General features: G+C 55.7%; 50 protein-coding genes (2 of these 50 cut by a window edge). 27 read left to right on the top strand and 23 right to left on the bottom strand.

Going from position 1 to position 57,671, the window contains the following annotated elements; translation table 11 throughout:
* The 6 genes from KKW20_RS14935 to KKW20_RS14960 all read right to left on the bottom strand — a co-directional run.
* Positions 1-527 carry the 5' portion of an inositol monophosphatase family protein gene (locus tag KKW20_RS14935; RefSeq protein WP_214568797.1) on the bottom strand. The gene continues 262 nt to the left of window position 1, outside the view, so the window shows 527 of its 789 coding nt (coding positions 1-527); its start codon is at positions 525-527; its stop codon lies off the left edge, out of view.
* Positions 528-606: 79 nt separating this feature from the next.
* Positions 607-810: a hypothetical protein gene (locus KKW20_RS14940; RefSeq protein ID WP_214568712.1), complete on the bottom strand. Its 204-nt coding sequence runs from the start codon at positions 808-810 to the stop codon at positions 607-609.
* Between the two features lie 68 nt (positions 811-878).
* Positions 879-1,661 (bottom strand): IclR family transcriptional regulator, encoded by a 783-nt coding sequence (locus KKW20_RS14945; protein ID WP_214568713.1) that lies wholly within the window; start codon positions 1,659-1,661, stop codon positions 879-881.
* 11 nt (positions 1,662-1,672) lie between these two features.
* On the bottom strand, positions 1,673-3,031 hold the full coding sequence (locus KKW20_RS14950) for a TRAP transporter large permease (protein WP_214568714.1): 1,359 nt from the start codon (positions 3,029-3,031) through the stop codon (positions 1,673-1,675).
* Positions 3,031-3,699, bottom strand: coding sequence for a TRAP transporter small permease (locus KKW20_RS14955; RefSeq protein ID WP_214568715.1), 669 nt, complete (start codon positions 3,697-3,699; stop codon positions 3,031-3,033). The genes KKW20_RS14950 and KKW20_RS14955 overlap by 1 nt, the downstream gene beginning before the upstream one ends.
* Positions 3,700-3,796: 97 nt before the next feature.
* On the bottom strand, positions 3,797-4,960 hold the full coding sequence (locus tag KKW20_RS14960) for a TRAP transporter substrate-binding protein (RefSeq protein WP_246534629.1): 1,164 nt from the start codon (positions 4,958-4,960) through the stop codon (positions 3,797-3,799).
* A 185-nt stretch (positions 4,961-5,145) separates the two neighbouring features.
* Here KKW20_RS14960 and KKW20_RS14965 point away from each other — a divergent pair, with 185 nt between their 5' ends.
* From KKW20_RS14965 to pta, 4 genes are all read left to right on the top strand, one after another.
* Complete coding sequence (locus KKW20_RS14965) at positions 5,146-6,759, top strand: GMC family oxidoreductase (RefSeq protein WP_214568717.1); 1,614 nt, start codon at positions 5,146-5,148, stop codon at positions 6,757-6,759.
* Positions 6,760-6,813: 54 nt separating this feature from the next.
* Positions 6,814-8,595 (top strand): sulfoacetaldehyde acetyltransferase, encoded by a 1,782-nt coding sequence (gene xsc, locus KKW20_RS14970; RefSeq protein ID WP_214568718.1) that lies wholly within the window; start codon positions 6,814-6,816, stop codon positions 8,593-8,595.
* Positions 8,596-8,668: 73 nt separating this feature from the next.
* Positions 8,669-9,709 carry a YeiH family protein gene (locus tag KKW20_RS14975; RefSeq protein ID WP_214568719.1) on the top strand — a complete coding sequence of 347 codons (1,041 nt, stop codon included), beginning with the start codon at positions 8,669-8,671 and terminating at the stop codon, positions 9,707-9,709.
* Positions 9,710-9,719: 10 nt separating this feature from the next.
* The gene (pta, locus tag KKW20_RS14980) at positions 9,720-10,718 is read left to right on the top strand and encodes a phosphate acetyltransferase (RefSeq protein WP_214568720.1); all 999 of its coding nucleotides are present in this window, start codon (positions 9,720-9,722) and stop codon (positions 10,716-10,718) included.
* 229 nt (positions 10,719-10,947) lie between these two features.
* On the opposite strand, the gene KKW20_RS14985 is transcribed toward pta, so the two are convergent.
* The gene (locus tag KKW20_RS14985; protein WP_214568721.1) at positions 10,948-12,009 is read right to left on the bottom strand and encodes an ABC transporter ATP-binding protein; all 1,062 of its coding nucleotides are present in this window, start codon (positions 12,007-12,009) and stop codon (positions 10,948-10,950) included.
* Positions 12,010-12,029: 20 nt separating this feature from the next.
* Entirely contained in the window at positions 12,030-12,809 is a 780-nt protein-coding gene (locus KKW20_RS14990) for an IclR family transcriptional regulator (RefSeq protein ID WP_214568722.1), read from the bottom strand.
* A gap of 154 nt (positions 12,810-12,963) precedes the next feature.
* Here KKW20_RS14990 and KKW20_RS14995 point away from each other — a divergent pair, with 154 nt between their 5' ends.
* The 12 genes from KKW20_RS14995 to hpaD all read left to right on the top strand — a co-directional run bounded on the left by KKW20_RS14995 (position 12,964) and on the right by hpaD (position 27,258).
* Positions 12,964-14,214: an ABC transporter substrate-binding protein gene (locus tag KKW20_RS14995; RefSeq protein ID WP_246534630.1), complete on the top strand. Its 1,251-nt coding sequence runs from the start codon at positions 12,964-12,966 to the stop codon at positions 14,212-14,214.
* Between the two features lie 111 nt (positions 14,215-14,325).
* Complete coding sequence (locus KKW20_RS15000; protein ID WP_214568723.1) at positions 14,326-15,237, top strand: carbohydrate ABC transporter permease; 912 nt, start codon at positions 14,326-14,328, stop codon at positions 15,235-15,237.
* Positions 15,238-15,251: 14 nt separating this feature from the next.
* On the top strand, positions 15,252-16,100 hold the full coding sequence (locus KKW20_RS15005) for a carbohydrate ABC transporter permease (RefSeq protein ID WP_214568724.1): 849 nt from the start codon (positions 15,252-15,254) through the stop codon (positions 16,098-16,100).
* Entirely contained in the window at positions 16,097-18,181 is a 2,085-nt protein-coding gene (locus KKW20_RS15010) for an alpha-galactosidase (RefSeq protein ID WP_214568725.1), read from the top strand. Before KKW20_RS15005 ends, KKW20_RS15010 begins: the two co-directional genes overlap by 4 nt.
* Positions 18,178-19,887 (top strand): IlvD/Edd family dehydratase, encoded by a 1,710-nt coding sequence (locus KKW20_RS15015; protein ID WP_214568726.1) that lies wholly within the window; start codon positions 18,178-18,180, stop codon positions 19,885-19,887. The genes KKW20_RS15010 and KKW20_RS15015 overlap by 4 nt, the downstream gene beginning before the upstream one ends.
* Positions 19,887-20,651, top strand: a complete 765-nt coding sequence (locus tag KKW20_RS15020) for an SDR family NAD(P)-dependent oxidoreductase (protein WP_214568727.1) — start codon at positions 19,887-19,889, stop codon at positions 20,649-20,651. The genes KKW20_RS15015 and KKW20_RS15020 overlap by 1 nt, the downstream gene beginning before the upstream one ends.
* A 5-nt stretch (positions 20,652-20,656) precedes the next feature.
* On the top strand, positions 20,657-21,562 hold the full coding sequence (locus KKW20_RS15025) for a 2-dehydro-3-deoxygalactonokinase (RefSeq protein WP_214568728.1): 906 nt from the start codon (positions 20,657-20,659) through the stop codon (positions 21,560-21,562).
* The gene (locus KKW20_RS15030) at positions 21,559-22,164 is read left to right on the top strand and encodes a 2-dehydro-3-deoxy-6-phosphogalactonate aldolase (RefSeq protein ID WP_214568729.1); all 606 of its coding nucleotides are present in this window, start codon (positions 21,559-21,561) and stop codon (positions 22,162-22,164) included. The genes KKW20_RS15025 and KKW20_RS15030 overlap by 4 nt, the downstream gene beginning before the upstream one ends.
* Positions 22,161-23,006 (top strand): SMP-30/gluconolactonase/LRE family protein, encoded by an 846-nt coding sequence (locus KKW20_RS15035; protein ID WP_214568730.1) that lies wholly within the window; start codon positions 22,161-22,163, stop codon positions 23,004-23,006. Before KKW20_RS15030 ends, KKW20_RS15035 begins: the two co-directional genes overlap by 4 nt.
* Before the next feature lie 7 nt (positions 23,007-23,013).
* Positions 23,014-24,915, top strand: coding sequence for a beta-galactosidase (locus tag KKW20_RS15040; protein ID WP_214568731.1), 1,902 nt, complete (start codon positions 23,014-23,016; stop codon positions 24,913-24,915).
* Positions 24,912-25,910, top strand: coding sequence for an aldose epimerase family protein (locus KKW20_RS15045; RefSeq protein WP_214568732.1), 999 nt, complete (start codon positions 24,912-24,914; stop codon positions 25,908-25,910). Before KKW20_RS15040 ends, KKW20_RS15045 begins: the two co-directional genes overlap by 4 nt.
* Positions 25,911-26,274: 364 nt before the next feature.
* The gene (gene hpaD / locus KKW20_RS15050) at positions 26,275-27,258 is read left to right on the top strand and encodes a 3,4-dihydroxyphenylacetate 2,3-dioxygenase (RefSeq protein ID WP_214568733.1); all 984 of its coding nucleotides are present in this window, start codon (positions 26,275-26,277) and stop codon (positions 27,256-27,258) included.
* 58 nt (positions 27,259-27,316) lie between these two features.
* Here the strand turns inward: hpaD and KKW20_RS15055 are convergent, their stop codons facing one another.
* Positions 27,317-28,090 carry a helix-turn-helix domain-containing protein gene (locus tag KKW20_RS15055; protein WP_214568734.1) on the bottom strand — a complete coding sequence of 258 codons (774 nt, stop codon included), beginning with the start codon at positions 28,088-28,090 and terminating at the stop codon, positions 27,317-27,319.
* A 123-nt stretch (positions 28,091-28,213) separates the two neighbouring features.
* Between KKW20_RS15055 and KKW20_RS15060 the strand changes: the two genes are divergently transcribed.
* Positions 28,214-30,208 carry a CocE/NonD family hydrolase gene (locus KKW20_RS15060; RefSeq protein ID WP_214568735.1) on the top strand — a complete coding sequence of 665 codons (1,995 nt, stop codon included), beginning with the start codon at positions 28,214-28,216 and terminating at the stop codon, positions 30,206-30,208.
* 13 nt (positions 30,209-30,221) lie between these two features.
* Positions 30,222-31,808: an ABC transporter substrate-binding protein gene (locus KKW20_RS15065; RefSeq protein ID WP_214568736.1), complete on the top strand. Its 1,587-nt coding sequence runs from the start codon at positions 30,222-30,224 to the stop codon at positions 31,806-31,808.
* Between the two features lie 50 nt (positions 31,809-31,858).
* On the opposite strand, the gene KKW20_RS15070 is transcribed toward KKW20_RS15065, so the two are convergent.
* Complete coding sequence (locus KKW20_RS15070; RefSeq protein WP_214568737.1) at positions 31,859-32,308, bottom strand: Lrp/AsnC family transcriptional regulator; 450 nt, start codon at positions 32,306-32,308, stop codon at positions 31,859-31,861.
* Positions 32,309-32,429: 121 nt separating this feature from the next.
* On the opposite strand from KKW20_RS15070, the gene KKW20_RS15075 reads away from it, so the two are divergent.
* Genes KKW20_RS15075 through KKW20_RS15090 form a run of 4 tightly spaced genes read left to right on the top strand, consistent with a single transcriptional unit; the run spans position 32,430 to position 36,698 of the window.
* Positions 32,430-33,581, top strand: a complete 1,152-nt coding sequence (locus KKW20_RS15075) for an amidohydrolase (protein WP_214568738.1) — start codon at positions 32,430-32,432, stop codon at positions 33,579-33,581.
* The gene (locus tag KKW20_RS15080) at positions 33,578-34,771 is read left to right on the top strand and encodes a diaminopropionate ammonia-lyase (RefSeq protein ID WP_214568739.1); all 1,194 of its coding nucleotides are present in this window, start codon (positions 33,578-33,580) and stop codon (positions 34,769-34,771) included. Before KKW20_RS15075 ends, KKW20_RS15080 begins: the two co-directional genes overlap by 4 nt.
* Positions 34,764-35,942: a M24 family metallopeptidase gene (locus tag KKW20_RS15085; protein WP_214568740.1), complete on the top strand. Its 1,179-nt coding sequence runs from the start codon at positions 34,764-34,766 to the stop codon at positions 35,940-35,942. The genes KKW20_RS15080 and KKW20_RS15085 overlap by 8 nt, the downstream gene beginning before the upstream one ends.
* Positions 35,943-35,951: 9 nt before the next feature.
* Entirely contained in the window at positions 35,952-36,698 is a 747-nt protein-coding gene (locus KKW20_RS15090; protein WP_214568741.1) for a maleate cis-trans isomerase family protein, read from the top strand.
* A gap of 20 nt (positions 36,699-36,718) precedes the next feature.
* Here KKW20_RS15090 and KKW20_RS15095 read toward each other — a convergent pair whose 3' ends face one another.
* Both KKW20_RS15095 and KKW20_RS15100 read right to left on the bottom strand, forming a co-directional pair.
* The gene (locus KKW20_RS15095) at positions 36,719-38,695 is read right to left on the bottom strand and encodes an oxidoreductase (RefSeq protein WP_214568742.1); all 1,977 of its coding nucleotides are present in this window, start codon (positions 38,693-38,695) and stop codon (positions 36,719-36,721) included.
* A 164-nt stretch (positions 38,696-38,859) separates the two neighbouring features.
* A complete protein-coding gene (locus KKW20_RS15100; RefSeq protein ID WP_214568743.1) occupies positions 38,860-39,381 on the bottom strand; it encodes a cytochrome b in 522 nt (173 codons plus the stop codon).
* 204 nt (positions 39,382-39,585) lie between these two features.
* Here KKW20_RS15100 and KKW20_RS15105 point away from each other — a divergent pair, with 204 nt between their 5' ends.
* Both KKW20_RS15105 and uraH read left to right on the top strand, forming a co-directional pair.
* A complete protein-coding gene (locus KKW20_RS15105; protein ID WP_214568744.1) occupies positions 39,586-40,611 on the top strand; it encodes a type I glyceraldehyde-3-phosphate dehydrogenase in 1,026 nt (341 codons plus the stop codon).
* Positions 40,612-40,631: 20 nt separating this feature from the next.
* Entirely contained in the window at positions 40,632-40,985 is a 354-nt protein-coding gene (gene uraH, locus KKW20_RS15110) for a hydroxyisourate hydrolase (protein WP_214568745.1), read from the top strand.
* On the opposite strand, the gene KKW20_RS15115 is transcribed toward uraH, so the two are convergent.
* From KKW20_RS15115 to KKW20_RS15125, 3 genes are read right to left on the bottom strand one after another with little or no spacing between them, the layout of a single operon-like run.
* Entirely contained in the window at positions 40,986-41,534 is a 549-nt protein-coding gene (locus KKW20_RS15115; RefSeq protein WP_214568746.1) for a biotin transporter BioY, read from the bottom strand.
* Positions 41,535-41,555: 21 nt separating this feature from the next.
* Complete coding sequence (locus KKW20_RS15120) at positions 41,556-42,170, bottom strand: energy-coupling factor transporter transmembrane component T family protein (protein WP_214568747.1); 615 nt, start codon at positions 42,168-42,170, stop codon at positions 41,556-41,558.
* The gene (locus KKW20_RS15125) at positions 42,145-42,882 is read right to left on the bottom strand and encodes an energy-coupling factor ABC transporter ATP-binding protein (protein ID WP_246534631.1); all 738 of its coding nucleotides are present in this window, start codon (positions 42,880-42,882) and stop codon (positions 42,145-42,147) included. The genes KKW20_RS15120 and KKW20_RS15125 overlap by 26 nt, the downstream gene beginning before the upstream one ends.
* Before the next feature lie 336 nt (positions 42,883-43,218).
* Between KKW20_RS15125 and KKW20_RS15130 the strand changes: the two genes are divergently transcribed.
* Positions 43,219-44,826, top strand: coding sequence for a GMC family oxidoreductase (locus tag KKW20_RS15130; protein WP_214568749.1), 1,608 nt, complete (start codon positions 43,219-43,221; stop codon positions 44,824-44,826).
* A 1-nt stretch (position 44,827) separates the two neighbouring features.
* Here KKW20_RS15130 and KKW20_RS15135 read toward each other — a convergent pair whose 3' ends face one another.
* Positions 44,828-45,292 carry an Lrp/AsnC family transcriptional regulator gene (locus tag KKW20_RS15135; protein WP_214568750.1) on the bottom strand — a complete coding sequence of 155 codons (465 nt, stop codon included), beginning with the start codon at positions 45,290-45,292 and terminating at the stop codon, positions 44,828-44,830.
* A 136-nt stretch (positions 45,293-45,428) separates the two neighbouring features.
* On the opposite strand from KKW20_RS15135, the gene KKW20_RS15140 reads away from it, so the two are divergent.
* Positions 45,429-48,854 (top strand): indolepyruvate ferredoxin oxidoreductase family protein, encoded by a 3,426-nt coding sequence (locus KKW20_RS15140; protein WP_214568751.1) that lies wholly within the window; start codon positions 45,429-45,431, stop codon positions 48,852-48,854.
* Here the strand turns inward: KKW20_RS15140 and KKW20_RS15145 are convergent.
* The 6 genes from KKW20_RS15145 to KKW20_RS15170 form a co-directional block, all read right to left on the bottom strand.
* Positions 48,838-49,485 (bottom strand): ATP-binding cassette domain-containing protein, encoded by a 648-nt coding sequence (locus KKW20_RS15145; protein ID WP_214568752.1) that lies wholly within the window; start codon positions 49,483-49,485, stop codon positions 48,838-48,840. The two genes, KKW20_RS15140 and KKW20_RS15145, sit on opposite strands and share 17 nt — an antisense overlap.
* Positions 49,478-51,175, bottom strand: coding sequence for an ABC transporter permease (locus tag KKW20_RS15150; protein WP_214568753.1), 1,698 nt, complete (start codon positions 51,173-51,175; stop codon positions 49,478-49,480). Before KKW20_RS15150 ends, KKW20_RS15145 begins: the two co-directional genes overlap by 8 nt.
* A 67-nt stretch (positions 51,176-51,242) precedes the next feature.
* A complete protein-coding gene (locus tag KKW20_RS15155; protein ID WP_214568754.1) occupies positions 51,243-52,451 on the bottom strand; it encodes an ABC transporter substrate-binding protein in 1,209 nt (402 codons plus the stop codon).
* Positions 52,448-53,080, bottom strand: a complete 633-nt coding sequence (locus tag KKW20_RS15160) for a CDP-alcohol phosphatidyltransferase family protein (protein WP_214568755.1) — start codon at positions 53,078-53,080, stop codon at positions 52,448-52,450. The genes KKW20_RS15155 and KKW20_RS15160 overlap by 4 nt, the downstream gene beginning before the upstream one ends.
* A 171-nt stretch (positions 53,081-53,251) precedes the next feature.
* Positions 53,252-54,349, bottom strand: coding sequence for a ParB/RepB/Spo0J family partition protein (locus tag KKW20_RS15165; RefSeq protein WP_214568756.1), 1,098 nt, complete (start codon positions 54,347-54,349; stop codon positions 53,252-53,254).
* Position 54,350: 1 nt separating this feature from the next.
* Positions 54,351-55,739, bottom strand: a complete 1,389-nt coding sequence (locus KKW20_RS15170) for an AAA family ATPase (protein WP_214568757.1) — start codon at positions 55,737-55,739, stop codon at positions 54,351-54,353.
* Positions 55,740-56,241: 502 nt separating this feature from the next.
* Here KKW20_RS15170 and KKW20_RS15175 point away from each other — a divergent pair.
* Complete coding sequence (locus tag KKW20_RS15175) at positions 56,242-57,429, top strand: replication initiation protein (RefSeq protein WP_214568758.1); 1,188 nt, start codon at positions 56,242-56,244, stop codon at positions 57,427-57,429.
* 40 nt (positions 57,430-57,469) lie between these two features.
* Here KKW20_RS15175 and KKW20_RS15180 read toward each other — a convergent pair whose 3' ends face one another.
* Positions 57,470-57,671, bottom strand: partial view of a helix-turn-helix domain-containing protein gene (locus tag KKW20_RS15180; protein ID WP_214568759.1) — the end only. 788 nt of this gene lie beyond the right edge of the window; the window shows 202 of its 990 coding nt (coding positions 789-990); the start codon falls outside the window, past its right edge; its stop codon occupies positions 57,470-57,472.

Here is a 57,671-nt window from a genome sequence, read left to right on the forward strand (position 1 = left end):
CCAGATTTTGTCAGTTGATCAAAGAGTTGAGGGTGGTCGCGATAGATTTTTTCGCCCTCATTCACAAACAAAACCGCCTGTTTCAATTGGGTTGTTTTAGACACGGTGATCGGCTGGCCCTGCAAGGTCGCCCCCTGCCCTTTGACGCCAATAAAGACCTCGTCCAGAGCAGGCATGCCAATCACACCAATTTGCGGAACCCCATCCACCAGATATGCAAGTAAAAACCCAAACAGCGGGTGCCCGGACAGGAAAGATCGCGTCCCGTCAATCGGATCGATGACCCACATATTTGCACAATCCGCCCCTTCGATCCCATGCTCTTCGCCAAATATTCCATGGTCGGGGAAATGCTGTTTCAGATAGGCGCGCACCGTTTCTTCGACCTGTTTGTCCGCATGGGTGACCGGGCTTTCATCCTCTTTGAACTCAATCGCCAACTGGCCGCGGAAAAACCCGCGCGCCGTCGTCGCGGCAAGTTCAGCAATCTGTGCGGCATGTGCCGCATAATCAGTGAGTTTCAGCATCAACACGCCCCCGAAGCGCAGCCGCTTAGCACCCGGCGCTTTGTCAACGACCAACATATGCACATCAGACGACAAGATGCTATTCAATGTTGGTTTCCTGACGCAGAAGTTCCACATAAACCCACAATCCGTCAAGGCTTAGCGCATATTTATCAACGTTTATGCCGCCAAATGCCCGCAGAGTAACGTAAAACCCCTTAACTTCGGGAAAACCCAGCATTTCCGCACCGCATTTCGCGCAGGCCCGCAAAAAACGATCATCCCCCGCCATCGTTCGGGTCAAACAAGGGCGCGGCGGACAGCAGCGTTGGAAGTCAATTGGACCTGTCTTCCATTGAATATTTCGGAAAGCTATTGAAGTTTATTGAGGTCAGCCAGCTTTATGGCTGCTTCTTTCAGTGGATCAACAAACTCGATAATCTGCTCAAGCGAACACCTCATAACCGGTGCGTGGGTCGACAGTGTGGCCAATAATCGGCCCTGTGGATCCAGTATTGGCACCCCAACGGCCACCATTCCGATCATGAACTCTTCGTCATCTATCGAATATCCACGTTCACGCGTTTTATCCAGCTCGTCACGGAGCTTTTCTGGCGATGTGATCGTGTGTTCGGTATGCCGCTCAAGAGGTTTCGCGGAAAGAACGCCAATCAAGGTCGTTGAGCGCAGAGAGGAAAGGTACAATTTGCCGCTCGCGGTGCAGTGGAACGGAACTTGCGTTCCTCTGGGCAATTGGATCCTCAGGGGCCATTGGGTTTCGACCCTATCAAGATAGGTCATCCCCTCCCGATCGGGGGTTGCCAGATTGCAGGTTTCTCCGATTTTCTCGGCGACCCCCTTCATGATAGCAAGACGCGCGGTCCGTATACGCTCTGATGACATGGTGTTAACCGCAAGAGACCTGAGGCGGTCTCCCGGGCCATATGCCCTTCCATCTAGGTCACGCTGTAAAAAACCTTCGGCTTCCGCAGTTTGCAGAAGCCGATGGATCGTCGGTTTGGGTAACCCCATCGATTCGATCAGGTCGGTGGGTTTGACTGCCACGCCGAGGCGCACAACTTCTTCAAGTATCATCAAAAGCCGAAGGTTGGTCGGGATCTGAGTGTCTTTTGAGTTCGTTGTGTCGTCGGACATGGCATCTCGTGTCATCTGTTAGGCAATAGGATCAGCGCCAATTCTGGTACAAGAGATACGAGGATCCACACACCAATTAGCGCTAGAAGATAAGGCACTGTATAGCGAAGCAGTCGGAAATAGGGAACACCTGTCACGCCGGACGCCACATACAAGTTCAACCCGTATGGTGGCGTGATAAATCCGATTGATGCACCAACAAGGAAGATGACAGAAAAGTGGATCGGATCAATGCCAACTGATACCGCGATTGGCGCAAGGATCGGCGCAAGGATGATTGTGACAGGCAGGCTTTCCAGCACCATCCCAGAGAAGAACACGATGACCATTGATGTGAACAACACCGCATAATAGCCGCCCATTCCGGTTACAAAATCGCCAATGGTTTGTTGCGCACCCAACAGTGACAGGATTTGCTGCATGACCACGGAAACTGCGATCAAAGGAGCAAGAATGCCGCTGATCTGCGCAGACCGCACCACAATCGACGGAATTTGCGGGATCGTGAACCCTTCAACAACCAGCATCTCGAGATAGGATTTTTCTTCCCAAGTCTTATCCGCACCTCCGCCGATCAGCTTTGTCAGCAGCCAAGAGCCGACACCCGCAATGATACAAAAGCCAACGGTTACACCCGCCGCTTCGGTCGGAGAAAATTTGCCCGTATAGATGCCCCACAGAACCAGACCGATGGCAAAGAAACCAAGCCAGGCCCCAAAGGCGGTTTTCAAAACTCGGTTCAGTTGCAACGGGATCAGGTAGCCCCAGCCGTTGATGCGGCAGATAATCCAACATGCCAGCTGCATGCCAACAACCATAAGTGTACCGGGCAGGATGCCAGCCACAAACAGGTCGGAAATTGGCAGGTTCATCAAGAACCCATAGACAATAAAGATAATCGACGGAGGAATGATAATTCCAACAGTCCCGCCAGCCGCAGCGGTGGCCGCAGAGAACCGTTCGTCATAACCACCTTTGACCATTTCCGGGTGGAGCATTGAGCCGATTGTCGCTGTTGTTGCTGAGTTTGACCCGGAAATCGCAGCAAAAAGTCCGCATGCACCAAGGGCCGCCATCGCGAGGCCTCCGCGTAGCCATCCTAAACAGGAATAGGCAAAGTCAGACAGCCTTCGGGCAATGCCGGATTGGTTGATCAAGTCGCCGGTTAGAATAAACAATGGCATCGCAAGCAGCGCAAAGCCCTTGTTAAACACATTGAGCAATTCTGCCCCCATGTTGTCGAGCGTCAGGCCAAGTACAAACGAGCAGCCAATCACCCAATAGGCAATGACCAGCAAAACGGGCACACCCAACATGAACAGGCAGGTCACCCCAAGGGATATCAGTGTTACAAGTGTTCCGTCGGTCATCACACGTCTCCTCCGATCACGGCTTGTTTGATCAACGGCGCACCGCTTTTATAGTTCCTGATGTCTTCGAAGAAGTTCTCAAAAACGCGTGCCGCCATCAGAACAAAAGACATCGGAGCGGTGATCAGGAACCACCACTGCATCACATTGTCAGTTCCCAAAACGATCTGGAAATTCGACGCAGACAGTGCTGTCACCCGGGTTGTGGTCACCAAAACGATAACGGCAAAGATGAACCAAAGCACGGCATCCAGTGACAAGCAAAACATCTGGCCCGCGCGTGGCATGATGGTTCGGAACTCTGCAAAACTAAGATGGGTCCGAAGGCGCACATTAAAGGCTGCCCCGAACCAGGCCATAATCATGAACAACAGCGGTGGAATGGTTGTGGACCAGGGTTGTTGATTGGAAAAAACAAACCGATCAATCACACCCCAGAAAATGATAAGCGCAATCGCAAGATAGCTGAACACCATGATGGTGCGTTCCAGATGGCGGTCAAGCCAAGGCACCTTCTTATAGATCCACATCACCAACAGCCCACTTAACGCTGTGGCCACGGTTCCGACCACCCAAGCTGCATTCGACTTCAGGGCATTTCGGATTTCGAAACTGTCCAGTGATGTAAACGCGCTGAGTATGTCACCGATCTCTGACCAGATAACCATATCTTTCTCCCTGTCGTGCCTGCCATAATTGTTCAGGTCAGGCACAAATTGACAAGCCGGCACATAAACTGCGCCGGCTTCAATTGTTTGGCGTAGGTCAGCTTTTCCACCAGCGGCGGGGCTCTACGTTTTCTGGCTTCATGTCTTTGGGAACCTGACGTGCGATGTCATAGATTTCCTGATAGGTGTCGATGCCACCGGCCCAGCCGTTCAAACGGTCGCGCCATTTTTCCCACAATTGTGGTTGGAATTCAGGCGAACACATCTCTTCTGCCATCTTGATCTGATCGTCGGCAAGGAACGCATTGCGGACGTTGTTTTCAGCAAAGACAGTGCCCGGCATCTGCGGATCAGAGTGACCAACCGTTTTAACAAGTGCGGCTTCGTTGGCGGCTTGAACGTGGGTTTGAGCCCAGTAAGACGATTCCATAACCGCATCTTGCAGGTGGCCATCAAGGCTGTCGAAGACCGACGAATTCATCGAGGTATGCTCGGTTCCGCAGAAGAACTTCAGGTCAACTGACTGCGATACAACCGGCGACATGTTGGCATAAGCCACGGCAGACGCCCATGTTTCTGCGCCATCAATCAAGCCTTGCTTCAACCCGTCCAGCGTTTCTTCCCATGCAACAGGAACCGGGTTCAAGTTCAGAGCCTGCATCGCGATCCGACCCAGTTGGGTGCCCGTCACGCGGTTTTTCGTGCCAAACAGCTGTTCCAGCTTGGTCACCGTGGGTTTGTCTTCCCAACCCAGACCCAGTTGAATGCCGCGCAGCTCGCAATGGCTGAACAGGAATTTCAAACCGTGACGCTTTTCAAGCGGATCACGCAGGATGCGCTGTGATTCCGGGCTGTAAAGGAAGTGATACTGTGCCGCACGTCCCGGGAACATATACGCATAGTCCAGAACATTCAGATATGGTGCGCCACCCGCCGAGTTTTGGGTCGAAGCGGCATAGATGTCGACGATGCCTTGTTGGGTTTTTTCAACACAGGATGTCTGACCACAAATCTGATTGTCGCCAATGAATTCGATGCGGATCTCACCGTCTGTGCGGCTTTCCAGATCGCGTGCAAATTCCAAAGCGCCAGCGCGTTCAATCAAGAGGTTGCGCGCGTTAAAGCCCGAGGCCCCGAATTTCAGCGTGTGCTTTGCTGGCTTTGAGAAGCGTTTTTCATAGGTCGATTCTGCAGCGCTTGCGAGGTTTGCAAGGCTCATCGCCCCACCAAAACCGCCTGCCGCCAGAAGCGTCGAGCTCATGCCATATCGGCCTGCGACCCGAAATAAGTCGCGGCGTGTGATGCCACTTAAATTGTTAGATGTACTCACGTCTTTCCTCCCTTAGTGCAATTATTGAGACTTGCGGTCTCATTAATAGTACTTTAGTGAATGGTGACGCAAGGGAAATTTCAACTCCCTTAAAATGCAACTGGGAGGAACCGTATATGTCGCCGAAAACAGCTGATTTTCTGATAGTTGGCGCAGGATCCGCAGGGTGCGTTCTGGCAAACAGATTAAGCGCAGACCCAGCGAATCGGGTGATTCTTCTGGAAGCTGGCGGGCGCGACATCAATCCCTGGATCCACGTACCGGTTGGATATTTCAAGACACTGCACAATCCCAACACAGACTGGTGTTACAAGGCTGAACCCGACGAAGGGCTGAATGGTCGTTCACTGGATTGGCCCCGCGGAAAAACGCTTGGCGGGTCGAGTTCCATCAACGGTCTGCTTTATGTGCGCGGGCAAAAAGAAGACTATGATCGCTGGGCGCAGCGCGGCAACAAGGGCTGGGGATATGACGATGTCCTTCCCCTGTTCAAACGCTCTGAATCTTATGAAAAGGGCGAGGATGACTACCATGGTGGCGACGGCGGTCTATCGGTGTCTATGATCCGCGCGAAAACTGATATTTCCCAGGCGTTTATTGAGGCGGCGATGGAAATGGGTGTTCCGCGCAACTACGATTACAATGGCGAAGATCAGGAAGGTGTCAGCTATTTCCACCAAACTGCCCGCAAGGGTTTTCGGTGCTCAAGCGCCCGCGCCTTTCTTAACCCGGCCAAGAAGCGCCAAAATCTTGAAGTTATCACCCATGCCCACACGGAATCGCTGATATTTGACCCCAAAGAACCACGCCGCGTGATTGGTGTGCGGTATTCGAAAAAGGGCCAGACACATGAGGTATTCCTTAATCCCGGTGGTGAAGTCATCCTGTCGGCCGGCGCGATTGGATCCCCTCAGCTCTTAGAGCTCTCCGGCATCGGTCGGGGGGATGTCCTGCAAAAAGCCGGTGTCGAGGTCAGGCATGAACTTCCCGGTGTGGGCGAGAACCTACAGGATCATTTGCAAATTCGTCTGATCTATGAGGTCAACGCACAAACGCTGAACGACGCCATAAACCGGTTCGTGCCGCGCATGGGCATTGGGCTTAACTATGTTCTGTTTCGCAAGGGACCGATGAGTTTGGGTGCCAGCCAAGTCTGTGTTTTTGCCAAATCTATGGAAGGGTTGGACACGCCCGACATTCAATTCCACTTCCAACCCCTTAGCGCCGATAAGCCAGGTATCGAGATGCATCCGTTTTCGGGAATTACCTCTTCGGTGTGTCAGTTGCGGCCTGAAAGCCGTGGGCATATTCATATCGCGTCACCAAATGCGATGGATTACCCCAAGATCGTGCCCAATTATCTGTCGGCCACAGCAGATCAGCTTTGTGCCATTCGCGCCGTCAAATTTGCACGGGCAATGACCAAAACCAAGGCGCTCAGCCCTTACATCGTCCGCGAACATGTGCCGTCAAACAATCCGCAGACGGATGAGGAATTGCTGCAATGTGCCCGCGACATCAGCCAGACCATTTATCACCCGACCAGCACATGCCGCATGGGCAATGATAGCATGGCGGTTGTTGATGACCGTTTGCGTGTTCACGGCATCAAAGGGCTGCGGGTCGCGGATGCGTCGATCATGCCCGATATTGTGTCCGGCAACACCAATGCCCCAGCCATCATGATTGGCGAAAAGGCCAGCGACATGATCCTGGAAGATCGGCGCTGATCGCCGAAAACCCGAACCCCATTCTCACATACAATCCTAACAGGAGACGTAATCATGAAGATGACGACCGAAGAAGCTTTCGTCAAAGTCCTACAAATGCACGGCATCGATAACGCTTTTGGCATTATTGGCTCTGCCATGATGCCTATTTCTGACCTTTTTCCCGCCGCGGGGATCAAGTTTTTTGACTGCGCCCATGAATGCAACGCGGGTATGATGGCCGATGGGTTCACGCGCGCCTCGGGTGACATGTCGATGATGGTTGCGCAGAACGGCCCCGGCATCACCAGCTTGGTCACACCGATCAAAACCGCGTATTGGAACCACACGCCGCTTTTGGTGGTGACGCCGCAAGCTGCCAACAAGACCCTTGGTCAGGGTGGCTTTCAGGAAGTTGAACAAATGGCGCTGTTGGAAGATATGGTCGCCTATCAGGAAGAGGTGCGTGACCCGTCGCGCATGGCCGAAGTACTCAACCGAGTGATCCTGCAAGCCAAACGCGCCAGTGCACCGGCGCAAATCAACATTCCGCGTGACTACTGGACACAGGTGATCGATATCGATCTGCCGGCTGTGGTCGAGTTTGAACGCCCTGCCGGTGGTGAAAACGCCGTGGCTGAAGCCGCCAAACTGCTGTCAGAGGCGAAATTTCCGGTCATTCTGAACGGTGCTGGCGTGGTGCTGGGGGATGCGATCGGCGACTCGATGGCGCTGGCTGAACAACTGACAGCGCCGGTCTGTGTGGGGTATCAACACAACGACGCCTTCCCGGGCAATCACCCTCTTTTTGCAGGCCCGTTGGGGTACAACGGATCAAAGGCAGGAATGGAGCTGATCTCGAAGGCTGATGTTGTATTGGCCCTTGGCACCCGCTTGAACCCATTCTCGACACTTCCCGGATACGGCATTGATTACTGGCCGTCAGACGCCAAGATCATTCAGGTCGACATCAACCCCGATCGGATTGGCCTTACCAAACGTGTCTCGGTCGGTATTATTGGCGATTCCAAGAAAGTGGCACAGAGCATCTTGGCCCAGCTCGCGGACGGCGCGGGTGATGCCGGGCGGCAGAAGCGGAAAGACGCCATCGCAGAAACCAAGTCACGTTGGGCGCAGGAACTGACGTCGATGGATCACGAAGACGATGATCCGGGCACCACTTGGAACGAACGTGCCCGGGATCGGGAACCCGGAAAAATGAGCCCGCGCATGGCGTGGCGTGCGATCCAATCCGCATTGCCGAAAGAGGCGATTATCTCGTCTGATATTGGCAACAATTGTGCCATCGGCAACGCCTATCCATCGTTTGAAGAAGGCCGTAAATATCTTGCACCCGGTTTGTTTGGCCCTTGCGGTTATGGGTTCCCCGCGATCTGCGGCGCAAAGATCGCCTGCCCTGATACCCCTGTGGTTGGGTTTGCCGGTGATGGGGCGTTCGGCATTTCGATGAATGAGATGGTTTCAGTCAATCGCGACGACTGGCCCGCAATCACCATGGTGATCTTTCGCAACTACCAATGGGGGGCCGAAAAGCGGAACACCACATTGTGGTTCGACGACAACTTTGTCGGCACTGAGCTGTCCAAGGAGGTCAGCTATGCCGGTATCGCACGCGCCTGTGGCGTCGAAGGTGTGGCCGTGGCCTCGATGGATGAATTGACAGATGAGTTGGACAAAGCCGTCAAACGTCAGATGAACGAGGGCAAGACAACCTTCATCGAGATTTTGTTGAACCAAGAACTGGGCGAACCTTTCCGTCGCGATGCGATGAAAAAGCCAGTCGCGGTGGCGGGCATCAATGCGGCCGATATGCGCCCCAACAACCGCGCGACCTAATCAAAACGTCTGGGCCAATGGCCCAGACCCCTCCCCCTCAAAAGGGGGCATCTACTCTATAAAGGTATGACCAATGCCGGCGACAATTGCCTCAAGATACTCACTACCTGCTATAACGGCGTTTGCCCGACTGAATGGCCGCGGTTTCCTTGTTTCCGTTGTCCTTGCTGCGGCGGCCAAATTCCTTTCTGAGCATTATGGTGCACCTGCCATGTTGATGGCGCTTCTGCTGGGGATCGCCTTTCACTTTCTCGCTGAGGAAGACGGCAACAGTTGCAAGCCCGGTATCGAGTTTACCGCCCGAACGGTTCTGCGCATTGGCGTGGCTCTTTTGGGCGCGCGCATCAGTGTCGAGTTGATGATCGGCCTTGGTCCTCGGTTGATCGCCGTGGTGATTGCCGGCGTTTTCCTGACCATTCTGTTTGGCCTGGCGGCGGCGCGCCTTTTGGGCCGGGGTTGGCGGTTCGGCCTGTTGACAGGTGGGTCAGTGGCGATTTGCGGGGCATCTGCGGCAATGGCAATATCTGCTGTGTTGCCCAAGAACGAGCATTCCGAGCGCAACCTCATTTTCACGGTTCTTGCGGTCACGGTGATGTCCACCATCGCCATGATTGTTTACCCGCTGCTGACAGAGTTTCATGAGTTCAACGACGAAGTGTCCGGCGTCTTTCTTGGTGGCACGATCCACGATGTTGCACAGGTTGTGGGCGCGGGTTTTTCGGTTTCGAACGAGACCGGCGAGGTCGCGACGCTTGTCAAACTCATCCGGGTTGCAATGCTGGCCCCCGTGGTGCTGGTGATCTCGGTGCTTGTGCGCCGTCACGTCGAAGAAGGTGATACAAATGGCAAACGCCCTCCGGTGCTTCCCACCTTCGTGATTGGCTTTCTGATTTTCGCAACGCTGAATTCCCTTGGGCTGATCCCGACCATTGCTATCGAAACAATGTCGTCGCTCAGCCGCTGGGCTTTGCTGATCTCAATCGCCGCGGTCGGCATGAAGACCTCGCTTAAGCGGATACTGGATGTCGGCGGTCAGGCGATTGCCCTGATCGTTGCGGAAACGCTGTTCATCGCCCTGTTTGTCCTTCTTGGCGTCACCCTTTTGGGCCATTGAAAGGACCAACATGAAACCCCTCGAAATGCTCTTGAAAAACGCGGCACGCTCGCAGAAGAAAATTGTCCTGAGCGAGGGCAGCGACCCCCGAGCGGTCCAAGCCGCAATAGATGCGCGCAGGCATGGCATCGCCAGGATTGTGTTGGTTGGGTCCGAACAGGAAATCCTTAGCCAATACGCCGTTGCCGGTGCTGAACCAGATAAAGGTATCGAGATCCATGACCCGGCCACATCGCCGCTTTTGGATGAACTGGCGCGGACATTCTATGAACGCCGCCGGCACAAAGGGGTGTCCCTGGATGATGCGCGTCGCGCAGCGAAGACGCCTCATGTTTACGCGGCACTTCTGGTCAAGACCGGCCACGCCGATGGCACCGTGGGCGGCGCAGTGGCGACCACTGCCGAAATTGTACGCACCGCGATCCAGGTGATCGGCACCAAGCCGGATTCCAAACTGGTGTCGTCCTTTTTTCTTATGCTGTTTTGCCAGTCACACCATATCAAAAAGGGCGCTCACGTCTTCGCTGACAGTGGTCTGGTTGTGGACCCCACGGCTGAGGAAATGGCCCTAATTGCCCAAGCTTCGGCTGACAGCTTTAAGACCTTGACCGGCGAGATCCCGCGTGTTGCGATGCTATCTTTCTCGACCCACGGAAGCGCAGCGCACGACAAGGTCTCGAAAGTAATTACAGCCACCGCGCTTGCACAAAAGGCCGACCCATCGCTGATGATTGACGGAGAGTTGCAATTTGATGCCGCCTTTGTGCCGGATGTCGCGGCGCAAAAAGCCAACGCCTCGCCGCTAGGTGGCGATGCCAACGTATTTGTTTTTCCCAACCTCGAAAGCGGCAATATCGCCTATAAAATTGCTCAGCGTGTCGGTGGAGCAATCGCAATCGGCCCTGTCCTTCAAGGGCTGGAAAAGCCCGCAAATGATCTTTCGCGGGGATGCACCGCAGAAGACATGCTGCACATGATTGCCGTTACAGCCGCTCAGGTAGAGACGTAAGATATACAATCAGAATTGCTTTGCTAATTCATCCATATGGCCGTCCTGTTTTCAATAACCCATGCGGTGCTGTCACGTTAGCTTCTTGGCGATTGCCAATAAAGCGAGTTGGGCTTGGCCGCATGTGATGATAACATCGCCCATGCCCGACAAGCGCCATTGATACCCGCCGGAAATCATTGCCCACGTTGTGTCGCAGTACGTCCGGTTCAAGTCACCGAACGCTTAGTCAGCGCAACCGCTTTTCCGTTTTGGCATCAAAGAACATGCAGTTTTCATCGTCAAAACTGACAATGACGGAACAGCCTTCAGGCAAGGTATCTTCTTCCCGGTTCTCCACAATGATCTTCTCACCATTCCCCGCGATCAGGTAATCGTAGGAAACGCCCCCCAGCCGTTCACGCAGATCCAGCACGGCCGCGCCATCACCCGTTTTGATACCAAGATGTTGCGGACGAATACCAACCAGAACGGTACTGCCTTCTGAAGGAAGGGCCACACTGGTGACGATTTCGCGCGCGCCCAGAGAGGGCACAATAACCTTGCCGCCCTGCACAATGCCTTTAAGGAAATTCATGCTGGGGGAGCCAATGAATCCAGCTACAAATTTATTGTCGGGATTATTGTAAAGTTCCATCGGGCTTCCGACTTGCTCGATCCGCCCTGCACGCAGGACCACGATCTTGTCGGCGAGCGTCATCGCCTCAACCTGATCATGGGTTACATAAATCATCGTCGCGCCAATTTCCTTGTGCAGCCGAGCAATCTCGACCCGCATGTCCACACGCAACTCGGCATCGAGGTTCGAAAGCGGTTCGTCAAACAAGAACACTTCGGGTCCACGCACAATGGCCCGACCGATTGCAACGCGCTGTCGTTGACCGCCAGACAGCGCCTTGGGCTTGCGCTTGAGGTAATCATCCAGCTGCAGGATTCGGCTGGCCTCTCCCACCTTCGCCTGGATTTCGGCCTTGGGGTGACCATTCATCTTCAGGCCAAACCCCATGTTTTCCTCAACCGACATATGCGGATAAAGCGCATAGGTCTGGAACACCATCGCCACGCCCCGTTCGGATGCATCGATGTGGGTCACGTCGCGGGCGCCGATGTGAATTTCGCCGTCTGAGGTTTCTTCCAAACCGGCAATCATCCGCAACAGGGTGGATTTGCCACAGCCTGACGGACCGACAAAGACACAGAATTCACCATTGTCGATTTCAAGGTCGACACCATGAATGACCTGCACATCGCCATAGCGTTTGATGGCCTGATTTAGGGTGACTCCGGACATGTGTTTCTCTCCGTTGGGATTTATGCGGGAAATTGCCAATGCGTGGCTTCGGCCCCGATCTTTTCTGCGGTTTCCAGAAGGGGTGCGCGGAACGCGTCCAGGCCTTCCAGGGTGTGGCGGGTGGTTGAGGTGGCAATCGACAGCGCGCCAATCACCCGTCCGTTGGAAGACAGGACGGGGGCTGCGATAGAAATGATGCCTTCCTCATGTTCTTCACGGTCATAGGCGATGCCGCTGACCTGAATTTGCTCCAGCTCATCTTCGAGTGAGGCGACATCAGTGATCGTGGCGGGGGTATATTTAAAATAGGCCTGCTGCAGCATAGCCAGCTGCAGTCGCTTCGGAGCCAGAAAAGCCAGCATCGCCTTCCCGACGCCGGTGCAATAGGCCGGGGCGATCTTGCCAACCTGGGCTAATGTTTCAAACCGGTCAGTCGCCTGCAACTTATCAACAAATAGAACCTGCCCCTGATCAATTTGCGCAAGGTGCACGGTTTCGCCCACGTCGGCGACCAACGTCTCAATGAATGGCCGCGCGATTGGCGCAAGCGACGCGGTTTTCCAGGCCGCATGGGCAAGCCGCATAAGCCGCCCCCCGAGCGAATAAGTCCCATTGCCATCATTGAATTCCAGCATGTGCTGATTCGTCAGAGTTTGCAGAAGGCGATAGGACGTCGCCTTTGGATGGGGAGACTTCACAAGAATATCCGTAAAGCGAACAGGGCGACCAAACTCGGCCACAAGGTCTAGCATTTCCAATGCTTTACCAACTGTCCCATCTGATTTCGTAGCTGCAGTCATTTGCAATTCCTTCCCACCCCCAAGGGCCTCTCGCCCCATGAGACTGTTGACATCGTTAACTTCTCACGGCAGTATTTTCAATAGTTGAGATTTAGTTTCATTATTTGAAACCTGAAGTCAACACCGAATTACGCGGAACAAAAGGGAGGAAACCATGTTCCTAAAAGTCACCAAGGCAGTCGCCGCCCTGGCACTGACCACAGGTCTCGTCACGCCAGCAATGGCTGAGCTGTCGGGCACACTGCGCATTATCTCGGACATGTCGAACCCAGCGCCACGCGCCATCATGGAAGGGTTGGCCGCCGACTTTGACGCCATGCATCCGGACCTAAGTGTTGAGCTGGAAGTGGTTGACCGTGAAGCTTGGAAAAGCCAGATCCGCAATGCTCTCACCGCCAATCCGCCCGACGTTGTGAACTGGTATGCCGCCAACCGTATGGGGCCTTATGTACGCGCTGGCCTATTTGAAGACATTTCGGATATGTACACAAATGGCGACTTGCAGGGATTGGACAGCGTCAAGGGCGCTATGACCATGGACGGCAAGCAATATGGCGTGCCTTACACCTACTACCAATGGGGCATTTATTATCGCGAAGACATCTTTAAGGAGCTGGGCCTGAAAGAGCCCGCCACCTTTGACGAAGAGGTGGCCAATTGCGCCAAAATCGTGGAATCAGGGCGCAAGTGCTATGCAATCGGCACCAAAAATTATTGGACCGCCGGTGGCTGGTTCGACTACATGAACATGCGCACCAATGGGTTCGACTTCCACATGAAGCTGGCCACCGGTGAAGCCAAATGGACCTCGGATGAGGTGCGCGCGACCTTTGCCAACTGGCGCAAGCTGATTGATCTGGGGGGGTTCATTGACGACCACCAAAGCTATAGCTGGCAAGAAGGCCTGCCGCCATTCATCGCAGGTGAAGCGACAGCGTATCTGATGGGCAACTTCGTGGTTCCCCATCTGCGCAATGCGGGCCTGAGCGACGATCAGATCGACTTTTATCAGTTCCCGAAGATCGCTGATGTCCCGATGGGGGAAGACGCACCAACCGATACGTTCCACATCGCATCGAACGCACAGAACAAGGAAGCCGCCCGTGCGTTCCTGCAGTTTGTGACCTCGCCGGATGTTCAATCGAAGATCAACGCTGCTGACGGGTTGGGTCAGCTTCCAGTCAATGCCAATGCAACTGTCGGCGATGACGAGTTCTTGAAGCAGGGCTTCGACATGCTCTCAAACAACGCCACTGGCGGCATCGCCCAGTTCTTCGACCGTGATTTCCCGGCTGAAATGGCAGCAATCGGCATGGAAGGTCTACAGGAATTCATGGTGTTCCCGGACAATCTGGACGACATCCTGAACCGCCTCGAAAGCGCGCGTCAGCGGATCTACAAGTAACACTCCCTACGGGTGCCCCGGGCTTAGGCTCGGGGCATCTGCCCCTTTACCCTCACGGTATCGGCAAGCCTTGTTCGGGCTTTCCCATGACGTGTCCACGGGAGGAACGAAATGGCCACCACACATGCCGAGATGAGCTGGGTACGCAGAAACCGGATGACCCTGACGCCCCTTCTGTTTTTGGCGCCGGGTGTGCTGTTTTTTGTGATCTATGTGATCATCCCGATCCTGCAGAGCTTTAACATCTCACTTTATCAGTGGGACGGGCTGGGGGAGGCCACCTTTGTCGGCATCGGCAACTATCAAGAGCTGATGACCGATCGCGCTTTTGAGGTGTCGCTGTGGAACAACGTGAAATGGCTGGCGCTTTATCTTCTGGCAATCCCGGCCGGGCTGTTCATTGCCCTGTTTCTAAACCAGACTATTGTGGGGATCAGACTCTACAAGTCCCTGTTCTTCTTTCCCTTTGTGATCAGCCAGGTGGTTGTGGGCCTGGTGTTCAGCTGGTTCTACCTGCCCCGCGAAGGGCTTTTGAACGCGGTGCTGGGTGTGGTGGGGCTTGGCCCGATCAACGTGTTGGGCGACCCGACCTTGGCCACCTATGGGATCATTGTCGCAGGCCTCTGGCCACAGACCGCCTATTGTATGATCCTGTATCTCACCGGCCTGAACGCCGTGGACCCGGAACAAATCGAAGCCGGTCGTCTGGATGGCGCCAAGGGCTGGCGTATGTTGTGGCACATTATCCTGCCGCAACTGAAACCCGCCACCTTCATCGCCTTTGTGGTCACGATCATCGGCGCGCTGCGCTCGTTTGACCTCATCTCGGTCATGACCAATGGTGGTCCGTTTGGCTCCACCCGTGTTCTGAGCTTCTATATGTTTGAAAAGGCCCTGTCGGAATATGGTTTCCGCATGGGTTACGGTTCGGCCATCGCAGTCGTACTGTTCCTGATCATGCTGCTCTTTATCGGCTATTTCCTGTGGTCGATGTATCAAGACGAAAAAGCCGCGCGGCGTTAAGGAGGAGAGAAACCATGTTCCCGATCCCAATCGAAAAACGCCCCCGCAGCGCGCAGGTCATCTATCAGGCCCTGGTGCCGATCGCCCTGATCATGTGGCTACTGCCCCTGATCGCGGTTGCGCTCTTCTCCATTCGGCCACTCACGGATTTCACGAATGGAAACTACTGGGGCCTGCCATCTTCATTCGAGTTTTTCACCAATTACGGCAAGGTGTTCTTTGAATCGGACATGCCGCAATACATGCTAAACTCGATCCTGATTACGGTCCCTACTGTGGTCGGGGCGGTGGCCCTTTCCTGCATGACCGGATTTGCTCTGGGAATCTATAGGTTCCGCGGCAATCTGATCATCTTCTTCATGTTCATTGCCGGCAATTTCGTCCCCTTCCAGATCCTGATGGTGCCGGTGCGTGACTTAACAGTTTCTGCCGGGCTTTATGACACAAAACTGGGGCTGGTGCTGTTCCACATCGCTTTCCAGACCGGGTTTTGCACGCTCTTTATGCGCAACTTCATTCGCGCCTTGCCTTTTGAGCTGATCGAGGCTGCTCGCGTCGAAGGCATCGCCGAATGGCGCATCTTCTGGTACGTGGTGCTTCCGTTGATGAAACCGGCCATCGCCGCCCTGTCCGTGCTGATTTTCACCTTCATCTGGAACGATTACTTCTGGGCGATTGTGCTGACACAAGGACCGGATTCGCAACCTGTGACCGCCGGCATCACGTCGTTCAACTCGCAATTTGTGGCCCAATATCACCTAATGAGCGCGGGCAGCATTGTTGCCGCCCTGCCACCAGTGGCGATGTTTTTCATGATGCAACGCCACTTTATTGCAGGTCTCACCCTGGGAGCCGTGAAATGATCCAAACCTGGTCGCTTCAGGACGGGCGGCAAAGCCTCGTGCTGGCTGCTGAACGTGAACATCTGCCCGAGGTGATCTATTGGGGGCCGCGCCTGCCGGACGGGGAAGATCTGGACGTGCTGGCGCGGGCGCATCAGATGGATGTGACCGGCGGGATGCTGGACCAGAATCCGGAACTCTCCATCTGCCCCGAAGCCACCCGCACGTTTCCGGGCCAACCCGGCATGATCCTACGCGCGGGTGACGGCACACCACTGCTGCCGAAATTCTGTTTCGAAAAGGCCACTAAAGAAGAGAACAGCCTCACCCTCAGCTATCGGGATCAATCAAACACGCTGACTTATCGGGCGCATTTCGCGATCAACCCGACGTCACACATGATCACCGCGCGCGCTGAAATCGAGTCGGGTGCACCAGTGCATCTGCATTGGCTGTCCGCCCCTGTTTTCCCTGCCCCGCAGAATTCGGACGACGTGATTGATTTCTCTGGCCGCTGGTGTGGCGAGTTCCAGATGAACCGCACCCCGTGGTCGGCCGGAATGCGCTATCGCGAGAACCGCACCGGGCGCACCGGGCATGAACATTTCCCCGGTCTGATTGTCCCCTGCCATGGCGCCACCAACACGCGTGGCCATGCTTATGGCTTCCATTACGGCTGGTCCGGTGGCCATCGCATGATTGCCGAGGAGTTGCCCGACGGGCGTCGTCAGATCCAGTTTGGGGATGCCGCACGGATCGAGCACACTCCGCAGTGCAAGTTCACCTCGGCGCCGCTTTACGCAATGTTTTCCGATGACGGGATCAACGGTTGCGCCGTATCGTTTCAACGCCATCTGCGCGACGAGATTGTACAGTTCCCTCACCCTGATCAACCCCGTCCGGTGCACTACAATTGTTGGGAAGCAGTCTATTTCAACCACAACCTGCCCGAACTGAAAGAAATAGCAGATCGCGCCGCCACCCTGGGTGCAGAACGCTTTGTGCTGGATGATGGCTGGTTCGGCAATCGCGACGACGACACACGCGCACTGTCGGATTGGGAAGTGGACCGGCGCAAGTACCCGGACGGATTGGACCCGCTGATTGAGCATGTCCACGGGCTCGGCATGAGCTTCGGCATCTGGTTCGAACCCGAAATGATCAATCCCGACAGCGACATCCACCGCGCCCATCCTGATTGGGCCTTGGGGGGTGAGGACCAGATCCTCGGACGCCAGCAGAAGGCGCTGAACATGGCGCTGCCCGATGTGCAGGATTTCCTCTTTGACCGCATCAGTGCGGTGCTGTCTGCGCATGAGATCGACTATATCAAATGGGACCATAACCGGGTGCTGCCCATGCCCGACGCGGCACAGACCCGTGGCTCTTACGCGCTGATCGACCGGTTGCGCGCCGCCTTTGCGCATGTGGAAATCGAAAGCTGTGCTTCGGGCGGGGGGCGGATTGATTTCGGCATTCTCGAACGCACCCAACGAGTCTGGCTTTCCGACAGCAATGACGCGCTGGAGCGGCTGCGCATTCAACACAATGCTGCGATTTTCCTGCCCTCGGTGGTGACCGGCAGCCATGTTGGACCGCGCCATTGCCATACATCAGGTCGGGTGATCGACATTCGCATGCGGGCCTGGGTTGCGGCCCAACGTCATATGGGATTTGAAATGGATCCGCGGGAACTGACCGACGACGAGGCCGAGGTGCTGACCCGCACAACCAAATGGTGGAAAGACAATCGCAACTGGATGGCGCGGGCAGATATTCTGCGGCTTGACAGTGCCGATCCGTCGGTGATTGCCGAGCAGCAATTGTCAGAAACGGGGGATCATTTTGTGGTATTTGCCGGGGTCGCCGATACGTCGCGCCAGATCGCTCCACGTCCCCTTCGCTTAACACGTCTCAGCCCCGATGTGATGTATAGGGTCGACCTGGTCAACCGCGACGACGCGCCTGCCCTATCGCGTGGGGCCCCGGCCTTGAAATCCAGTCCGCTTGAACTCAGCGGGCAATACCTCATGAACCATGGGCTTATGCTGCCATGGCAATTCCCACTGCACATGTGGGTGATCGAAGGAACCAAGATATGAGCAAGGAACGCCGCAATCGCGCCTGGTATGGGATGCTCGACAAGGACGGTTTTATCCGCCGGTCCTGGATGAAAAACCAGGGATTTCCGGACCACGCTTTTGATGGGCGTCCTGTGATCGGCATTTGCAACACATGGTCTGAACTGACCCCGTGCAATTCGGGCCTGCGAGAGCTGGCCGAAGGGGTGAAGCGCGGCGTGTGGGAGGCGGGCGGTTTTCCGGTTGAGTTCCCGGTGATGAGCCTGGGCGAGACCCAGATGAAGCCCACCGCGATGCTGTTTCGCAACCTTCTGGCGATGGACGTGGAGGAAAGCATTCGCGCCTATGGCATGGATGGCGTGGTGCTTTTGGGTGGATGTGACAAGACCACACCGGGTCAGTTGATGGGGGCGGCCTCGGTGGATCTGCCATCAATTGTGGTTTCTTCCGGGCCGATGCTGAACGGCAAATGGAAAGGCCGCGATCTGGGATCGGGCACCGACGTGCGCAAATTCGCGATGGATGTGAAGGCGGGCGATATGACGCTGAAGGATTTCATGGCGACTGAAAGCGGCATGTCGCGGTCCAAGGGCGTGTGCAACACCATGGGCACGGCTTCCACCATGTCGTCGCTGACCGAAGCGCTGGGGATGTCGCTGCCGACCAATGGCGCGCTTCCGGCGGTGGATGCGCGGCGCATGGCGCTGGCGCATATGACGGGCAAACGCATTGTCGAGATGGTGGAAGAGGACCTGAAACTGTCGGACGTCTTGACCAAGGAAAGCTTTGAGAATGCGATCTTGACCAACGCCGCCCTGGGCGGATCGACCAACGCTGTGGTGCATCTTCTGGCGCTGGCGGGCCGGGTTGGCGTCGACCTGTCCATGGGGGATTTCGAAATCGGTGGTGAGATCCCGCTTCTTGTCAACTGCATGCCCTCGGGTAAATACTTGATGGAGGATTTCTGTTACGCAGGTGGCGTTCCCGCGGTGTTAAAGGAAATCGCCCACAAGCTGCGCAAGGCCAACACGGTAATGGGGCGCGACATCTCGCATTATTATGAAGAGGCGGAATGCTACAATCGCGATGTGATCTATGCGTTTGATGCGCCGTTGAAACCGGCGGCGGGGCTGCGGGTTCTGCGCGGCAACTTGGCGCCGAACGGCGCGATTGTGAAACCTTCGGCGGCCTCTGACCACCTGCTTGAACATGAAGGCGAGGCCTATGTGTTTGAAACGATCGAAGAGCTGAAAGCCAATATCGACCGCGACGACCTGCCGGTGGATGAAACCACCATCCTCGTGCTGAAAAACTGCGGCCCGAAAGGCTATCCGGGCATGCCCGAAGTGGGCGACATGCCGGTGCCGGGAAAACTGGTGAAAAAGGGTGTGCGCGACATCGTGCGCGTCTCTGATGCGCGCATGTCAGGCACCGCGTTCGGCACCGTTGTCTTACATGTTGCGCCTGAAGCCACGGCCGGCGGGCCGCTTGCGCTGGTCAGGACGGGGGACCGGATCCGCCTTTCGGCCCAAAACGGCGTGCTGGAGTTGCTGGTTGATCAGGCCGAGATGAACAAGCGCCGCGCCGCCTGGACCGCGCCCGAACCGCATTACACCCGTGGCTATGCCAAAATGTATGTCGATCACGTACTGCAGGCCGACAAAGGCGCGGATCTGGATTTTCTGGTGGGCAAAGATACCCGCCCTGTCACACGAGAGAGCCACTGATGACTGCCACATTTCATGACCTCAAAGACGCCTCCATCTTCATCACCGGAGGGGGCTCCGGCATTGGGGCGGCACTGACCGAAGGGTTCCTTCGCCAAGGAGCCAAGGTCGGGTTCATTGGCCGCTCGGACGCCTCGGCTTTTGTCAACCAGATGGAAGATGAGACCGGTAACCGCCCGCATTTCGTGCAGGGTGACATCACCGATATTCCCGCGTTGAAAGCGGCGATGGAAGATTGCGCGCATCTTAATGGCCCGCTCACCGTGCTTGTGAACAATGCCGCCAATGATCAGCGCCACAGCACCGAAGAGGTGAGCGAAGACTTCTGGGATTGGGCACAGGCGGTGAATCTGAAGGCCTATTTCTTTGCCTGTCAGGCCGCGATTGCGGGGATGCGCGCCCAAGGCGGCGGGTCAATCATTAACTTCACCTCGATCAGCTACATGATGGGCAACACGGGCTATCCTGCTTACACCACTGCCAATTCCGGCATCAATGGGATGACACGGTCCCTGGCCCGCGAGTTTGGCCCCGACAAGATCCGCGTGAACGCGCTCGCCCCGGGGTGGGTGCTGACGCAAAAGCAGTTGGACATGTGGGCCGAACCTGAAGCCTTGGCGGCCCATCTCGACCGCCAATGCCTCAAGGAGCATCTTACGCCCGAAGACATCGTCGCCTCGACCCTGTTTCTGGCCTCATCCTCCAGCCGGATGATCACGGGGCAGGCTTTGGTCGTTGATGGCGGCGTTGTGGTGACGGGGTGACGGCTATGACATCCACTCTCGACTGGATTGCCGTCGACTGGGGCACCACCCATTTGCGGCTCTGGCTGATGGCCAAGGATGGGCAGGTGCTCGACCGGCGTGACAGCGATCAAGGGATGGGCAAGCTCATACCTGATCAGTTTGCCCCGACCTTGGCGGCGCTTCTGTCGGACGTGCCAAATGCCAGCGCCTATCCAGTCATCATCTGTGGCATGGCCGGGGCCCAGCAGGGGTGGGCCGAAGCACCTTACGTGACCACTCCCTGCCCCCCTCCGGGGGCTGAAATTGCCACACATGCACCTGACACTGACTGGGATGTGCGCATCTTGCCTGGGGTCAAACAGATACACCCGGCAGATGTGATGCGCGGCGAGGAAACCCAGATTGCTGGGCTTCTGCTTGAGAATCATGGCTTCGAAGGCACGCTCTGCCTGCCTGGCACCCACAACAAATGGGTGCGTATCAAGGTCGGTCAGATCACCGAGTTTCGCACGTTCATGACCGGCGAGCTTTTTGCCCTGATCAGCGGGCAATCCGTGTTGCGCCATTCGGTGGACACAAACGATCACGATCAAGAAGCGTTTGAGACGGCTTTGGGTGAGGCCATGGCCGATCCATCCGCCCTCGCGGCCAACCTCTTTTCCCTGCGCGCCGAAGGGCTTTTAAACGGCCTGTCCACCGCCGCCGCGCGCGCACGCTTGTCTGCCCTGTTAATCGGTGCGGAACTGGCAGCCACACGCGCGTTCTGGCAAGAAGACGAGGTGGTTATCCTCGGCGAAGGTGACGTGGCCCGGGCCTATGAAACCGCGTTGAAAACAGCGGGCGGTAAAGCACGTTGTGTCGATGCCGAAACACTGACCTTGGCGGGGCTGCGATCCGCCTACGCACAATTGGGAAAGGCCGCATTATGAGCCGCAATATCATCGCCATCCTACGCGGGATCACCCCGGATGAAACCACCGACATTCTCGACGCGCTGATCGCCGCCGGGATCACCACAATTGAGGTTCCGCTGAACTCGCCCGACCCGTTCGATAGCATCGAACGCATGGTGAAACACGCGGGCAACCGGGCGGTGGTGGGTGCGGGGACCGTGTTGGATGTAACCTTTGTGGAACGTCTTGCGGGCATCGGCGCGCAACTGGTTGTGTCACCCGATGCCAATCCGGAGGTGATCGCGGCCACCAAGTCATATGGGATGGCCTCTTATCCCGGGGTACTGACCCCGACCGAAGCCTTTTCCGCCCTGCGCGCGGGGGCCGACGGGTTGAAGTTTTTCCCAGCGTTCAAATTGGGGCTCGAGGGTTTCAAGGCGCTTTCAGCGGTCCTGCCTGCGGGTACAAAATCCTATGCGGTGGGGGGCGTCGGCCCGGATGATTTTGCAAGCTGGCTCAATGCAGGGATTACCGGATTTGGCATGGGGTCAAACATCTACAAACCCGGATACTCAGCTGATCAGGTTGCAAAGCTCGCAACCGAGATTGTCGCGGCTTACGACAAGGCCGCGCCATGACGGCTGAGGTATTTTCTCATACCGTCTGCACTCTTGGGGAAGGCGCGTTCTGGCATCCGGAACGCGCGCAGTTTTTCTGGTTCGACATTCTGGGCAGGCGTCTGCTGACCCGAGAAGGCGACAAGGAGCAAACTTGGCAGTTTGACGAATGTGTCTCAGCCGCCGGTTGGGTGGATCGCAACACGCTGATCATCGCCAGCGCCTCGGCCTTATGGCAGTTCAACATCGGCAGCGGTGCGCGTGAAAAGCTGGTGGATCTGGAGCCTGAAAATGCCCTCACCCGCTCCAATGACGGGCGCGCGGACTCGCAGGGCGGGTTCTGGATCGGGACAATGGGCTATGATGCCGAACGCGGCGCTGGGGCAATTTACCGGTACTATCGCGGAGAGCTGCGAAAGCTCTATGACAAAATCACCATCTCGAATGCGATCTGTTTTTCCCCTGATGGGCACCACGCTTATTTCACCGATACAGAAGATGGGCGCGTGATGCGGCAAAGGCTGGATAAGACAGGCTGGCCGGTCGGCACGCCCGAGGTCTTCCTTGATCTGCGCAACCAAGAATTCGGAGCAGATGGTGCCGTGATAGATGCCTATGGCAATCTCTGGAACGCCCAGTGGGGCGCAGCGCGCATTGCCTGTTATGATCCCTCTGGCAAGCTGATCGAAAGCCAACCCGTACCAACCCCACAGGCGTCGTGCCCGGCCTTTGGTGGGCTGGATCTGAGTACGCTCTTTGTCACCACCGCAGCAGATGGGATCACGGGCGACAGCATGGCAGGTAAAACCTTTGCCATCCAAACCAACACCAACGGCCAACCCGAACATCAGGTCATATTGTGAGGCCAACATGAAACGTACATTGGGCACCTGTTATTACCCTGAACATTGGCCGGAAGAGATCTGGGCGGATGACGCGCGCCGCATGGTTGAGGCGGGCCTGACCTGGGTTCGGATCGGCGAGTTTTCCTGGTCCCGCCTGGAACCCACCCCTGGTGATCTGCAGTGGGAGTGGCTGGACCGTGCGATAGAGACCCTTGGCGCGGCCGGGCTGCGCGTGGTGCTGGGCACCCCCACCGCCACACCGCCGCGTTGGATGATCAACAAACACCCTGACATGCTCGCCGTGGATGCGCACGGGCAACCCCGTAAGTTTGGATCGCGCCGCCATTACTGTTTCAGTCATTTAGGCTATCGCGAGGAAGGTCGCCGCATCGCCCGGTTGATGGCCGAACGCTATGGGCGAAACCCATACATCGGGGCCTGGCAGACCGACAATGAATATGGCTGCCACGACACCACCGTTTCCTACTCCAATGCCGCGCGGGATGGCTTTCGGATTTGGCTTGCCGAGCGGTATGGCGACATCCATCGCCTGAACTCTGTGTGGGGCAATATCTTCTGGTCGATGGAATATTGTGCCTTTGACGAGGTGGACCTGCCGAACTTGACGGTAACCGAACCCAACCCAGCCCATGTACAGGACTTCCGCCGTTATTCCTCGGATATGGTGGTGTTGTTCAACAAGGTGCAGGTGGAAGAGATCAAGGCCTGCACGTCTGCGCCCATATCGCATAATTACATGGGGCGGATCACCGACTTTGACCATTTCGCAGTGGGCACGGATCTGGATATTGCCACCTGGGACAGCTATCCGCTGGGGTTTCTTGAAGACCGGGTGGGGGCAGATGCAGCGCATCAACGTGCTTATGCACGCCAAGGGGATCCCGATTTTCAGGCCTTCCATCACGACCTCTACCGCGCTGTGGGGCACGGTCGCTGGTGGGTGATGGAACAACAGCCCGGCCCGGTCAATTGGGCGCCTTACAATCCCTCACCGCTGGCTGGCATGGTGCGGCTCTGGACGTGGGAGGCTTTTGCCCATGGCGCGGAAGCGGTCTGCTACTTCCGATGGCGACAGGCCCCCTTTGCACAGGAACAGATGCATGCGGGCCTGTTGCGCCCTGATCGTCAGGACGCCCCCGCGATCCATGAGGCACGCGAAGTGGCGACAGAGCTTTCCGGGGCGCCGGACGTGCAGTTTCACAAAGCTCCCGTCGCCCTGATCTTCGACTACGACGCCGATTGGGCCTGGACCACGCAACCACACGGGGCGGGACTGAGTTACTTCTCGCTGGTTTTTGACCATTACAAGGCACTGCGCCGGGCTGGGCTTTCGGTGGATATCCTTCCCCCTGACCACGAGGATTTCGCGGGGTACAGGTTGGTGCTCGCCCCAGGCATTATGTGTCTGCGCGACGGGTTGCGGCAGGCCCTGAATGATGCCAAGGGTCATGTGCTTTACGGGCCGCGCACCGGAGCGCGCGACGAAGGGTTTGCCATTCCCGTTCCTCTGCCCCCCGCCATCAAAGGGTTGGATGTAACCGTATCACGGGTCGAGAGCTTGCGACCCGACATGCCGGTCACTCTGACTGATGGTGGGGCCGTGACGGGATATCTGGAAGAGCTTGAAGGGTCTGCGGACGTCCTGATGCAGACGAGCCAAAACCTACCCGTTGCCATGGCAACGGACAACCAGATCTATTGCGGCGCTTGGCTGGATGCAGCGGGACTTGATGTGATGGTGGCCCTGTTGTGCGATCGCGCCGGTGTTGAGCGTCAGCAGATGCCCGAAGGCGTGCGCACACGCCGGACCGCCACAGAGGAATTTTGGTTCAACCACACAACGCAAAGCGCGGATACCCCGTTTGGCGCCCTGCCCCCGGCCGGCGTATTGCGGCGCGTGCTGTGAGCGTCGAGGCAATTGCCACCTTGCCAGGCGGCGATGTGATCCTTCGGTTCACGCTGCAATCCAATCAATTGCGCGCCCGGGTACTGAGTTTTGGTGCGGCGCTGCAAAGCCTGTATCTGGACGGGTTATCCCATTCTCTGGTGCTGGGATATGACACCCCGTTGAGTTACCTCGCCAACCCGGCCTATCTGGGTGTGATCGTAGGGCGTGTGGCCAATCGCATATCGGGCGGGCAGTTTTCACTTGATGGTCGGCGCTACGAATTGGACCGGAATGAAAATGGCAAAACCACGCTGCATGGCGGGCGCGACGGATGCAGCCACCGGAATTGGGATGTTCTGGACCACGGAACCTCCCATGTGACACTCGGACTATGTCTGCCCGATGGGCATATGGGCTTTCCGGGCAAGATGGATCTGACCGTCTCTTATCGCCTTTATGACACCAGTTTGCGGGTTGAGCTGTCGGCCCAAACGGACGCTCCCACGGTTTGTAATCCTGCGCCGCATATCTACTTCAATCTCGATGGCAGGCCGAACATTGATGCCCATCTCCTGCAGCTGGAAAGCGATCAGGTCATTCCCGTGGAAAATGGCATTCCGCAGTCTGGCCCGGTTGCCGCCAGCACCCAAAATCTGGACATCACCCAGCCGCGTCGTGTTCCGCCCGGCCTGGATCATCATTTCTGTTTTTTCCCACACGCAGGGGCCCCTAGGTTGATGGCCACCGTGTCAGCCTCTGGGATAGCAATGGAGGTGCGATCCACAGCGCCGGGATTGCAGATCTATGATGGCAGCGGTTTAGAGGTCCGTGGCGAAGGGCTGAATGGGACAAACTATGGTCCGCGCGCAGGTCTCGCACTTGAACCGCATTGCTGGATAGATGCTCCCAATCAGGCCTGGTCGCATCAAGCCGCCCTAAAACCCGGCGAAATATTTCACACTCAAAGCGAATTCTGTTTCCAGCAGACCACCCCGCATCAACGCATTACATAAGCAATTGATACTTGTCCGCCCGCTTGGCCATTTGACCCAGAGTGGTATCAGTATCGGCTAGGTCACCGGCAGATCCGACACACACCCGCTCAGGCGGTCATTCCATTTGCCCATCGGGTATGGCCATTAAAGGCGTTTTAGTCAGACTTCAGTATTCGGGATGAAATGGTTGTGTGATGTTCGCGAGGGCGGTGGTGTTTGATGTTATGCAAGGTCAACACCCAACGGTCAGATGCTCTATGGCGCTTAGGGTTGGGATGCTTATACTGCGAATTTAGACGTTACGGTCGAGTGTTTTCCGAGCTCTGGTGCCCACCAGGCCAATGTCATTTTCCCCGTGCAAACAGCACTATAGGAGAGAGCAATGCCCGTCCCTGCCCCTAACCTTTACCCAGATTTCAATACGATCCGGTTGTCGCATATATGCCTGAACGTCAAAGATCTGGCGGCGTCGCGTGTGTTTTATACCGAGATATTGGGGTTCCAGATCACCGACGAAACCGACAGCCGGATCTATTTGCGCGCAATGGAGGAGCGTGGGCATCACAGTGTGGTTTTGCAAAAATCTGATCAGCCCGGCACGGTTGAGGTCTTGGGATTTAAAACCTATGACGAAGATGATCTGGACCGGGCAGCCGCATATTTTCAGGCAAGACACCGCCCGACAGAATGGGTGGATCGCCCGTATCAAGGGCGCACCCTGCTGACCGCTGACAATATGGGCATCCCACTTGAGTTTTATCACAAGATGGATCGGTTGGCGCCCATCCACCAGAAATATGCGCTCTATAAAGGTGCGAAACCCCTGCGCATTGATCATTTCAATTGCTTTTCAACTGATGTTGATGCCAGCGTTGCATGTTACAGCGATTTTGGATTTCGCGTCACCGAATACACCGAAGATGAGGACAGTAAAAAACTGTGGGCCGCATGGTTGCACCGCAAAGGTAGTGTCCATGACATCGCCTTTACCAATGGCACCGGCCCGCGCCTGCATCATGTTGCGTTTTGGGTGCCCACACCGCTGAATGTTATTGACCTATTGGACCTGATGGCCACCACCGGCTACGTCGACAATATTGAACGTGGGCCGGGCCGGCATGGGATTTCCAACGCGTTTTTTCTATATGTCCTCGACCCCGATGGGCACCGGATCGAGATTTATTGTTCTGATTATCAAACGGTTGACCCGGATCTTGACCCCATCAAATGGGATTTGAAAGACCCGCAACGCCAAACCCTGTGGGGCGCTGCGGCCCCTCAGAGCTGGTTTGAGCATGGCACAAAATTTGTCGGGGTGGATGTCAAAGCCTCTGCCATCACCGCGAGTCCAATTATCGCCCCATGAGCCGTTAGATGTATGGATTTTCCAATGTCGTGAGGCCGTGACGCGGTTTGCGACCGCGCTAAATCTTGAGAAACGAAACAGGGGCATCGGCAAAAAAGCTTCTGATCACCGGATCAATAGAGGGGCTTTGGGGATCATACAGCCCGCATTGCTTCATCGCCGAATGGAAGTTGGTTGAATTACGCAATCGCTTCCAAATAATCCGAGAGCTGAATGGGGTACGTTGCGGCCGCCATGCCATCATAAAGGCAAGGCCCGTAATATAGGTCGCGTTTGTACGTTCCGGCGGCACCAAAATTGTCTGCGCCAAGGCGTCGGATGTTTTCCGATGGCGTTCCAATAAAAACACCCGATCCCCCTGAACCGTCAGCTGCCCCACAAATTCCGAACGCAGGATCTGTGAACTATGCGGATCGCGCACGCGGCCAACATACCGTGTCGCAACGCCGCCGCCCTGCTCGCGGACCAAACACAATGCCCGCTGAATTCGATTTGGCCACGTCATGTTAATGAAATGCGTATGATAAAGCCCCACATAGGACCGCGCGGCACTTAGGTCGCCCGGGAAAATATCCGCCAAAAGAGAGCGCGGCCCCTGCTTGGGAAGATGATCAAGGCTGGTGTGGTCCATCAAGCTTGACGATCTTTCGATCTCTTTTTCGGTGACCCCAAAAAACTCGCAAATGCGCAGAAGATTATGCGCCGAGGGACGTGACGTGCCGCGCAGATACCGATCAAATTGGTGACGGTTGATCCCAATTTCGCGGCAAACCTGTGAAATGGAGGGGTAGTTTCGGCACAGTGACCGAAGGTTTTCCGATAAAGCTGTCATGCCCTCGCCCCATTTGTTCCATCAAACATCGTAGTCGCACAAAACCGCACAAGATAGAACAAAGTTGCACATTTTTTTTCGGCCCCGCTGGCGGCAATAGTTTGCACAGCACCGGGGGGATACATGACCAATATTCTTGAAATCGAAATAGACCACGACCTTGCCATTCCATTGCCGGATGGCACACGCTTATCTGCAAAGGTCTGGCGACCAAAAGAGATGTCTGCCCCCCTGCCCGCAATTGTCGAATATTTGCCCTATCGTAAAAGCGATGGCACCGCGGCGCGCGACATGCCGATGCATTCACATTTTGCGGCCCATGGATATGTCTGCCTGCGTGTGGACCGGCGCGGGTGTGGCGACAGCGAAGGATTGTTTGACGACGAATACTCGCCACAGGAATTACAAGATGGCGTCGACATTCTGAACTGGATCGCGGCTCAGGACTGGTGCACCGGCAAGATCGGAATGCAGGGGATATCCTGGGGCGGCTTTAACGCGCTTCAAATTGCCGCCCTGGCCCCGGAACCGTTGAAAGCAATCATCACAATTGGCTCGACAGTCGATCGATATGCGGATGATATCCACTATAAAGGTGGCATCCAAGTTGGCGAAAATATCGGTTGGGCCGCGACCTCTACATCTTGGTTTTCCATGCCACCAGATCCCGAAATCGTCGGCAAGAGCTGGCGCGAGATGTGGTTGGAACGATTGGAAAACACGCCATTTCTGGCGCGCGAATGGATGTTGCACCCAACCCGCGATGCCTATTGGAAACACGGATCCATTTGCGAAGCATACTCAGCCATCAAAGCCCCCGTCTTGGCGATGGGTGGATTGCACGATGGCTATCGCAACACCATGGCACATCTGGTAGAAAATCTATCCAGCCCGGTAAAAGCGATCGCTGGTCCATGGAGCCACAAATACCCACATATCAGCACAATTGCCCCGTCCATTGATTATTTGGGCGAAGCTTTGCGGTGGTGGGATCACTGGTTAAAAGGCCTGGAAACGGGTGTGGAAAATGATCCGGCCTATCGTGCCTATGTCATGGACAGCACCGCACCGGATCCAAGCCTAAGCCATCGAGAAGGGCGTTGGGTGGCAGAAGAGGTCTGGCCCGCGCCCGCCATCACGCCCAAGCGGTTTGATCTTGGGGATGGCACGCTGGGACACCCCGCAGCATTCACAACACAAGTGACAACGGATCTAACGGTTGGCAAAAATGCGGGCGAGTATTTTCCCTTTGGGTTTGGCCCCGGCGAGCTTCCCGATGACCAAACCGAAGACGATGCCCGCTCAACCTGCTTTGACAGTGATATACTGACCGCGCCCACTGATATCGTCGGCGCGCCTATGGTCCGGCTCACCCTGTCGTCGGCCCAACCAGAGGCACAAATAATTGTGCGGTTATGTGATTTGCGCCCAGATGGTACATCAGCCTTTATTTCTTTTGGGTTGCTGAACCTGCAATTTCGCGATGGATTTGCAGACGCCAAGCCGCTTGAGCCTGGAAAACCCTATGAGGTGGCGCTCACACTTGACCAAACGGCGTATCATTTGCCCGCGGGACACAGGTTACGGGTCGCAGTTTCTGGCAGCTATTGGCCCTATTGCTGGCCCGAAGGCACCCATAATACGCTGACGTTAACCGCGGGATCGCTTGAGGTGCCTTGCCGCCCACAAGACGCGCAGGCCGTCGCCAGTTTTTCGCCCCCCCGCACCTTGGGTCCAGCACCAACACGACAGATTGAGGTCGGCGAGGAGGCTCGCAGCTACCGCATTGAGGACGGTCAAATTGTGCTGGAGCTTAAGGGCGATCACGGGCGCCAAGAAGATCTGGACACCGGCTTGGTCACCCAAAGCGCGATGCGCGAAACATGGAAGATCAATCCCGTCGATCCCGCCTCTGCCGAGGTTGAAATTATTTGGAATCGGGAGCTTACGCGGGGTGACTGGTCGGTATCTTCGCGTGTTGTGACGAATATGTGGGCGTCCCAAACCGAGTTTTTTGTCAAACAAACACTAGAAGCTTTTGAGCGCGGCGAATTGGTTTTTGAAAAGACCATGCAAGACAGCGTTTCAAGATATCCCAGCCGCGACACAACAACATGATCAGGAGAAGACAATGAGTAATGAGCTGAAGTTTTTGGCAGGTTTGACCGCCCGTGGGCAGTTGGATCGTCGTGCCTTTTTGGGGCGTGCGGGGGCTCTTGGCCTGACCGCGACCTTGGCGAACACCATGTTGGGGTCGGCCGTCCACGCCGCTGGCCCGCAAAAGGGTGGTACAATGAAATTGGCGATGTCGGGTGGGCAATCCTCTGACACATTGGACCCAGCACTGGCGTCCAACGAAGCTGTCTTTATGGTGGTCAAACATTTCGGCGACACCTTGGTCGAAGTTGCCCCAGACGGCTCGCTTGACATGCGACTGGCCACAGCGGTGCGCGGCACGCCGGATGCAAAGACCTGGACCTTCACCATCCGCGAAGATGTGAAATTCCACAATGGCGACAAGATGACCGCCGCCGATGTTGTCGCCACCCTTCGTCGCCACGCGGGTGAAAAATCCCAATCCGGTGCCTTGGGCCAGTTGAAAGCTGTTGAGAAAGTCGAAGACATCGGTGGCGAAGTTGTCATTACCCTGTCCGAAGGCAACGCCGATCTGCCCTATATCATGTCGGATTACCATCTGGTGATCCAACCCAATGGTGGAATGGACGCCCCTGATGCGGGTGTCGGCACCGGTCCATACAAACTGACCAGCACGCAGCACGGCATCCGCTATACATTTGAAAAGTTTGCGGACTATTTTGACGACACGCGCGGCCATGCTGACGCGGTTGAGCTTTTGGTGATCTCGGATGACACCGCCCGCACAGCAGCTTTGCAATCGGGTCAGGTTCATATGATCAACCGCATCCCGCCAAAAATTGCCGGACTTTTGGGGCGCGCGCCAAATGTCACCATCCACTCAGCAGGTGGGCGTAGTCATTATGCGTTCCTCATGCATTGCAACACGGCGCCTTTTGAAAACAACGATCTGCGCCTTGCTTTGAAATACGCCACCGATCGTCAGCAAATGGTCGACAAAATCCTGTTTGGGCATGGGTCATTGGGCAACGATATGCCAATCAATGCCGCCTATCCGCTGTTTGACGACAGCATCGAACAGCGCGCATATGACCCTGAAAAAGCAGCGATGCACTATAAGGCGTCAGGCCATGAAGGGCCGATCATCCTGCGCACCGCTGAAACCGCATTTCCGGGGGCGGTTGATGCCGCGCAATTGTTCCAACAATCTGCTGCGGCGGCTGGGATCAACGTGGAAATCAAGCGCCTGCCGAATGACGGCTATTGGTCCGAAGTTTGGAACAAGCAACCGTTCTGCACATCCTATTGGGGCGGTCGTCCGACCCAAGACGGCATGTATTCCACGGCCTATAAAACGGACGCGGCTTGGAATGACACGCGCTTCTTCTCGGATGAGTTTGACACTAAACTGCTTGCGGCCCGTTCTGAAACAGACACCATGAAGCGTAAGGGCATCTATAGCGATATGGGGCGTCAGGTGCGCGACACCGGCGGGTTGTTGTGCCCAATGTTTGCCAACTGGGTGGAAGGTACCAATGACAAGGTTGCCGGTTGGTTCGATGATCCAAGCCAGAACATGATGAACGGTTATGCCACCATCAAATGCTGGTTGACAGCCTAACGCCTAAACACAGTGAAAATCGCATGGGCGCCCCCCGCGCCCATGCGAAATCAAAGCACATCAAGCGACACTTTCACCCTGTCCATGACCACCGAAGTTTTGAACCGGCTGATGTTTGAGGCGTCAAAAAAGTAAGTCTGTGTAAACTCTTCGTATTCCTGAATATTTTCGACATTCAGGATAAGGATGAAATCACCCTCGCCGGTCGTGTAATAACATTGCTGCACACAGGGCGCACCGCGCATGCGACGCTTGAACGCATCCAAAGACGCGCGGTTTTCACGTTCTAAAATGACTTCGACAATGATGGTCATCTCGCGCCCCAATTTGGCAGGGGACAACACCGCGATGTCACGCTCGATCACACCATTTGCTCGAAGCTTTTGCAGGCGCTTTTGCACGGTCGGTGCAGACAAGCCAACATCTTGACTGATCACTTCAGCCGTCAGGCGCGCATTGGATTGCACCATCCGCAAAATTTCTCGATCCTTGTCGTCCATTTCCGAATCACATCTACTATTTGCCGAACCACGATGAATTTAGTCACAAAACACCAAATATCCTATCACATCTTGCTTCACTTCCCCATGATCTTGTTACCACACCGCCCATGAGGACCCCATGACCGACTTTCACGACAAGCTGATCGCGATGCGTCGCGATTTTCATCGCCACCCCGAGCTTGGCTTTCACGAAGCCCGCACCAAATCTGTGGTTGCGGATCATTTGCGCGCGCTTGGGTTAGAGGTGCATGAAGGCGTCGGCGTTGTCGGGGTTCTAAAGGCTGGCCAAGGCAATCGCGCGATTGGGTTGCGCGCGGATATGGACGCGCTGCCCATTCACGAAACATCTTCGCATGATTATGTTTCTGTGGACGCGGGCAAAATGCACGCCTGTGGGCATGATGGCCATATGACAATGTTGCTCGGGGCCGCTGAAAAGCTGTCGCAGGATCCAGATTTTGACGGGACTGTCGTGTTCATTTTCCAACCCAATGAGGAACATGGGCTTGGGGCGAAAGCGATGATCGACGAGGGGGTGCTTGCGCGTTTTCCGATCGAAGAAGTTTATGCAATCCATAACCTGCCCGGCGCGCCAGAGGGCCAGATCTCATCCCGGACCGGTCAGATTTGCAACAGCGAAAGCCTGTTTGAAATCACCATTCACGGCCAAGGCGGACATGCCTCGATGCCGCAGGTCGGCGTGGATGCCATCACGGTTGGCGCGGAGATGGTGCAAGCTTTGCAGACCATCGTGGCACGTAAACTCGCGCCCGGATCTGGTGCTGTGGTGTCTGTGACCGAATTTCTGACCGATGGGCAACGCAATGTGCTTCCTGGACGCGCGACCTTAAAGGGCGACGTGCGGGCCCGATTGCCGGAAGATCGCAAAGAAATTGAACGTCATATGCGTCAGATTGCCACAGGCGTGGCCCTTGCGCATGGGATCACAGCCGATGTGTCTTTTGTGACCGAGTTCATTGAGACCATCAACAGCGCAGGCCCGGTCGAAGCGGTTTACCGCGCGGGGGAAAGCGCCGGGTGCGAGGTTGTCAAAAACCGCCCGCCAATGAGTTTTTCTGAAGACTTTGCGCATTTCTCAGACGCGGTTCCCGGATGTTTCCTCCTTCTTGGCAATGGGACCACTGGTCCAAACAGCCAACCGCTTCACGCTGCAGATTATGATTTTAACGACGCGCTTTTGCCCATTGGGGCCGCGTTTTGGGTGCAATTGGTCAAAGACCGTTTGCCCGCACGAAAGGACAGAGGATGACTGATGTTTACGCCGCCGCGACGCTAGAACACGTTTCGGGAAACCCGACTTTTGGCGATGCCGCCACACGCGTTTTGTCACCGAAAGATTTTGCAGACGCCTGGGATGAGATCACCGCATGGGACGGATATGCCCCAACACCGCTGATCAATCTTGCGGGGATGGCGAAGCATATTGGCGTGGCCCGTTTGGATTACAAACACGAAGGTCCGCGGTTTGGATTGGGCAGCTTCAAGGCGCTTGGCGGGTCTTATGCGGCGATGCGGGTGCTTGGCCGCGAGCTGTCAAACCGATTGGGGCACGACGTCACATTGGCCGACATCCGCACCGGAAAATACGCAGATGACTGCGCCAAGATCACCTTGGTGTCCGCCACCGATGGCAACCACGGCCGCTCCCTTGCCTGGGGATGCCAACGCGTTGGCGCCCCTTGTCGAATTTACATTCACGCCGAAGTCAGCGAAGGGCGCGCGCAGGCCATGCGCGATTTGGGCACAGAGGTTATTCGGATTGATGGCGACTATGACGCCTCTGTTGCATTGGCACGGGAAGAGGCCGATACCAATGGCTGGTTTGTTGTTTCCGACACCTCTTGGGAAGGATATTCCGAACCGCCGCGTGACGTGATGGCAGGCTACGGCGTGATGACAACAGAGGCCTGTGAAGCCTTGGATCAAGCCCCCACACATGTGTTTTTACAAGGTGGCGTTGGCGGATTGGCCGCGTCAGTAGCGGCCCTTTTGCGCCAATACTGGGGCGCGGATGCCCCACGCGTTGTCATCGTGGAACCTGATCTTGCCGCCTGCCTTTTTGAAAGCGCACGGGCGGGTGCGCCGACCACCGTCAACATTGCCGAGGAAACCATTATGGCCGGGCTTTCATGCGGTGAACCTTCGGAAATGGCGTGGGAAATTCTAACCGAAGAGGCCAGCGATTTCCTGACGATGCCCGACAGCATCGTTGGCCCAACCGTGCGCGGATTGGCCCGGCCAGAATTTGGCGACCCTGTGATTGAAGCCGGGGAAAGCGCCGTGGCTGGTTTGGCGGCGGTGATTGCGGCGCGCACATCAGATGCGCTTTCAACAAAGCTGGGCTTGAACGACACATCACGCGTGCTGTTTATTGGATCAGAAGGGGTCACCGACCCTGACATTTTTGCTATGATCATGAGCGGGAAAGACCATGTCTGATACGAAGGCAAACGCCCCAGATCGCGGATTTTCAGAGGCCGAATTTGCAGCCCGCACAGCCAATGCACAGGCGCTTATGGCCAAGCGTGGCCTCGCGGGGATGCTGCTTTTGACCGAACCCGACGTGCGGTATTTCAGCGGGTTTCAGACGCTCTTTTGGCAAAGCCCCACGCGACCTTGGTTTTTATTTGTGCCCGCAAGCGGCAAGCCAATTGCGATCATTCCAGAAATTGGGGCAGCCTTGATGCGACAAACCTGGGTGGAGGATATCCGCACCTGGAGCGCCCCTGCCCCTGAAGATGACGGGATCAGCTTGCTGACCGAATTGTTGTCACCTCTCGCGAACGCCGACGCAACAATTGGGGTGATGAAAGGCCACGAAACCGCGTTGCGCATGCCGCTTGGCGATTACGAACGGTTGATCGCGGGGCTGCCCGGTCTGACCATCGCAGATGCCACCGGAATTCTGCGCGATTTGCGGATGGTGAAATCCGAGGCCGAGATCACCAAGCTGCGCCATATCTGCGCCATCGGGTCCCAGACCTTTGCGCGCGTGCCCGAGTTTTCCCAAAGCGGACAGCCCTTTGAAGAGGTTTTTCGCGCCTTTCGCAGGGAAGCTTTGGCACAGGGTGCTGACGATGTTCCGTATTTGGTTGGGGGGGCCGATCAGGGTGGATATCACGATGTAATCTCGCCTCCCACACGCAGGCCACTTGCCACGGGCGACATCATGATGCTCGATACTGGTGCCACATGGGACGGGTATTTTTGTGACTTTGATCGCAATTGGGCAATTGGTCAGGCGGATGATATGTCTCGTCGGGCCTATGATGTTTTATGGCGCGCGACCGAGGCAGGTATTGCCGCCGCACGTCCCGGCACCACCTGTCGCGAGCTGTTTCAGGCGATGCAAAATGTGATCTGCGAGTTGGACAATCAGGGTGGCGATGTCGGTCGCCTTGGGCATGGCTTGGGCATGCAGCTCACCGAATGGCCCTCTCATGCTGCTTTTGATGATACGGTGATCAAAGAGGGCATGGTGCTGACGTTGGAACCCTCTTTGGGGTACGGCGATGGGCGCATTATGGTGCATGAAGAAAACATCGTTGTGCGCACTGGCGGTGCAGAATTGCTGACCACCCGCGCCGCACCAGAGTTACCTGTGATCTAAGGGGACGATATGAAGCTTGATTTTCAAACGGATGACGGGATCGGCACCCGCGCCAACATGGGTGTGATTGTCCTTGAAACAGACGAGACGCTAGAGCATGAATTTGCCCAGATGATGGATCTTGATGGGGTCGCCCTGTACCATTCGCGCATCCCAATGGTCGCGGAAATCAAACCCGAAACATTGGCCCAAATGGAAGCTGATTTGCCGGCATCCGCACGGCTTTTGCCGAAATCCCTGTCTTTTGACGTGATCGGATATGGCTGCACCTCCGCCTCAACCGTGATTGGATCGGACAAAGTGGCCGCGGCAATCAGGTCGGTTTGTCCCACCGCCCAAGTGACAGATCCGCTGGCCGCGATCATTGCCGCCGGGAAACATTTGGGGGCGCAAAAGCTGGGCTTTGTCACGCCATACGTGGCAGAGGTTTCCGCCCAGATGCGAGGCAAGCTGGAGGACGCGGGATTTGAAATCACCGGGTTTGGCTCTTTCGAGGAAGGCAATGATCAAGTGGTGGCCCGCATCACCGAAGCCTCAATTGTTAACGCGGCAGAGCGCGTCGCCAAGATGGCCGATTGCGATGCGCTGGTCATTTCCTGCACAAATTTACGTTGCTTGAACATCATTGATGACATCGAGGCCCGAACGGGCGTTGCCGTGATTTCCAGCAATCAAGCGTTGGCGTGGCACATGCAAAAGCTTGCCGGGCTCACCACGTCCCGCAAGGGCATGGGAAGGCTCTACACCGCAGAATAGAGCCTTTTCTGTGGCGATTGTCAGATTTTCAGTCCCGCAACCCGGCCATCATAAATCGCATAGGCCGCGTTACGCGGCGCATGTGCATCCCCAAGCAATTTGGCCGCAACCCCCAGCTGTGACAGCTCTGTCCACAACGTCGTATCCGCATGATTGACCGTGGCCAAAACCAAGGACTGCGCTGCGATTTTTTCCGACTTCCCGGTTAAAAGCGACACGACCTCGGCCCCATCACCGCCCCAGTTTGTGATGGCGCTTTCCGTCACGAAACGCACACCCAACTGTGCCAACCGCTTGCGAAGTGGGGCGTCTGTGGCAGAGCGCAGCAGCTCTTTCCCCACCACCGGATCTGGGGTCACAAGGGTAACATCATGCCCTTCTTCAGCCAAAAGCCATGCCGTGCCGCAGCCTTTCCAGTGCCCCCCTTCATCCAACACAATCACCTGTTTTCCCAATCGCGCCGCGCGTCCCATCACATCTGCGGCTGACCAAACCTGAGCGTTCAATCCGGGGAGTTCTGGCACATGGGGCAGCGCCTTTTGAAACCCCGTTTCTGGGGGCAACGACCCGGTTGCCAGGATCACCTGGTCCGCACCAATGGCCGCGATTTCATCGGCATCAAGATAGCTGTTGTATCGAAGGTCCACGCCAAGCTGTGTCAACTGACGCTCGTACCACGCCAGCAAATCCAGAATTTGCGCCCGACGTGGTTGAAGGCCTGCCAATCGAAACTGTCCGCCAAGATCAGAGGAGGCCTCGGCCAAAATCACTGTGTGACCACGTTCCGCTGCGACACGCGCCGCTTCCAAACCGGCGGGACCCGCGCCGACAACAAGCACTTTCTTTGCCACTTTCGCAGGAACAAACCGATCCCCACCCCAAAGATGCTCGTGACCTACAGAAGGGTTGATGAGACAAGAAATATAGTAATCACGCCCCCGGCGCCCCCAACATTGTTGATTACACGACAAACACCCCCGAATATCTTCGACACGACCTGTCAGCGCCTTGGTCATCAAATGTGGATCAGCGATTTGGCCACGCACGATCGACACCAGATCCGCGCCCCCTGCCCCCAGCACGGTGTTTGCATTCTCGGCTGTCCGAATGTGGCTTTCCGCGGTGACAACAGCATGCTGCACCACAGATTTTAGGCGGGTGGCCAAATCAACACCAAGGTTTTCGGCATACTGAAAGCTAGGGATCAGCGTGTAGAAATCAAAATAGCTACCGGACCCAACCGTGACATAATCCATCAAGGTCTCTTGGTCGTGCAATGCGATGATCTCGGCCATATCCTCTCGCCCCAACGCGGCCTCAACCCCGGGTTCGTCATTCACGGAAAGTCCGATAATAAAGTCAGGGCCACAGGCGTCGCGGATACGGCGCAAAATCTCGCGACTTAACCGGGTGCGATTTTCAAGCGAGCCGCCCCAATTGTCGTCACGCGTATTGGAAAAGGGCGTCCAGAACTGATCGAGCAAACTGTGATAGGCGGCCCAAACCTCTACCCCATCAAACCCAGATTTCTGGCAACGCTTTGCGGCCTCGACAAAGGCGTCAATCGTTTCTTCGATTTCCGCTGCGCTCATTTCATGGCTGCCATCACTGTCATGATAACTCGGCCCCCCAGAGGGCGACCACGCGGCATGAAAACTGTTGTCTTGATCCCCATGCGCGCCCACATGATAAAGCTGTTGGATCATCACCGTCCCATGCGCCTGACAGGCCGACGTAAGGCGCGCAAAAGGCTCTATCACCTCATCACTGGAATGGCGAAAGTTGCCCCGCGTCAGAACGGCGGCGGGATGCACGGGCATTGGTTCAACCACAATCATCGCCGCCCCGCCGATGGCACGTTCCAGATAATAGGCAAGATGCTGATCCCCGGGCATGCCCTGTTGCGCCATATTCGTGGTATGCGCCCCGAACACCACCCTGTTTTTCAGTGTCTTATGACGCAGTTTTAGGGGGTTGGTCAGATGGGGGAAGCTCATTTCTACACCTCAAAATTTTGCGCCTGATCTTGAGAAAATCAGAGCACATTCCCCCCGTCTGGCGCAAATACGGCATGTGAGGCGTCGTTTATTAAGGTTCGGAAAACGAAAATCGGGCCTGCTCAGCAACGCTGAACGGACCCGATTTCCCGTCGTAAATGTGATCACTCTTCTGCGGTTTTCATCCGGGCAATCAAATTTGTCTTCAGCACAAACTGATGAAACAGCGCAGCCAACACATGCAGCACCACCAAAACCAAAAGCGGCAGCTTCAGAATATTATGCACAATGGCACCCAGTTCCACATCGCCAAACCACGCCAATGCCCCGCTGAGCGGCATGAGGATCATCAATGCATATAAGGTCCAATGGGTAAGATGAGCCGCAAGTTTCAGCATTGGTGCCTCTTGTTCAGGCGGCAGGGGCGCACCGCGTGTCGCCCGAAGTCTCAAGCGCCAAAGAGTGAAGGCAAGGATCAACACACCCGCGAGGACATGCGCCAAGACGAGCGGGTCAAACGAGATTTCCAGCCCTTTTGTATAAGCGCGCCAAGCCTGCCCGATGGCGTCATTGAACAGATATTGTGTGACAATTAAGGCCGCGACCACCCAGTGAAGGCGGATTTGGCTAAGGGAATACCCTTTCGGTGTGTTCATTTGATCCTCGCATACATCAGGCACGTCCATGTGCCGAAATTCCGTTTTGCCCAGTTTCTGGACCATTCCTGAGTAGAACGAATAGGGATGGATTTTCCGTCGCGCGTTTTAAACTTCAATGCTGTTTTACGCATCCTGACCTGCGATATTGCCCGCCGCATAACGCATATTTCCCTTGCACCCCACGACCGTCTGGCGTTCTGTGGGCCGGTTGCCACTACCTAGGAACCAGCAATGACACAGCCTCGGAAAATCAGAATTGGACTGAATGGTTTTGGCCGGATCGGCCGTTCTATCCTGCGTATCCTAATGGCGGGGCCATCAGATTTTGAGGTGGCCTTTATCAATGACATCGAGCCGCTTGAAACCTGTGCCTATCTGTTCAAATACGACAGCGTGTTTGGTCCTTGGGCGGGCGAGGTCGAGGCCCTAGACCATGGGCTACGGGTCGGCGAACAGATCATCCCATTTCACGCCTTGCCCGATATCTCGGTCATGGATCTGTCCGATGTGGATGTGGTTCTGGAATGCACCGGGATGGCGGGTACACGGCCGATGGCAGAGCGCGGATTGGCGGCTGGCGCAAAACATGTGCTGATTTCCGGCCCCTCGAATGAGGCGGACATCACGGTGGTTCTGGGCGCCAATGATGCCGACCTGAAAAACCAAAAAATCATCTCTAATGCCTCTTGCACAACAAATGCCCTCGCCCCGCTATTGGCCGTCTTGGACCGCGAATGGGGGTTGAACGGTGGGCATATGACCACCGTTCACTGCTATACCGGCAGCCAGCCCACCGTTGATAAACCCCGCGCCAATCCGGCACGGTCACGGGCGGCGGGTTTGTCGATGGTCCCCACCACAACCTCGGCGCACCAGTTGGTTGGAAAAGTATTGCCACATTTGGCTGACCGGATCGAGGCGCGTGCCATTCGGGTCCCAACCGCTTCGGTCAGCTGTATCGACTTGGTTGTGGATCTGGACAGAGCCCCGAATGCAAATACTGCGCGCGCGCGCCTGTACGAAATCGCGACAGAAAGCCCGGTTCTGGGTTGGACCGATGAACCGCTTGTCTCCAGTGATTTGCGTATGCGCCCAGAAAGCCTGGTCTTGTCTGGCCCCGAACTGTCTGTCAGCCAAGGCGGACTTTTGCGCGTGTTTGGCTGGTATGACAACGAATGGGGCTTTTCCAACCGGATGCTCGACATGGCCCGAATGATCAGTCAGTCTGGTGAAAATGAATGCGCCCAAACGGGGTGATTTTCAAACAGGAGTTCCCGATGTCCGGTTATTTGACCACTCATGTACTTGACACCGCGCGCGGCTGTCCCGCCAGCGGTCTAACGATCGACCTTTACCGCATCGAGGGCGACACCCGCACGCATCTGCGCAGTCTGGTCACCAATTCGGATGGGCGCACGGATGAACAGATTTTACCCGCGGAAGAGTTTTCCTTGGGCACATATGAGCTTGTGTTTCATGCAGGCACCTATTTGGATGCCATCGGCACCCCGCCCGAAGAACCAAGGTTTCTGGATGTTATTCCGCTTCGGTTTGGGATGTCAGAAGCAGCGCATTATCATGTGCCGCTTCTGCTTTCACCATTTGGCTATTCCACCTATCGCGGCAGCTGATCAGCTTCGCGATAACACACTGGCTGGGCGCGCTTTGTAAATTGCACCTGTCACCAAACCTGCCAATACGGCTTTGATCACATCACCCGGCATAAAGGGCAGCATCGCGGCAACGAGCGCTTCGCCCAATCCTGCGGGTTTCATCAGCATGTAATAGGGCACGGCGATCAGATAGAGCGCGCCAATCCCACCGACAACTGCGGCAACACCCGCCACCAGCGAGACCTTGTCAGACCGCCAGTTTTCCATCACCAGACCCGTCACAAATGCAGCCACTGGAAAGCCAAACAAAAAGCCCGCCCATGGTGTCGAAAATACGCCCAGACCACCACGGCCCCCGGCCAAAAGCGGCAGACCAGCAGCAACCAGAACCAAAAACAACACCACCGCAAGCGCGCCGCGCTTTGCGCCCAGAATAGTGCCACACAACATGATGCCCATGCTTTGTGCGGTGATAGGAATCCCCGTTGCCAGGGTGATCTTTGGGATCAGACCCAGCGCTGCAATCAAAGCAGCAAATAGGGCAATCATCGTTACATTTCGTTCCATACGTCTCACTCTCTTATATTTCTATTTCTGTTGGTTTTCGGTGATCCCGCCGCGCGCGCGCAGGGCGTCTGCAATATGATCGGCATCGTCAAGGGCAAGGATCGTAAACGGAAAGATGATCCGCCATCCGGGGCGCCGTGCGGATCGGGCCCGCCAAGCTTGCGCCAACCCCTGCCCTTTTTCCACAAGCACGGGTGTGAAGCGGATGACCAGCGCGATCGCAATCTCCAACGCTTCGGTCGGCAGGCCAAGCCGCTTGAGGGGGCGTGTTAACCAGCGGATCACCGCGATAAACTCAGAAAGCTGCGTGGTCATTGTGACGAGATTGGCAAGCCCAACAGCCGTCACCATACGCAACACAATCACGGCGCCTTCATAAGGGGTGCGGGTGACAATGTGCCAGATCGCGATGATCACGACGAACATCCAAATCACCTTGACCGCCCGCCATCCAGCCGCCGCAAAGTCGCGTCCGGGGGCAAGATACAGCGCGAGGGTTGCGACAAATGCAATCAAGTGGAGCGACAGAGTTTCGATCTGAAACAAAACAAGTGTCGCCAAACAAAGCGCCCCTAACTTGGCACCTGCGGGCCAGCCATGCGCGCGGGTTTTAATCGGAGAGGTCAGTGAGATCATTGCCCTCGCCTTTCTTGGTCATTTCACCCACGAACGCAGCCAAGACATCAGCCGACGCACCGGATCCGGCGACACGCCCTTGGTCAAGCCAAACGACATGATCGTAGCCCGCTAAATCTTCGGGGGCGTGGGTAACATGAACCAATGTCCCTTGATACCGCGCCAACCGCCGGGACAATTGCGCGCGCGTTGGCAAATCCAGGCCGGAAAAGGGTTCATCCAACAAAAGAACCTTGGGCTGCATGGCCAGCACCGATATCAAACAAACGAGCTGCTTTTGCCCTTGCGACAAGCGGGCAACAGATGCCTCAGCCCAATGGGCGACACCATAGTCTGTCAGCCAGGTTAGAGCCTCTTTTTCCGCATCTAAATGATCATGCCCCATTTGTTTCAGACCAAAACTGATCTCTTCGATGACCGTCGGGAAAATAATTTGGTGATCGGGGTTTTGAAACAGAATGCCAACGGTGGAAAGCGCCCCTTTTCGGTCACGCGCTGGATCAATTCCGGCCACCGAAACACGGCCTTTTTCCGGCTGAGCCAACCCAGCAATCACCCGCGACAAGGTGGTTTTCCCAGACCCATTTCGCCCAACAATTCCCACACGTCGGGCACAAAAGGACACCGAGATATCCTCTAGAATTACCCGCCCTTCACGCCCAAATGTGACGTGATCCAATGCGATCTCCGGCAAATGTGTTGGCGTGGTCAAGCGGGCGTCCTTTGCACTTTCTCGTCGCGGCATGTTTCACACCAACCGCGGCAGATTCGCATCTTTCCTGCTTGTAAAAGGTTTGCCCAAAGAGCGCTGCAAGAAAATGCAGCTCCCTTTACCCTACGTAACGGAATATCCGGGCATCCTTGCGCAAAGCCCCCTACCCTGTGCCATCATGTAGCACGGCAACTTGCCCAATCCAGTGCTGGCCCGGACGGCTTGCAGATGGGCCTGCACCCTGATCATTGATAAACAACGGCTGATGAATATCGGTCATTTACTTACCACGCCTCAAACGCAATCTTATGCAAAAGACAAAACAGGGTGAGCAGAATGAAAGATCTAGGCGATTTTGACTATATTATCGTTGGGGCTGGTTCCGCCGGATCTGTTTTGGCCAATCGTCTGTCAGAAGACACAAGCAAAACCGTTCTGCTGCTTGAAGCGGGCGGGCGCGACACGTACCACTGGATTCATATTCCTGTCGGATACCTTTATTGCATCGGCAATCCTCGCACAGATTGGTGCTATCACACCCAAGAAGAAGCCGGGTTAAATGGCCGCGCGATTGGATACCCCCGCGGTCGTGTCCTGGGGGGCTGTAGTTCAATCAATGGCATGCTTTACCTACGTGGACAGGCCCGCGACTATGACATCTGGCGACAGATGGGCAATAATGGGTGGGGCTGGGATGATGTCCTGCCATATTTCAAAAAATCCGAAGACCATTTTGCCGGTGCCGATGACATGCATGGCGCTGGCGGCGAGTGGAAAGTGCGTAAGCCACGGTTAAGTTGGGAGATTTTGGACGCGTTTTCCAATGCGGCACAGGCGGTGGGCATCCCAAAATCCGACGATTTCAATCGCGGGGATAATGAAGGGGTCGGATATTTTCAGGTCAATCAGAACAACGGATGGCGCTGGAGCACCGCAAAAGGGTTCTTGCGCCCCGCAAAATCTCGGCCAAATCTGCGCATCGAGGTGCACGCCCAAGTGGATCGGCTGGTGCTGGACGGAAAACGCGTGACGGGTGTGGAATTCACCCAAGACGGAACGCAGGTTGCCGCCCGATCAAGAGGCGAAGTGATCTTATCTGCAGGGGCGATCAATTCCCCCCAGATCATGATGCTTTCTGGGATTGGGCCAGCGGCCCATTTGGCGGATCACGGCATTGACGTCGCGCATAACCTGCCCGGCGTGGGACAAAACCTGCAGGATCACCTGCAACTGCGCTGCGCCTATAAGGTAACAGGTGTGAAGACCTTGAACCGAATGGCCGCGACATGGTGGGGGCAAGCAAAGATTGGTCTCGAATACGCCCTGAAACGTTCTGGCCCCATGTCGATGGCCCCAAGCCAACTTGGGGCTTTTGCAAAATCGGACCCATCTGTAGCGACCGCAGATCTGGAATTTCATGTGCAGCCATTGTCCCTGCCAAAGTTCGGCGAAGACCTCGATCCATTCCCGGCATTTACGGCAAGCGTTTGCCCATTGCGCCCGGAAAGCCGCGGGGAAATTCGCCTGCGGTCGGCCACGCCCACCGATAAGCCGGTGATCGCGCCCAATTATCTATCCACCGAAGCGGATCGTTTGACCGCAGCGCGCGCGATCCGCCTGACGCGGAATATTGTCGCTCAATCCCCATTGGCAAAATATCGACCAGAGGAGCTTCGCCCCGGCCCCGGCTTTGACGATAGCGATGCGGCTTTGGCCAATGCCGCGGGTGACATCGGCACCACAATTTTCCACCCTGTTGGCACCGCGAAAATGGGATCAGACCCCATGGCGGTGGTTGACGATCAGCTCCGGGTACGGGGGATTGTGGGGCTTCGGGTTGTTGACGCCTCTGTCATGCCGAATATCACGTCGGGAAACACCAATTCTCCGGTGATCATGATTGCCGAAAAGGCCGCGGATATGATGAAGGCGGGTCAGGGTTAACCTACTCCCGCCGCGAAATACCCGTATAGGATTTTACGCTGCGCAGAATGACATTGGTTTGCGCGCTTGCCACCGCCGGCAAGCGAAACAACACCTCTTCCAAGAACCGATTGTACGCCTCAAGATCGGACACAATGACCCGCAGATGATAATCCGCCTGACCTGTGGTTGCGTAACATTCAACCACCTCGGGCCTGGTTTCTATCACGCGAATGAACTCGGCCAGTTTCTCGGGGTCGTGACGGGTCAATTGCACATGCACCATGGCCTGAAACCCCATCCCCACACGGGCCGGATCCAACACAGCCGCATAGCGTTGGACCAACCCTGCCTCCTCAAGCGCCCGAACGCGCCGCCAGCAAGAAGAGGCGGACAAGCCAGCAGCCTCGGCCAGACCCGCATTTGAAATGCGGCAATCTTTTTGCAAAAGGGTCAGAAGTTGCCAGTCAAAATCATCGAGATCCATTTGGTCTGTATTTCCTATTATTTGCGTATATTCGGACAGCTTACCCCAAGATTAGCAATTTTTGCCATGTTTTTGGTCACATTACTCGGCGTAAGTGAATGATTATGGGGAAACCCAAACCAAGGCGCGATCCCCTATGACCCAGCCACTTGCCACCTATCAACTTTCTGATCGTTACACCCGCACAGAGGGGCGTGTGTTTCTGACCGGCACACAAGCATTGGTGCGGATCATGTTGGACCAAGCGCGGCGCGATCGGTCGGCCGGCCTGGCCACCAGCGGATTTATCTCGGGGTATCGCGGCTCGCCCCTTGGCGCCGTTGATCTAGAGTTGTGGCGCGCCCGCGACATCGTAGACAAGAACCAGATCACATTCATGCCCGCCGTGAACGAAGATCTGGGGGCAACCGCCGTTTTGGGGGCGCAACAAGCAACTCTTGACCCAGATTGCCAGGTCGAAGGCGTCTTTTCGATGTGGTATGGAAAAGGCCCCGGCGTGGATCGATCCGGGGATGCCCTAAAACACGGCAACGCTTATGGCTCTGCACCCAAAGGCGGGGTTCTGGTGGTGGCTGGGGATGACCACGGATGCGTCTCGTCCTCGATGCCACACCAATCAGACGTCGCATTCATGTCGTGGTTCATGCCCACATTGAACCCGGCCAGCGTCGCCGAATTTTTAGAGTTCGGTGAATACGGCATCGCCATGTCCCGGTTCTCTGGCACTTGGGTCGGTTTCAAAGCGATTTCAGAGACCGTCGAAAGCGGCCAATCCGTAGAGTTGGGCCAAGATAGGGACTTTCAGTACCCAGACGTTACCATTCCACCCGGCGGCTTGCACATTCGTCCATCCGACCTCCCCAGCCCAGAAATCGAAACGCGGCTGGAGTACAAATTGGCCGCCGTCGAGGCCTTTGCCGACGCCAACCCAATCGACAAACGCATCTATAATACTCCCAACGCTGTGTTTGGTTTTGTCACCACGGGCAAGGGACATCTTGACCTGATGGAGGCGCTGCGACTGTTGGGGCTGGACGCGACCGCCTGTCAGCGACTTGGCATTGATATTTACAAGGTTGGGATGGTCTGGCCCTTGGCCCGTCGTGATGCGCTGGGTTTCGTGCGGGGCAAGCGCGAGGTTATGGTGATCGAAGAGAAACGCGGCATCATCGAGAGTCAATTCAAAGAGTATTTTTATGACTCGCCCGGCGAAAAACCCGAGAAAATGGTTGGCAAACACCGTGCCGCTGGTGACCCATTGCTGCCTTGGACAGGCGAGCTGTCCCCTCTGACTTTGGTGCCATTCATTGCTGAACGGTTAGATGCGTTTTTCCCAGACGAAGGTCTGGCAGAGAAGGCGCGCAAATTGACCGCCCCACCCAAGCTAGAGCTAAGCGTTCCGGGGGCCAAGCGTACCCCGTATTTCTGCTCGGGTTGTCCGCACAATACCTCAACAAAACTGCCCGAAGGATCAACCGCTGCATCAGGAATTGGGTGTCATGTTATGGCCAGTTGGATGGACCGTAACACAGGCGGATATGCACAAATGGGTGGCGAAGGTGTGCCCCATGTCGTTGCCTCTCAATTCAATGGCGGAAAGCATATTTTTCAGAATCTCGGCGAAGGGACATGGTATCACTCGGGTTCTTTGGCAATCCGGCAAGCCGTCGCGGCCAAGGCCAATATCACCTATAAAATCCTCTATAACGATGCCGTGGCGATGACCGGCGGGCAACCCGTTGATGGGCCTGTTTCCGTGCATGGGATCGCCGCCACCTGCCGCGCGGAAGGGGTGCAGCGCATTGCATTGGTGTCGGATCACATCGAAAAGTTCCGGCACAGCGATTTCCCGTCAGGTACCAGCTTTCATGACCGCGTGGCGCTTGACAGCGTACAGCGTGAATTGCGCGAGGTGGCAGGGGTAAGTGTGATTATTTATGAGCAAGTCTGCGCCACAGAAAAACGCCGGCGCCGCAAACGCGGAACCATGGACGATCCCCAAAAGTTTGTGGTCATTAACCCATCCGTTTGCGAGGGCTGCGGCGATTGTTCAATCGCGTCCAATTGCCTAAGCGTGGAACCGTTGGAAACGCCCTTCGGCCGAAAACGTAAGATAAACCTGTCGACCTGCAACAAGGATTTTTCCTGTCTCGAAGGGTTTTGCCCAAGCTTTGTCACGGTTGAGGGGGCCGTGCGGCGTAAAAAAACCGGCACAAATGTGGATCTTCCGCCCCTTGTTGCCACCCTGCCCAGCCCAACCCTGCCGCCGCTGTCCAAGCCGTTCGATCTGTTGGTGACTGGTGTTGGCGGTACGGGCGTTGTCACCGTTGGGGCCTTGATCACGATGGCCGCCCATCTGGAGGGGAAGGGATCAAGCGTGCTTGACTTCACCGGGTTTGCACAGAAATTCGGCACCGTGCTCAGTTACATCCGTCTTGGTGCGCGCCCCGCTGACATCCATCAAGTGCGGATTGATCAAAGTGCAGCCGACGCTGTGATTGGCTGTGATATCGTGGTGTCCTCTTCCCCCAAAGCATCAGCCCATTACCATCGCGGCACAAAAATTGTATTGAACCACGCCGAAATGCCCACAGGCGATGTTGTTCTAAACCGGGACGCGGATCTGAAGGCCAAGCATCGCCAACGGGTGATTGAAGATGCTGTTGGCGCCGGGAACCTCGACGGGTTTGATGCAAATCTGGCCGCAGAAACTCTGTTGGGGGATAGTGTTTTCGCAAATGTCATGATGCTGGGATTTGCCTGGCAAAAAGGATTGGTCCCGGTCAGCGAAGAGGCTTTGAAACACGCCATTTCTCTAAATGGTGTCGCCATTGCACAAAACAATCAAGCCTTTGATTTGGGGCGAATTATGGCGGAGGACCCAAAGGCATTCGCACCGTCTACCAGCGACCCTGCCCCCACAGGCTTCGAAGCAACCATCAACCACCGCGCCGCATTTTTGCGCGACTATCAAGATGGGGCCTATGCAGAGCAATTTAGAAAATCCATCGAAACATTCCGCTCTCGCATGCCGCGCGCACATCGCGATGCCTTGGCGGAACTGGCCGCAAAGTCGCTCTTTAAGTTGATGGCCTACAAAGACGAATACGAAGTGGCCCGGCTTCACAGAGATCCTGCATTTTTGGCAGAACTAGAGACTGAATTTGAACCGGGGTTTACGGTGAAATACCACCTTGCCCCACCTCTTTTGTCGCGTGGAACCGACAGTCGCGGACGACCGCAAAAGAAAAGCTTTGGCCCGTGGATGACCTATGTTTTTGCGCTGCTTACGTCTTTGAACCGCGCACGAGGAAAATGGTTTGATCCTTTTGGAAAAACCGCCGAACGCCAAATGGAAAGAGACCTGATAGCTTGGTTTGACCAGGTTTTGACGACCCTGCCCGCCCCGGCGACCGACGAAGACCTGAAGAAGACCCAAACCATCCTGTCTGCTCCTCTGGAGATGCGCGGATTTGGTCCAGTGAAACATGCCGCCGTGGTGAAAAATCAAACCCATGCAGACGCGCTTTTGGCAACCCTAGGCGTTACCCGCCCAGCGTAATCACCTCGCCACCGGCCGCCGCCGCATCTTCGCCATCATGGGTCACCATCAAAACCGGAAGGTTTTGTGCTCGCGCCTGTTCAAAGACCAATTTCCTGATCTTTGTTCGCAGTGCCGCATCCAGTCCGGAAAATGGCTCGTCAAGCAGCAAGGCTTGAGGTTTGGCCAAAAGCGTGCGCATGAGCGCGACCCGCGCACGTTGCCCGCCAGACAAGGTCGCGGGGTCACGATCGGCGAACCCCTCCAGACCGACTTTCGCGAGCGCCAGATTGACCCGCTCCCTGCGTTCCGCCCGGGTCCCGCCGCTCGCCAAACCGAATGCCAAATTCGCGCCAACGGACATATGCGGAAACAGCAGTGTTTCTTGAAACAAAATGCCAACGTTTCTTTGATGTGGCGGCAGGTTTGTGATGATTTGGCCATTCAGGAAAATTTCGCCCAAAAGTCGAAATTCCGGTGAAAGAGTGCCTATTACGGCTGACAAAAGCGTTGATTTCCCAACCCCAGAGGGGCCCATTAGCGTCAGAACCTCACCGGGCGCAATCTCATGGTTGAGCGCGACAAGACGTCTATCGCCATGACAGATTTCAAGCCCTTCCAATCGTAATCCCAGCTTGCTTTGATCAGCCATGACGAAGGCCCTTTCTATTGCGCCAGATCACTGCGGGAACCACCAATGCGATCGCAAAGGGTAAAAGTGCCGCCGCGGTTTGCAACAACCCAAAAACACCGATCGCGCGGCGGTCCCCCCCTGATGCCAGAGCGACGGCCTCTGTGGTTAATGTTTCAACCCGTCCTCCGCCAATCAAAAGCGTCGGAAGATACTGGCCCACGGAAACAGCGACCCCCACAGCGATCGCCGTTAGGATCGGTGCCAACAGCATTGGCAACCGCACCCGCCAGAAAATCCTCCGTGGCGAAGCGCCCAATGCTGCAGAGCTTACCGCCTGACGACGGTCCCATTGCATCCAGGGATCCTGTAGCGACAGACGCAAATAGGGCAATACAAACACCAGATGTGCTAGAATAACCGCGCCCCTGCCCGTCTCTAACCCGAAATTCAGCAGCAAGGTCTGCAGTCCCGGTATAAATGCCGTCTGCGGCACCAACAGAGGCAGATATAACAGCCACATTCCTTTGCTGGTCAGGCGCAGATTGTGGCGCTCTTCCGCCTCGAGACACCCCAACGTCAGCACGATGCCAAGGGTCACGACACATCCAGCAATCAGGGCGGTTTCCGTCAAGGCGTCAAAGCTGCCAGCGCTATGTCGTTGCCAGCTCCGTAGGGTGAATTGTTGTGGCAAGAGGTCTGGAAAGCTCCAAAAACCGGCAAAAGACCACAAAACAAGCCCGAGCAGCCCCAGAATGAGGGCGAGAGAGACCGTTCCGGCAAGTCCGGCCCCTACCCCCCTTAAAACCCGATCCCGCGCATGACGCCGCCCCATATGAAAATACCGCTTGCTCAGCTGCACGAGGGACCATTCCGCGGCAGTCCAGACCAAAAGTGCAACGATCACAAGCCCAAGCTGGACCAATGCCGCCGCCGCCGCTTGTAGCCGAAAGGTCAGATCGGGGTCTGACATCCAGCGCACAATCTGAACTGACAAGGTGGATGGCGTGGACGGGCCCAAAATTACCGCGACGTCGACCACCGACATCGACCACGCCAACACCACCAGAACAGGGAGCCGGATACGCACATAAATCGCCGGAAAGACAACGGCCAGCCAGCCAGCAACGCGCCCGTAACCAAGGCTTTGGGCCACAGCCAGCTGTTTTGCCCCCCCCACCTGCCCCATCGCAGAAATGGACATCAGCAACAAAAAGGGAACTTCCTTCACGACCAATCCAGCAATCAGCGAAAGGCCCAATGGATCTTGCAAGATAAGGACGTCTGGCGGTCGTTCCCACCCGGTAAGCCACGGCGAAAAGAGCCGCACCACCCAACCGGACGGCGCGATGAGAAATGCCAAACCAAAGGCCGCTGCGGCGTGGGGAACCGACAGGAGCGGCGAAAGCAGACGCTCGACCCAGCGAAACGCCCGCGTCCCGGACCAACCCGCCAAGATCAGCGCCACGACTGAAAGCGATAAGAAGGCCGCGCCAATTCCCGTTACCATCGAAAGGCGCACGGACGGCAAGAAACCCGGCCAAGCCAGCAGGCCTCGGAATGGATCCAGTGAAGGGCCGGACAGTCCGGCAGCCGGCAAATGCCCAAATGCCGGCAGAAGTGTGCCGTACAGCCCCCCAACAACAGGCCCTAACAAGGCCAAAAGCGTAAGGGCCGGCAAAAAGGGCAGAAATGTGTGTTGTGTTTGCATTTGTGTCACGCCCTATCTCGCCAGAAACCATGCATTTCTGGTGAGATAGGGACTGTTTTCCCGGCGTCTATTGCGCCACCCCATAGCGTTTTTGCCAGTCATCAGCAATCCGCGTCATCCAGCTTGGATGAGGCTCCGCCTGCGCGCGACCCAATTCAGCAGGGGAAAGGGTGGCAATGCCAAGATCAAGCGAGTCAAAGCGCTTTTTATCTTCCTCCGGCAAGCCAGCTACATCCAAAACTGTACCATATCCCAGCACATTAGGGTCTTGTGCATTGGCTTGTGCTTCCGCTGACAAGAGGAAGTTAGCGAGCACCATTGCCCCCTCTTTGGCGCTGGAATTGTATGGAATGGCCACATAAGACGCATTTCCAATCGTGCCTTTATCAAGAACGAATGTACGCACGGTATCTGGAAGTTCATAATTGGCAATTGCGGTCGACGCAGCACCCGGGCTGAAAGAGATCGCAAGATCAAGCTCACCGTCGTTCATCAATTGAATTTGACGTGTCCCAGATGGCGGGTATGCGCGCCCTTCTCGCCACAGAACCGGTGTCAATTCCGCCAAATAGTCCCACAATGGCGCCGTAACGGCGTCATAGTTGTCATCAGTCGCTGGCAGCGCCAATTCCTCTGAATTGTCGATCAACTCAACCAGCATTTGCTTTAGGAACGTTGTACCCAAGAAATCAGGGGGCTGCGGATAGGTGTACCTACCCGGGTGCGCCTTGGCCCAATCTAAAATTGCATTGGCCGATGGCAACGGGTCTGCGATATCAGCCGTGTCATACATGAACACGACCTGCGCCATCGCCCAGGGGCTTTCAAACCCCTCAACAGGCACGGTGAAATCGGACTGAACAGATTTCCCAACGACATCGACATGGCGCCAGCCAGGCAGATCTTCAGCCCAAGGGCCAAAAAGGAGCTCAGCATCTTTCATCGATGCGAAATTTGCACCATTGATCCAGATTAGGTCGATGGCGCCTCCCTGATCCTTATCCACCTCTTTTTCTGACAACACCCGGGTCACAGCATCAGCCGTGTCTGTCAGTTTCACATGTTCAACGGTTACACCAAACTCTTCTTTAACACGATCCCCGGCCCATTCTATGAATGCGTTGGTCGTAGGGGATCCGCCCCAGGCGTTCCAATAGACCGTTTGCCCCTGCGCCTTTTCCAAAACCAGATCCCAGTTCTTCGGGTCTGTGTCGGCCCAACTTGTCAGCGGTACAAGCGCACCAAGAACGGCGATTTTCAACCAATGCGTTTTCATGCTTTCTCCTCATGAATGGTAATTTTCCCAAAGGTCTGGTGTGCACCAATAACCCGCAGACCCGCGGTCACGAAACAAAGTACGCCAAAGCCCCAAGCCAAAAGGGGAAACATAGCTGGCCAGAGACAAATGACAGAAAACAGCGCAATCGTCTCTGAACCTTCCAGTAACCCATTGGAATAATACAATGATTTTGGGCCCTGCGCATCGGTTTTCATTCCACTTTTTTCCGCCAAGATTGCATAGCCTAGGAAGCTCGCCCCATTGACATAAAAAGCCAACAGCAGAAATGCCCCGGGAAGCGCGTTCGTCGCAGGATCAACAACGATAAAGGCAAACGGAACGACACCGTAGAAAAAAAAGTCGCTCGCAATATCAAGATACCCGCCAAAATCCGACTTGTGACTGGCCCTCGCGACGGCACCGTCCAGGCCATCTGCGATCCGAGATAGGGCAATAAAAATGAGACCGATGCCAAATCCCCCCAACGAGATGGAAACAGCAGCCAGAGGCGCCATGAGAAGTCCAAAGAGTGTGACGGAGTTTGCCGTCACCCCCCGTTTTGCCAATGAGACCCCGACAAAGTTAAGTGGCGGGTCAATCAGTTTTCGCACGGCCCTGTCGAGCATATTATCAGTCCTTTAGGCTGGCTTACGCAGTGATGCGATAGACCCTTTATTGGATCTATGACCTACGGTTTTGCCGGCGTCCATCGTCCATACGAAAACGTGACCATGCGTTAGTTTCGCCGACCTACCCAACATAGAAACCGGTTTCGCGGCGAAACCCCCTGCCCTGCTTTAGTCTTTTAGCAGCCGCTGCAGCCCTGCCAGAACCTCTTCCATAAACATGCGATCTACCGGCCCCCCTTCAAACCGAACCAGATGGCCCCGCTTATCCTCGGCATGATGAACGGAAATGGATTTGCCCGCGCGCGTCAGCTCAAAATGCGCGCCAGTCCGCTCTGAATTCGAAGCAGCCCTTGGCCGCCCACCGCGACTGTTGTCTTTTGGCCCTTCCTCAAAGGCTTCGAGAACAGGAAGCACCGCAAGCCATTCACCAGCCGCATCTATCGCAGCTTGCGTTGCCAACGCCTCGCGCAACTCCTGCACGCCGCCCATTCTTAATCCCGCCGCCAATCGCAGGCCCTGCTTCTCTGTGAGGCTCTCTGCATATTTCAGCATATCGCCGAGTTCTTCGAACACTTGCGCAAAAGAGCGGACCTTGGAGCGTTTGGCCTTGGATGCTGAAGAAAACAATTTTGCAACCGCCTCCTCGACCGATGCAAATGCACCATTTTGCGTTGAGATGACTGCGATGCGGCCGCGCTCAAAATGGCTTAATTGAGAACGGATTTCATTTTCTTCTACCATCGCCACAAACGCGTCGGGAATGGTCTCTATTGGCTTGATTAGAGCCTTTACCGTTGAAAACCCTACCTCACCGGTTTCCTCTTTCAGGGTCTTGATGGCCATAATTCTGCGGTAACCCGAAACGACACCGTATTTGACGCCTCCCTCGGCCGCCTTCAGCACATAAAGCTCGACCGGCAATCTTAGACCATTCGCCTGAATAGAGACCTTAAGCTCTTCAAGCTCCGAACGATCCAGGGTCACCCGATCCCGGATCATGTCATCAAGATCGATCTGATCCAACGGAACCTCCGCCATGACCAGACCCTTACCCAACGCATCTCGCAGCACCTCTGCATCAGCGGTGTCCTTTGCCATCTGCTCACGGGCTTCTGTAGTTACCACTGGGCTTTGCATCGCCGCGTCGGCCGCCACTTGGGCAATGGGGGCCATCGCATTTCTCATCGGGGTTTCGCTGCGAAACTCTTGTTCCAAGCGGTTCATATCTTCGGCACTTGGGGCTTCTAGCTTACGTCTGCGCGCCATCTTATGCCTCCTTCTCTGCATCTACCATCTGAAGATCACGCCACCAGCATCCCAGCACAATCTCCTTCACCTCAGCCCAGGTTCTGTCAAATGTTTCCCGGCCTCGGACATAGGTGTCGCGGTTAAATTCGCGGTAATCCGCTTCGTAAATGCCGTTCACTTGCTCGCCGGCTTGGCCAACCATGGCGGTCACTTCCTGACGGTATGTCGTCATAAAGTCGCCAAAATACGCTTGGATTACATTCGCAAGGTCTGTCTGTTGCGCGGCATCGAACCGCGTAATGAGCGCGCGGACGGCGTCCCATTCAAACCTTATTTCGTCCAATCCATGCTGCCGCCTCAAGGTGTTTTCCCCCTCTTCGATCGAGGCAAACGTCGAGTACAACATGTCAAAAAACCGGCCTGTAGAGTCGAATTCCAAGAATGATGCCCCTAGTGGAATTAGCAAAATATCTGCCGCTGCGAGGGCGTTGATGGTCAGATATCCGAGAGCAGGTGGCGTATCCAGCAGGATGATGTCGTAGTCATCTAGCAGGCCCTCGGTTTCCATAAACCCGGTCAAAGCATCCCAAAGTGGCCAAGATCGCAGTTGCATTCGCCAGACAGGCACCTGGAATTCAGCCCAGTACAGGTTAAGCTGGGCACCGATCAAATCAATGTTGGGCCAATGGGTCGGTTGAATGACGCGCTTTGCATCAAAATCCAATGCTTCTTTAAGCGTTTCATCTAGCGGCAGGGGGGGCTGACCTGCGGCGGACCGCACCCTGTTTTCTTTCTCTAGAAACTGGGCGTAATGCTTTGCCATAAGCGGGAAGGCGGTTTGCCATTCATCCTCAACTTGGCCGCCCATAATAGACGTCATGGACCCCTGACTGTCGAGGTCAATAACGAGAACTTTATACCCATCTAGCGCGGCTGACATCGCCAAGTGTGCTGCCGTCGATGTTTTGCCGACACCGCCTTTAAAGTTGGCCACAGCAATTACTTTTGCGTCCAAACCTTCTGGTCGCCAGGGACGGTATTCACGGGTGGCAACACCCTCTGCCGCGAAATAGTCACGAAGTTTTAGAACGTCGTCTAACGTAAACCATTTTGATCCACCTTCGCCTTCGCCTTGGGGAAGATCTGGATTCTGCTTTAGGACGCGTCTGAAATGGGCGGCTGCCACCGGGATAAGATACTTGCAAATCTCCCAGACGGAAAAACGTCTTAGGCGCTTGCGACCGTCCGGGGCATAACCGCGCTTGGCCAAGTCATCGCGACCGCGCGCTGCGAAGCTCGCTGCCTTTGCGAATCGTGCCGTGTTGATTGGGTCGGAAAGTTTCTTTGCGGCTTCCTCTGGATTAATATTAAAGTAGGGCGGGGGTGGGGTCTGAGCTGCTCTTGCCATGGGTTTCCCAATATGTGCGCTGTTTTTGTAGTTATTAGGTAAACCATCTCACATCATGTTGGCAAATGAAACATGACACTGACTTTCTGCGGAGTTTCGCGACGAAACCATAAATATAGGCCACAGCTAAGCTTTTTTATTTTTAGGATCTTTAAGATCTTTGTGTGTGAATACCGGATGTAAAACAATGAGTTACCGCAACTTGGGGACCCGTATACAGGTGGATGGGTGCCTGAAAACGGGGCGTAGGGTGTCTTGATGCGGGGTGAAGGACTCCGATTCGCGGTAAACAGGGTGCCAGAGTCCGGTAACTTGGGATAACTGGCCCAAATTGGGGATAACTTTGTCTATTTGGTCGGGCCCCTTCCTGTATCTGGGCCCCTTTAGCTTCTTGAGGCACCTGTCTCCGGTAAGGAATTCTTGCGCGTTAGGAACCTTACTGTGCCTTGAATGTGGGTCCCTTACATGCGATTGTCTGACTACTTAACAGAGGTCGAGCAGAATGGACCCGATTCCCAATAAACGCCTTACCGGCGCGTTGCGGCGCGAGAGCGTCAAAAAGAACGTTGCAGCGATCCACGTTTCTGGCAAGTTGTCTTTGCTGCAACGTAAGTTGTCAAACGTGCTGTTGTTAAACGCATATGACACGTTGACCACCCAACCCAGCCACCGGATTGATGCACGCACCCTGTGTACGATGATTGGGTATAACTCGAACGATTTTGACACGCTGAAGGCGTCGCTGCGCGGGCTGGCAGAGACTGTTGCAGAATGGGATATGCTGGATGCCGCGGGGCGCCAAGAGTGGGGGGTGTCGGCATTGCTGTCATATGCGAAGCTGAAGGGGGGGATCTGTGAATATGCTTATTCTCCGGCGCTCGCAGAGAAGCTTCATGACCCAAAGGTTTTTGCGCTTATCAACTTGAATATCCAACGCCAATTTACGGGCGGGCATGCTCTTGCGCTGTATGAAAACTGTTTTCGCTTTATTAATACCGGGTCAACCGGGTGGTGGTCGTTGGAGATTTTTCGCCGCTTAATGGGGGTGGATGACAGCGAATACTATAAGAGCTTCAAGCATCTTAACGCGAAAATCATCAAGCCCGCAGTGGCCGAAGTGAACAAAGTCAGTGATATTATCGTAACGCCGGAAACGCGGAAAATGGGTCGTTCGGTCACGGATATTCGGTTTTTGATCGAGCGCAATCCTCAGCTGACAATTCTGGATATGGATGACGGCGAAGGGCTTCGAACCACCAAAACCTATGGGCGCTTGGTCAAGCTTGGCGTAAGCGACAGGTTGGCGCGCCAGTGGATCGCCCAGCATGGTGATAGCTATGTGTCCGAAAAGGTGGATTTGGTTGAAACTCGCGATGGCGTGAAGAGCCCGGTGAAGTATCTGTCGGCTGCGATCTCTGAAGATTATCAACCGGCCGAGGCGGGGCAGGGGGGGCGTGTTATGACGCCCGAGACGCGTCGCCGAGCCGCAATGTTGGGGAAGGTGTTGGGCCTTGTTTCCAGCCGCAGCCCCACGCAAAAAGATGCCGACCGGCGTTTGTTTATGGGTCAGCTTGCGGATCCGGATGCGCGGGATGATTTTGAGCGGCATGGGTGGACCTCTGCATTAAATGCAGAAGCCATATTTGTTTTCTGGAGCGATCTGGAGCCAGAGTTGTTTGATGGTGTTTAAGGGGAAATTGGTCTCTATTCCGCGTGTTAGAGACCAGTTTTTAGGCAGCGGTACAGGTGTATGACGTTTGACGCAGCATGCAGGGGGTCTTTTCATAGACCGTTTTAAACCATCGTGTCAGGTTCGATGTTGCCCCAAACCCGGTTGCAATCGAGATTTCGCGCAGCGACATGCTGGTCAGCGTGATCAATTGATACGCGCGCTCTAACCGCAAATTGCGATACACAGCCAGCGGCGTTTCA

Origin of the sequence: Aliiroseovarius lamellibrachiae (assembly GCF_018599245.1) — a bacterium.
Classification (GTDB): Bacteria; Pseudomonadota; Alphaproteobacteria; order Rhodobacterales; family Rhodobacteraceae; genus Aliiroseovarius; species Aliiroseovarius lamellibrachiae.

Bases quoted from the DNA above. Each gene is read 5' to 3' on its own strand.
- KKW20_RS14945 (WP_214568713.1), bottom strand. From the start codon at position 1,661: ATGTCCGACGACACAACGAACTCAAAAGACACTCAGATCCCGACCAAC.
- KKW20_RS14950 (WP_214568714.1), bottom strand. From the start codon at position 3,031: ATGACCGACGGAACACTTGTAACACTGATATCCCTTGGGGTGACCTGC.
- KKW20_RS14955 (WP_214568715.1), bottom strand. From the start codon at position 3,699: ATGGTTATCTGGTCAGAGATCGGTGACATACTCAGCGCGTTTACATCA.
- KKW20_RS14960 (WP_246534629.1), bottom strand. From the start codon at position 4,960: ATGAGCTCGACGCTTCTGGCGGCAGGCGGTTTTGGTGGGGCGATGAGC.
- KKW20_RS14965 (WP_214568717.1), top strand. From the start codon at position 5,146: ATGTCGCCGAAAACAGCTGATTTTCTGATAGTTGGCGCAGGATCCGCA.
- xsc (WP_214568718.1), top strand. From the start codon at position 6,814: ATGAAGATGACGACCGAAGAAGCTTTCGTCAAAGTCCTACAAATGCAC.
- KKW20_RS14975 (WP_214568719.1), top strand. From the start codon at position 8,669: ATGCCGGCGACAATTGCCTCAAGATACTCACTACCTGCTATAACGGCG.
- pta (WP_214568720.1), top strand. From the start codon at position 9,720: ATGAAACCCCTCGAAATGCTCTTGAAAAACGCGGCACGCTCGCAGAAG.
- KKW20_RS14985 (WP_214568721.1), bottom strand. From the start codon at position 12,009: ATGTCCGGAGTCACCCTAAATCAGGCCATCAAACGCTATGGCGATGTG.
- KKW20_RS14990 (WP_214568722.1), bottom strand. From the start codon at position 12,809: ATGACTGCAGCTACGAAATCAGATGGGACAGTTGGTAAAGCATTGGAA.
- KKW20_RS14995 (WP_246534630.1), top strand. From the start codon at position 12,964: ATGTTCCTAAAAGTCACCAAGGCAGTCGCCGCCCTGGCACTGACCACA.
- KKW20_RS15000 (WP_214568723.1), top strand. From the start codon at position 14,326: ATGGCCACCACACATGCCGAGATGAGCTGGGTACGCAGAAACCGGATG.
- KKW20_RS15005 (WP_214568724.1), top strand. From the start codon at position 15,252: ATGTTCCCGATCCCAATCGAAAAACGCCCCCGCAGCGCGCAGGTCATC.
- KKW20_RS15010 (WP_214568725.1), top strand. From the start codon at position 16,097: ATGATCCAAACCTGGTCGCTTCAGGACGGGCGGCAAAGCCTCGTGCTG.
- KKW20_RS15015 (WP_214568726.1), top strand. From the start codon at position 18,178: ATGAGCAAGGAACGCCGCAATCGCGCCTGGTATGGGATGCTCGACAAG.
- KKW20_RS15020 (WP_214568727.1), top strand. From the start codon at position 19,887: ATGACTGCCACATTTCATGACCTCAAAGACGCCTCCATCTTCATCACC.
- KKW20_RS15025 (WP_214568728.1), top strand. From the start codon at position 20,657: ATGACATCCACTCTCGACTGGATTGCCGTCGACTGGGGCACCACCCAT.
- KKW20_RS15030 (WP_214568729.1), top strand. From the start codon at position 21,559: ATGAGCCGCAATATCATCGCCATCCTACGCGGGATCACCCCGGATGAA.
- KKW20_RS15035 (WP_214568730.1), top strand. From the start codon at position 22,161: ATGACGGCTGAGGTATTTTCTCATACCGTCTGCACTCTTGGGGAAGGC.
- KKW20_RS15040 (WP_214568731.1), top strand. From the start codon at position 23,014: ATGAAACGTACATTGGGCACCTGTTATTACCCTGAACATTGGCCGGAA.
- hpaD (WP_214568733.1), top strand. From the start codon at position 26,275: ATGCCCGTCCCTGCCCCTAACCTTTACCCAGATTTCAATACGATCCGG.
- KKW20_RS15055 (WP_214568734.1), bottom strand. From the start codon at position 28,090: ATGACAGCTTTATCGGAAAACCTTCGGTCACTGTGCCGAAACTACCCC.
- KKW20_RS15060 (WP_214568735.1), top strand. From the start codon at position 28,214: ATGACCAATATTCTTGAAATCGAAATAGACCACGACCTTGCCATTCCA.
- KKW20_RS15065 (WP_214568736.1), top strand. From the start codon at position 30,222: ATGAGTAATGAGCTGAAGTTTTTGGCAGGTTTGACCGCCCGTGGGCAG.
- KKW20_RS15070 (WP_214568737.1), bottom strand. From the start codon at position 32,308: ATGGACGACAAGGATCGAGAAATTTTGCGGATGGTGCAATCCAATGCG.
- KKW20_RS15075 (WP_214568738.1), top strand. From the start codon at position 32,430: ATGACCGACTTTCACGACAAGCTGATCGCGATGCGTCGCGATTTTCAT.
- KKW20_RS15080 (WP_214568739.1), top strand. From the start codon at position 33,578: ATGACTGATGTTTACGCCGCCGCGACGCTAGAACACGTTTCGGGAAAC.
- KKW20_RS15085 (WP_214568740.1), top strand. From the start codon at position 34,764: ATGTCTGATACGAAGGCAAACGCCCCAGATCGCGGATTTTCAGAGGCC.
- KKW20_RS15090 (WP_214568741.1), top strand. From the start codon at position 35,952: ATGAAGCTTGATTTTCAAACGGATGACGGGATCGGCACCCGCGCCAAC.
- KKW20_RS15095 (WP_214568742.1), bottom strand. From the start codon at position 38,695: ATGAGCTTCCCCCATCTGACCAACCCCCTAAAACTGCGTCATAAGACA.
- KKW20_RS15100 (WP_214568743.1), bottom strand. From the start codon at position 39,381: ATGGACGTGCCTGATGTATGCGAGGATCAAATGAACACACCGAAAGGG.
- KKW20_RS15105 (WP_214568744.1), top strand. From the start codon at position 39,586: ATGACACAGCCTCGGAAAATCAGAATTGGACTGAATGGTTTTGGCCGG.
- uraH (WP_214568745.1), top strand. From the start codon at position 40,632: ATGTCCGGTTATTTGACCACTCATGTACTTGACACCGCGCGCGGCTGT.
- KKW20_RS15115 (WP_214568746.1), bottom strand. From the start codon at position 41,534: ATGGAACGAAATGTAACGATGATTGCCCTATTTGCTGCTTTGATTGCA.
- KKW20_RS15120 (WP_214568747.1), bottom strand. From the start codon at position 42,170: ATGATCTCACTGACCTCTCCGATTAAAACCCGCGCGCATGGCTGGCCC.
- KKW20_RS15130 (WP_214568749.1), top strand. From the start codon at position 43,219: ATGAAAGATCTAGGCGATTTTGACTATATTATCGTTGGGGCTGGTTCC.
- KKW20_RS15135 (WP_214568750.1), bottom strand. From the start codon at position 45,292: ATGGATCTCGATGATTTTGACTGGCAACTTCTGACCCTTTTGCAAAAA.
- KKW20_RS15140 (WP_214568751.1), top strand. From the start codon at position 45,429: ATGACCCAGCCACTTGCCACCTATCAACTTTCTGATCGTTACACCCGC.
- KKW20_RS15145 (WP_214568752.1), bottom strand. From the start codon at position 49,485: ATGGCTGATCAAAGCAAGCTGGGATTACGATTGGAAGGGCTTGAAATC.
- KKW20_RS15150 (WP_214568753.1), bottom strand. From the start codon at position 51,175: ATGCAAACACAACACACATTTCTGCCCTTTTTGCCGGCCCTTACGCTT.
- KKW20_RS15155 (WP_214568754.1), bottom strand. From the start codon at position 52,451: ATGAAAACGCATTGGTTGAAAATCGCCGTTCTTGGTGCGCTTGTACCG.
- KKW20_RS15160 (WP_214568755.1), bottom strand. From the start codon at position 53,080: ATGCTCGACAGGGCCGTGCGAAAACTGATTGACCCGCCACTTAACTTT.
- KKW20_RS15165 (WP_214568756.1), bottom strand. From the start codon at position 54,349: ATGGCGCGCAGACGTAAGCTAGAAGCCCCAAGTGCCGAAGATATGAAC.
- KKW20_RS15170 (WP_214568757.1), bottom strand. From the start codon at position 55,739: ATGGCAAGAGCAGCTCAGACCCCACCCCCGCCCTACTTTAATATTAAT.
- KKW20_RS15175 (WP_214568758.1), top strand. From the start codon at position 56,242: ATGGACCCGATTCCCAATAAACGCCTTACCGGCGCGTTGCGGCGCGAG.